The organism is Achromobacter sp. 2789STDY5608615 (assembly GCF_001298995.1).
Taxonomy (GTDB): Bacteria; Pseudomonadota; Gammaproteobacteria; order Burkholderiales; family Burkholderiaceae_B; genus Achromobacter; species Achromobacter insuavis.
Genome location: NZ_CYTY01000035.1, coordinates 1 through 42,242 on the forward strand (window position 1 = coordinate 1; position 42,242 = coordinate 42,242).

General features: G+C 69.3%; 41 protein-coding genes and 1 pseudogene. 22 read left to right on the forward strand and 20 right to left on the reverse strand.

Features of this window, described 5'->3' with window-relative positions:
• Positions 1-108: 108 nt before the first annotated feature.
• Complete coding sequence (locus tag AOZ49_RS24270) at positions 109-666, forward strand: GNAT family N-acetyltransferase (RefSeq protein WP_231690433.1); 558 nt, start codon at positions 109-111, stop codon at positions 664-666.
• Positions 667-675: 9 nt separating this feature from the next.
• Positions 676-873: an oxidoreductase-like domain-containing protein gene (locus AOZ49_RS24275; RefSeq protein ID WP_054478236.1), complete on the forward strand. Its 198-nt coding sequence runs from the start codon at positions 676-678 to the stop codon at positions 871-873.
• A gap of 71 nt (positions 874-944) precedes the next feature.
• Here the strand turns inward: AOZ49_RS24275 and AOZ49_RS24280 are convergent, their stop codons facing one another.
• From AOZ49_RS24280 to AOZ49_RS24335, 12 genes and pseudogenes are all read right to left on the reverse strand, one after another.
• A complete protein-coding gene (locus AOZ49_RS24280; RefSeq protein ID WP_156355740.1) occupies positions 945-3,425 on the reverse strand; it encodes a TonB-dependent receptor in 2,481 nt (826 codons plus the stop codon).
• Positions 3,426-3,791: 366 nt separating this feature from the next.
• The gene (locus tag AOZ49_RS24285) at positions 3,792-4,319 is read right to left on the reverse strand and encodes a sigma-70 family RNA polymerase sigma factor (RefSeq protein WP_054478242.1); all 528 of its coding nucleotides are present in this window, start codon (positions 4,317-4,319) and stop codon (positions 3,792-3,794) included.
• A gap of 166 nt (positions 4,320-4,485) precedes the next feature.
• Complete coding sequence (locus AOZ49_RS24290) at positions 4,486-4,788, reverse strand: type II toxin-antitoxin system RelE/ParE family toxin (protein ID WP_054430292.1); 303 nt, start codon at positions 4,786-4,788, stop codon at positions 4,486-4,488.
• A complete protein-coding gene (locus AOZ49_RS24295; RefSeq protein ID WP_054430290.1) occupies positions 4,785-5,072 on the reverse strand; it encodes a CopG family ribbon-helix-helix protein in 288 nt (95 codons plus the stop codon). The genes AOZ49_RS24290 and AOZ49_RS24295 overlap by 4 nt, the downstream gene beginning before the upstream one ends.
• 170 nt (positions 5,073-5,242) lie before the next feature.
• The gene (locus AOZ49_RS24300; RefSeq protein ID WP_006396127.1) at positions 5,243-5,680 is read right to left on the reverse strand and encodes an acetyltransferase; all 438 of its coding nucleotides are present in this window, start codon (positions 5,678-5,680) and stop codon (positions 5,243-5,245) included.
• 14 nt (positions 5,681-5,694) lie between these two features.
• Positions 5,695-7,435 (reverse strand): annotated as a pseudogene (locus AOZ49_RS24305) (peptidase M14).
• Positions 7,436-7,440: 5 nt separating this feature from the next.
• Entirely contained in the window at positions 7,441-8,307 is an 867-nt protein-coding gene (locus tag AOZ49_RS24310) for an ABC transporter permease (RefSeq protein WP_054430286.1), read from the reverse strand.
• Between the two features lie 5 nt (positions 8,308-8,312).
• Positions 8,313-9,236, reverse strand: coding sequence for an ABC transporter permease (locus AOZ49_RS24315; RefSeq protein ID WP_006385014.1), 924 nt, complete (start codon positions 9,234-9,236; stop codon positions 8,313-8,315).
• Between the two features lie 182 nt (positions 9,237-9,418).
• Complete coding sequence (locus tag AOZ49_RS24320; protein WP_054430285.1) at positions 9,419-10,951, reverse strand: ABC transporter substrate-binding protein; 1,533 nt, start codon at positions 10,949-10,951, stop codon at positions 9,419-9,421.
• Between the two features lie 50 nt (positions 10,952-11,001).
• Positions 11,002-12,822, reverse strand: a complete 1,821-nt coding sequence (locus tag AOZ49_RS24325; protein WP_369815866.1) for an ABC transporter ATP-binding protein — start codon at positions 12,820-12,822, stop codon at positions 11,002-11,004.
• Between the two features lie 43 nt (positions 12,823-12,865).
• Positions 12,866-13,378 carry a winged helix DNA-binding protein gene (locus AOZ49_RS24330; RefSeq protein ID WP_054430353.1) on the reverse strand — a complete coding sequence of 171 codons (513 nt, stop codon included), beginning with the start codon at positions 13,376-13,378 and terminating at the stop codon, positions 12,866-12,868.
• 155 nt (positions 13,379-13,533) lie between these two features.
• Positions 13,534-14,022 carry an Lrp/AsnC family transcriptional regulator gene (locus AOZ49_RS24335; RefSeq protein WP_197286771.1) on the reverse strand — a complete coding sequence of 163 codons (489 nt, stop codon included), beginning with the start codon at positions 14,020-14,022 and terminating at the stop codon, positions 13,534-13,536.
• A 121-nt stretch (positions 14,023-14,143) separates the two neighbouring features.
• Between AOZ49_RS24335 and AOZ49_RS24340 the strand changes: the two genes are divergently transcribed.
• Positions 14,144-15,622, forward strand: coding sequence for an aminotransferase class V-fold PLP-dependent enzyme (locus AOZ49_RS24340; RefSeq protein WP_054478248.1), 1,479 nt, complete (start codon positions 14,144-14,146; stop codon positions 15,620-15,622).
• 55 nt (positions 15,623-15,677) lie between these two features.
• Here the strand turns inward: AOZ49_RS24340 and AOZ49_RS24345 are convergent, their stop codons facing one another.
• Together AOZ49_RS24345 and AOZ49_RS24350 are read right to left on the reverse strand one after the other, a co-directional pair.
• On the reverse strand, positions 15,678-16,043 hold the full coding sequence (locus AOZ49_RS24345; protein WP_054430352.1) for a hypothetical protein: 366 nt from the start codon (positions 16,041-16,043) through the stop codon (positions 15,678-15,680).
• 72 nt (positions 16,044-16,115) lie between these two features.
• Positions 16,116-17,315, reverse strand: coding sequence for a GGDEF domain-containing protein (locus AOZ49_RS24350; protein ID WP_054430277.1), 1,200 nt, complete (start codon positions 17,313-17,315; stop codon positions 16,116-16,118).
• Between the two features lie 371 nt (positions 17,316-17,686).
• Here AOZ49_RS24350 and fmdA point away from each other — a divergent pair, with 371 nt between their 5' ends.
• Together fmdA and AOZ49_RS24360 are read left to right on the forward strand one after the other, a co-directional pair.
• Positions 17,687-18,916: a formamidase gene (gene fmdA / locus AOZ49_RS24355; RefSeq protein WP_054430275.1), complete on the forward strand. Its 1,230-nt coding sequence runs from the start codon at positions 17,687-17,689 to the stop codon at positions 18,914-18,916.
• A gap of 22 nt (positions 18,917-18,938) precedes the next feature.
• Positions 18,939-19,271 (forward strand): FmdB family zinc ribbon protein, encoded by a 333-nt coding sequence (locus AOZ49_RS24360; protein WP_054478249.1) that lies wholly within the window; start codon positions 18,939-18,941, stop codon positions 19,269-19,271.
• A 92-nt stretch (positions 19,272-19,363) separates the two neighbouring features.
• Here the strand turns inward: AOZ49_RS24360 and AOZ49_RS24365 are convergent, their stop codons facing one another.
• Together AOZ49_RS24365 and AOZ49_RS24370 are read right to left on the reverse strand one after the other, a co-directional pair.
• Positions 19,364-20,110: an ABC transporter substrate-binding protein gene (locus tag AOZ49_RS24365; RefSeq protein WP_054478250.1), complete on the reverse strand. Its 747-nt coding sequence runs from the start codon at positions 20,108-20,110 to the stop codon at positions 19,364-19,366.
• Between the two features lie 134 nt (positions 20,111-20,244).
• Positions 20,245-20,670, reverse strand: coding sequence for a copper resistance protein NlpE (locus AOZ49_RS24370; protein ID WP_054478251.1), 426 nt, complete (start codon positions 20,668-20,670; stop codon positions 20,245-20,247).
• A 242-nt stretch (positions 20,671-20,912) separates the two neighbouring features.
• On the opposite strand from AOZ49_RS24370, the gene AOZ49_RS24375 reads away from it, so the two are divergent.
• The 7 genes from AOZ49_RS24375 to AOZ49_RS24405 all read left to right on the forward strand — a co-directional run bounded on the left by AOZ49_RS24375 (position 20,913) and on the right by AOZ49_RS24405 (position 24,494).
• A complete protein-coding gene (locus AOZ49_RS24375) occupies positions 20,913-21,308 on the forward strand; it encodes a GFA family protein (protein WP_054478253.1) in 396 nt (131 codons plus the stop codon).
• A gap of 90 nt (positions 21,309-21,398) precedes the next feature.
• The gene (locus AOZ49_RS24380; RefSeq protein WP_054478256.1) at positions 21,399-21,872 is read left to right on the forward strand and encodes an OsmC family protein; all 474 of its coding nucleotides are present in this window, start codon (positions 21,399-21,401) and stop codon (positions 21,870-21,872) included.
• Between the two features lie 25 nt (positions 21,873-21,897).
• Positions 21,898-22,545 carry a glutathione S-transferase family protein gene (locus tag AOZ49_RS24385; protein ID WP_054430261.1) on the forward strand — a complete coding sequence of 216 codons (648 nt, stop codon included), beginning with the start codon at positions 21,898-21,900 and terminating at the stop codon, positions 22,543-22,545.
• Positions 22,546-22,621: 76 nt separating this feature from the next.
• The gene (locus AOZ49_RS24390; RefSeq protein WP_054478305.1) at positions 22,622-23,197 is read left to right on the forward strand and encodes a GNAT family N-acetyltransferase; all 576 of its coding nucleotides are present in this window, start codon (positions 22,622-22,624) and stop codon (positions 23,195-23,197) included.
• Positions 23,198-23,219: 22 nt separating this feature from the next.
• On the forward strand, positions 23,220-23,771 hold the full coding sequence (locus AOZ49_RS24395) for a cysteine hydrolase family protein (protein ID WP_054478258.1): 552 nt from the start codon (positions 23,220-23,222) through the stop codon (positions 23,769-23,771).
• 5 nt (positions 23,772-23,776) lie between these two features.
• Positions 23,777-24,013 carry a DUF3820 family protein gene (locus tag AOZ49_RS24400; RefSeq protein ID WP_054430257.1) on the forward strand — a complete coding sequence of 79 codons (237 nt, stop codon included), beginning with the start codon at positions 23,777-23,779 and terminating at the stop codon, positions 24,011-24,013.
• Between the two features lie 148 nt (positions 24,014-24,161).
• Complete coding sequence (locus tag AOZ49_RS24405) at positions 24,162-24,494, forward strand: hypothetical protein (protein ID WP_054478259.1); 333 nt, start codon at positions 24,162-24,164, stop codon at positions 24,492-24,494.
• A gap of 69 nt (positions 24,495-24,563) precedes the next feature.
• On the opposite strand, the gene AOZ49_RS24410 is transcribed toward AOZ49_RS24405, so the two are convergent.
• Complete coding sequence (locus AOZ49_RS24410; RefSeq protein ID WP_054478260.1) at positions 24,564-25,787, reverse strand: MFS transporter; 1,224 nt, start codon at positions 25,785-25,787, stop codon at positions 24,564-24,566.
• A gap of 155 nt (positions 25,788-25,942) precedes the next feature.
• Here AOZ49_RS24410 and AOZ49_RS24415 point away from each other — a divergent pair, with 155 nt between their 5' ends.
• The 7 genes from AOZ49_RS24415 (at position 25,943) to AOZ49_RS24445 (ending at position 35,467) form a co-directional block, all read left to right on the forward strand.
• Positions 25,943-26,944: a GlxA family transcriptional regulator gene (locus AOZ49_RS24415; protein ID WP_054478261.1), complete on the forward strand. Its 1,002-nt coding sequence runs from the start codon at positions 25,943-25,945 to the stop codon at positions 26,942-26,944.
• Positions 26,945-26,972: 28 nt separating this feature from the next.
• Positions 26,973-27,851, forward strand: a complete 879-nt coding sequence (locus AOZ49_RS24420) for a helix-turn-helix transcriptional regulator (RefSeq protein WP_231689766.1) — start codon at positions 26,973-26,975, stop codon at positions 27,849-27,851.
• A gap of 158 nt (positions 27,852-28,009) precedes the next feature.
• The gene (locus tag AOZ49_RS24425; RefSeq protein WP_082380575.1) at positions 28,010-30,142 is read left to right on the forward strand and encodes a TonB-dependent siderophore receptor; all 2,133 of its coding nucleotides are present in this window, start codon (positions 28,010-28,012) and stop codon (positions 30,140-30,142) included.
• 179 nt (positions 30,143-30,321) lie between these two features.
• Complete coding sequence (locus AOZ49_RS24430; protein ID WP_156350000.1) at positions 30,322-32,454, forward strand: TonB-dependent siderophore receptor; 2,133 nt, start codon at positions 30,322-30,324, stop codon at positions 32,452-32,454.
• A gap of 63 nt (positions 32,455-32,517) precedes the next feature.
• A complete protein-coding gene (locus AOZ49_RS24435; RefSeq protein ID WP_231690434.1) occupies positions 32,518-32,925 on the forward strand; it encodes a cupin domain-containing protein in 408 nt (135 codons plus the stop codon).
• Between the two features lie 44 nt (positions 32,926-32,969).
• Positions 32,970-34,133 carry a RhtX/FptX family siderophore transporter gene (locus tag AOZ49_RS24440; RefSeq protein ID WP_054430348.1) on the forward strand — a complete coding sequence of 388 codons (1,164 nt, stop codon included), beginning with the start codon at positions 32,970-32,972 and terminating at the stop codon, positions 34,131-34,133.
• A gap of 65 nt (positions 34,134-34,198) precedes the next feature.
• The gene (locus AOZ49_RS24445; protein WP_054478267.1) at positions 34,199-35,467 is read left to right on the forward strand and encodes an Hsp70 family protein; all 1,269 of its coding nucleotides are present in this window, start codon (positions 34,199-34,201) and stop codon (positions 35,465-35,467) included.
• A gap of 102 nt (positions 35,468-35,569) precedes the next feature.
• Here the strand turns inward: AOZ49_RS24445 and AOZ49_RS24450 are convergent, their stop codons facing one another.
• Positions 35,570-36,490 carry a LysR family transcriptional regulator gene (locus AOZ49_RS24450; RefSeq protein ID WP_054478270.1) on the reverse strand — a complete coding sequence of 307 codons (921 nt, stop codon included), beginning with the start codon at positions 36,488-36,490 and terminating at the stop codon, positions 35,570-35,572.
• Positions 36,491-36,637: 147 nt separating this feature from the next.
• Here AOZ49_RS24450 and AOZ49_RS24455 point away from each other — a divergent pair, with 147 nt between their 5' ends.
• From AOZ49_RS24455 to AOZ49_RS24465, 3 genes are all read left to right on the forward strand, one after another.
• A complete protein-coding gene (locus tag AOZ49_RS24455) occupies positions 36,638-37,657 on the forward strand; it encodes a zinc-dependent alcohol dehydrogenase family protein (protein ID WP_054478271.1) in 1,020 nt (339 codons plus the stop codon).
• A 117-nt stretch (positions 37,658-37,774) separates the two neighbouring features.
• A complete protein-coding gene (locus AOZ49_RS24460; RefSeq protein WP_054478312.1) occupies positions 37,775-38,362 on the forward strand; it encodes an NUDIX domain-containing protein in 588 nt (195 codons plus the stop codon).
• A 78-nt stretch (positions 38,363-38,440) separates the two neighbouring features.
• The gene (locus tag AOZ49_RS24465) at positions 38,441-38,776 is read left to right on the forward strand and encodes a 2Fe-2S iron-sulfur cluster-binding protein (RefSeq protein ID WP_054478272.1); all 336 of its coding nucleotides are present in this window, start codon (positions 38,441-38,443) and stop codon (positions 38,774-38,776) included.
• On the opposite strand, the gene AOZ49_RS24470 is transcribed toward AOZ49_RS24465, so the two are convergent.
• Complete coding sequence (locus tag AOZ49_RS24470; protein ID WP_054478274.1) at positions 38,773-39,981, reverse strand: PepSY-associated TM helix domain-containing protein; 1,209 nt, start codon at positions 39,979-39,981, stop codon at positions 38,773-38,775. The two genes, AOZ49_RS24465 and AOZ49_RS24470, sit on opposite strands and share 4 nt — an antisense overlap.
• 9 nt (positions 39,982-39,990) lie before the next feature.
• Positions 39,991-42,242: TonB-dependent siderophore receptor (locus tag AOZ49_RS24475; protein WP_054478276.1), on the reverse strand; the 2,252-nt coding region annotated here is incomplete at its 5' end.

Consider the following 42,242-nt stretch of genomic DNA (forward strand, 5'->3'; position numbering starts at 1 on the left):
GAGGGGCGGGCGGATACAGTCAGGTGTCCACGCTGCGGATGGTGGATAGTGACGGGGCTCACCGCTCGGTATGATGCAAGGCACTCCTTTCGATGGCTGCCGCCTGCCATGATGCCGTCCGCCCTGTTGCCCGAATCCTTCGTCACCCAGCGCCTGCGCGCCGAGCGCATTGCGCCCACCCATCTGCCGTTCATCACCGGGATGCATGCCGACGCCGCGCTCATGGCGACCATGGGCGGCACCCGCGACGCCGCCGCCAGCCGGCGCTACGTCGAGCACAACATGCTGCACTGGGCCGAGCACGGCTACGGCATGTACGTGCTGACCGAGCGCGACAGCGGCGCGCTGGCCGGCCGCGCCGGCCTCAAGCTGGCGTTGGCGGGAAAGATCGAACGGGTCGAGGTGGCGTACGCCTTTCCGCCGGCCTGTTGGGGCCACGGCTACGCCTCCGAGATAACCCGCGCGCTGCTGACGCTGGGCTTCGAGCGCCTGCCGGTGGACGTCTTGAGCGCCGTGGCGGTGCAGCACAACGCCGCGTCGATGCGGGTGATGGAAAAGTGCGGCATGCGCTGGATCGAGACCACCGGCGAAGGCGAGGCGCGCAAGCTGCGCTACGAAATCCGGCGCCAGCAATGGCGCGCGCTGGCGGGCGCCGATCAGCGCTAACATGCGGGGATGAGTTCCCCGACTGCCCCGAACACCCCGTCGCCCGCCGACGACGATCCGCCGCCCGTACTGCCCGAGGCCCCCGCGCCCGGGGAATGCTGCAACAGCGGCTGCATCCCCTGCGTCTACGACACCTACAACGAAGCCATGGACGAATACCGCGCCGCGCTCAAGGCCTGGCGCGCGCGGCATGGCGAGGCGGGGTAGCGGGCGGGGCTGCCGCGGCGGTTCGCGCCGCCGCGGGAACGGGATGCGCGGGCAACCGGCCGCCCCGACTGTCAGAAATCCACGCTGACCGCCAACTTGACGGTGCGCGGCGTGCCGACCGAGGTGGAGCCATACCAGGCGCCTGACCAGTAGTGCTTGTCCAGCGCATTCTCCACGCTTGCGCGGAAAACCACGTTGTGGGCGGCGAGGCGGGTGGCATAGCGGGCGGCCAGATCGAGCCGTGTCCAGGCGGGTAGTTTCTGCGTGTTGGCGCTGTCCGCGTATTGCTGGCCGGTGTAAATGGCGGCGGCCCGCAGGGTCAGGCCTGGCAATGACGGCATGTCCCATTCCGCGCCCAGGTTGAACAGCCAGCTCGGAACGCCGATGGCCGTCTTGCCATCTAGCAGGCCGGTGCTGCTCTTGGTGTTGATGGCCTTGAGGTAAGTCGCGCCGCCCAGCAGGCGCAGTCCTGCCGCCGCCTCGCCGGCAATGCTCCATTCAATGCCGCGGTTGCGTTGTTCGCCGTCGGGGGCGTATCGGTTGCTGTCGCCGTTCTTGATGAGACTGGGGCGCGTGATCTGGAAGACGGCAAGGGTATTGAGCAGTGTGCCGGCATCCCATTTGGCGCCCACCTCCATCTGTTTGCTCTGGTACGGCGGGAAGACCTCGCCAAAATTGGCGGCGGTGACGTCGGTGACCCGGTCTCCCTGTGACAGGCCTTCGATGTAGTTGGCGTAGACGGAGACCGGCGCGGTCCATGGCTTGATGACCACGCCCATGGCGGGTGTCAGGGCGTGTTCGTCGTAGCGGGTGGTCACGGCGCCCGAGGGCGTATAGTTCTTCGTCCGCACGCGCTGTTGCCGCACGCCCAGCGTCAACAGGTATTCCTCCTTCAGGAACGAAATCGTGTCGGCCAGGGCGATGCTGCTCAGGGTGCTGTCGGACGACTTCGGCAGTGCGGCGGGTCCCGCGGTCAGCGTTGGTGGGGTGGGCGCATAGATGTTCGAGGCCCACATCGTCACGGGCCCCTGGACCGCGCCACCCGTCTGTCGAATGGCGTTGCCGCTCAGGGTGATCTCGTGTCCGACCGGCCCGGTGCGCAGACGACCGCGAATGCCGCCATCGGCCGCATTGGCATTGGAGAAACTCCTCGTGTTCTTGGCCATGCCGATGTAGGCGCCCGAGGGCTGCGCGTTTCTGCCCAGGGCGTTGTTCATGTAGCCGGAACTGCCTTGACGCTTGGTGCCGACCGACGCGAACCCCATCCATTGATCGTTGAAGTCGAACTCGGCCGAGGCGATGAGCGCCTTGCTGTGCTCCGAGGCTCGCGCGCCGGGCAGGGGGTTGAGCTTGGGATCCGGGGCGTCGGGAATCTGGCCGCTGGCAAACGTGGTGAAGAGCGGCATGCCGCCGCGCGTTCTGCCATCGATGCTGTAGGCGTCCAGCGCGACGCGCAGGCGTTCGCCACGAAAGTCGAGCGCCAGCGAGCCCAATTCCTTGTTCTTCGATTGGCCATCCAGGGTGGTGCGGCCATCGGACTTGGCGGCATTGACGCGAATGCCGAACGCGTCGTCGCGTCCGAAGCGTCGCCCCATGTCCAGGTGCGCGCCCAGTTCCGAGTCCGCGGAGAACTTGGCCGTCAGGCGTGTCAGCGGCGTGTCGCCCGCCCGTTTGGGCACCAGGTTGATGACCCCGCCAACGGAACCGCCGGGTGTCATGCCATACAGCAGCGCGCCTGGACCCTTGAGCACCTCGATGCGCTCAAGGAGTTCCGTTGCCACCTGAAAGCCCGGCGTCAGGCCGAACAGGCCATTCCAGGCGAAGTCCGTGCTGGGCATGTAAAACCCGCGCACGTTGAAGAACTCCGTCGGCCCCGCTTCGGGGAACGTCTGCCGCACCGATGCATCCGCGTGCAGCACTTGCGCCACCGTCCCGGCCTGCCAGTCCTCGATCATGCGGGATGTGTAGCTGGTGGTGCTGAACGGCGTTTCCATCACGTCCTTGTTGCCCAGCAGGCCGACGCGGCCTCCACGGGCCACCAGGTCGCCCGCGTAGGGCGTGGGCAGCGCACGAGCCCGGGATTCTGGCGCGCCCGTCACGCGCACCGCGGGCAGCGTGCTGATGGCCGCGCCGTCCGCAGGCAGTGCCTGGCGCAGCGCATAACTGCCATCCGCCTGCCGCACGGCGGCAAGCCCTTGTCCCCGCAGCAGTTCGGCGAAACCCTGTTCGACCGTCATGGTCGCGGACAGGCCCGCGGCACGCTTGTGCTGCGTCAATGCCCCTGGCGCGGAGAGCAGCACGCCGGCCTCTTGCGCGAAACGGGTCAAGGCGGTGTTGAGCGGTCCGGCGGGAATGTCGTAGCGCCGCGCCGGGGCGGTGGCCGGCTGCGCCTGCGCGGTTGGCGTCCAGCCCGCCGTGGCGAGCGTCAAGCCCGCCACGGCCAGGTTCAGCGCCAGCGCCACTGAGCGCAGCGCGTGAGGGGGGCAATGGGGCGCGGCGTTCGCGAGGACGTGCGTTCGGGCGGAATGCGGGGGGAAGGCGGGACGGGGCATCAATCGATCTTTCCAAAGGTTCTTCGAGCGGCGAGACGATCGGCGGCGGGCGCAGGGTGGCGGGCGTGTCCGGCCGAGGCCGTGCCGCCAGGGCGGAGTCGACGCCCGTCCAGCCGTAGTCTCTCGCTGTCTAAATCGAATGGGAGACGCAAAAGGGGAACCCGTCCTTGTCCTACAAATGGGGCAAGGCCACTTGCGTGGTCACCCACTGGCGATGGTCAGTGGCGCTGCGGGAGAGGGGCTTTCAGGCGGCCTGGCTCACGGTCTCGACGTGGGCCAGGGGGCCTGGTGCGCCGGCGTTTGCAACCAGCGCTGCCAAGCGAGCCGGGGGGCGAGGAATCGGGATTCACGGTGAAGCCAGCCGATTCAGCCGGCTAGTCCAGCCTCTATCAACGCGCATTGCAGCATGGCCTGGGCGATGTATTTCTTGACCATGCGTTCCGAGGCGTCCAGCTCGGCCGCGATGGCGCGGTAGGGCGCGCCGTCCACCTGCGCCATGATGAACGCCGTCGCCGCCTTCCGGGACAGCCGGCCGAGCATGGCGCCGATTTCCAGCAGCGTCTCGATGATGATGGCTTGATGCTCGGGCGATGGCGCCATGGGTTCGGGCCGCGCAGCCAGCGTTTGCCGCCACGCCTGTTCGATCTCGCGACGGCGCCAGAGGTCCACGCACAGGCCGCCGGCGGCGGTGCGCAGGTAGGCGCGCGCCTGGCAGACGTTGCTGAAGTCACGGCTCACCGGCTTGGCCAACAGCCGGACGAACGTGTCGTGGGCCAGGTCCGCCGCGTCGGCGGCGTTGCCCAGGCGGTGGTGCAGCCAGCGCTGCAGCCAGCCGTGATGGTCGCAATAGAGCGTTTCCAGCGAAGGAGGGGATGAGTAGGCCAGGACGCTCATGCAGAAATCACCGTGCCGCGGGTGACCGTAGGATCACGGTTTGTCCACCCTTGAAGAATGATTTTTATTATCGGGCTGGCGCAGTCCTTCCAGGCCCAATGACGGCCTGAAGTAGTCTTGTTTTGATGCCGGATGGCAGGCGTTTATTCCGCCGCTCGACGAGACTTCAGCGACTCTCAGATGATGGATCCGGCGTTGGCCACTGCCGGGCCGCATGCAGCACACGCAGCATGCGCACGAGATCGTTCGTCACGTCGTAGATCAATAGATAGTTCGGGTGCGCCACCAGCTCCCGGGTGCCCGCGACACGGCCGGGACGACCCAGGCCGGGATGATCGATCAGGCGTCCCGCCTTCTCTTCAAGAAGTTCATCAAGCATCAGCGCCGCAACGGGGTTGTCGGCCTCGATGAAATCGTAGATCGCTTCCCGGTCCTGGATCGCTTCGGGCGTCCAGCGCAGCGCCCTCACTTGGGTGTTTCAAGCCGGCGACGGGTCGCGGCGCGACGGGCTGCGAATTTGGTTTCGACCTCGGCGGCCGGCACCAGGCGGCCGGCGTTGGCGGAATCCAGGCCCGCTTGCACCTGGCGGCGGAACCAGGCGTCATGCTGGGCCGCTTCCTGTTGTTGCTGGACGTACTCCCGCATGAAGTCGCGCAGAAGCTGCGCGCCGGTGCGGTCTCGGGCCTTGGCGGCCATGGCGAACTCGTTTTTCAAGGCTTCATCCACCCGAAAGGTAAAGGTAGCGTCGCTCATGGTGCGGTTCTCATGTGTTACACGATAAGTGCAGCGTAACATGCCCGTCCCATGGCGCTTGCTGGGATCATTCGCCACGCCAGCGAGGAATGCAACAGGGGACGCGGTCAATTGGGTGATATATCGAGCACGCACATCGGACCGGTGCCCGTGCCGGCGGCGCGACCGCCTCAGCCCGCCAGCTTCATATGGATGATCGGTCGCGGCCGCCCCGCGGCGTCGGTTTCCGAGCGGCCCACGTCCACGAAGCCGTAGTGCTTGTAGAAGCCATGGGCCTGCGGGTTCTGTTCGTTGACGTCGACCCGCAGGCTGCCGTGCAGCGACAGCGCGAAATTCAGCAGGCGGCGTCCGGCGCCCTTGCCGCGCTTGTTGGCATCCACGAACAGCATCTCAACCTTGTTGTCGTTCAGGCCCATGAAGCCGGCGACCTCGCCGGCATCGTCCTCACAGACCCAGACGCGCACCGACGGCAGGTAGGTGTTGAGCACCTGCGGGTACATGGCCTGGATTTCCTTTTCGGTCAGGAACGTATGGGTGGCGCGCACCGACCGGAGCCAGATATCCACCAGGGCGAGGTCGTCGCCGTGGTTGCGTTCTCGGATGTTCATGTCAGGAAGGGGCGTCAGTGTCCGGCGCGGTGGATGTCGGTCGCCGCCAGGACGGTTTCCATTTGCACAGTATGCGCGAAAACGAAGCGGTCCCCGTACACGGTTTCATCCGGAAACTCGGAGATCAGCGCCATCGGCAGCTCTTCGCGGTCGGTTTCCGTGACCTGCACGGGGATGCCGTTCAGCACATCGAATCCGGTTTCGAGCGCGTGCGCGTGGAATAGTTCAAGCTGGCGCGCGTTGAATTCGACCAGGCCGGGCACGTTGCGGGCCAGCCGCGCCGTCACGCCCTCGATCAGGCGGCGGGCGCGCTCGCTCCAGCCAGGATGGTGGCGCAGCACCAGGAAGAAGCCCTTGGGGATGGTCCACAGCTCGAAATTGCGCGGCAGGTAGCCCGACAGGGGGGCGGGTCCACTCGTGGGCCGGGTAGCCGTGCAGATTGATGTGCAGCTGCGCGCCGCTGATGGCGTGCGCCTGGTGGCGGCCCTCGCGTTCGAAGAACGGCGCGTGCTCGCGGTAGGCGATGTCGTCGCCCAGCGCGCTGTAGCGCGAGGCGTGCAGCATGTGGCGCGGATGCTGTTCGCGCAGGCGGTTGAAAAGCGCGTAGCCGTCCGGGTTCTCGGAGGCGATCAGCGCGAAGTGGGCGTCGCCGCGCGCCTTCAGTGCCTGCGCCGCGCGCAGCGCGCCGACCACGCCGGAGGTTTCGTTGGCGTGCTGCGCGCCCGAGATGAAGACCGCCGGGCCGGTGCCGCGCAGGTAGGTGCCCAGCACCGGGCGGCCCTGGCGCGAGACGGCCTGGAAGGCGTCGCCGCCCAGCGCGGCCATGCAGCCGGCGATCTGCGCGGCCGCCAGCGGCTGGCGCAGGTCGGCCAGCGGCGCGTCGAGCGCCGCGGGCGTCACGGGCGCCGGCGGCGCGAAGGGCTCCAGCGTCACCAGCACGCGCGCCGCGCCGTCGTGGCGGCGGACGTCCGGAATGATCTGGCCGGGTTGCAGGCCGCGGTCGCCGGAGGGGCGGCCGGAGTGATGCTGGAAGTGTTCCAGCAGCGTGAAGTACAGGTCCTCGTGCAGCGCCTCGAAGGTGCTGACGATTTCCTCGTCGACCGGCAGCGCGAAGTCCATGCCGGGCAGGTCGACGCGGATTTCCAGCCGGTCGAAGTACGGTTCGTGCGCGCCCCAGGGATGGTTGCGCACCGTGTCGACGATGCTGCGGAAGGCCTGCTGGTATTCGGTGGCCTGGGCCGCGTCGGTCTGCACGGCGCCGTTGGCGTCGCGCACGCGCAGCCAGCCGGTGGGCGATAGCTCGGGCGTGCCGTCCTGCGCCTGGCCGAGCTGGTTGGGGGCGAACACGCGCGTCTCGCGGCGGCTGCCGTCGGCGTAGGCCAGGGCCACGTCGTAGTGCAGGTCGGACGCGCCCGGCTTCATCGTCACGCGCACGCCCGGCAGCAGCGCCACCAGGGGATAGGCCTCGAGCGTGAAGCGCTTGGCCTGGGCGTGCTCATGCAGCGGGTAGCGCAGCTCGACCGCCGTCAGGCCATCGCGCTCGACCTCTTCCAGGAAGTAGTGCAGCAGCGGCTTGTAGGCGCTGCGAAAACGCGCCGTCACGCCGGCCTGCGCCAGCCGCGCCTCGGCCTCGCGGCGCGCGTCGACGCCCTCGAACAGCCAGCCTTCCACCGCCGCGCCGCGCCAGGCGGGGGCCTTGTAGGCGTGGATCCAGGCGTCCAGGGTGCGGTCGAATGTCTTTTCCAGCAGTGCCATGATCTTCAGATTTTTCCAGTCGGGTCCAGACGGTCGCGCAGCCAGTCGCCCAGCAGGTTCAGGCCCAGCACGGTCAACATGATCGCCAGGCCGGGGAACACGCTCACCCACCACGCCGTCTGCATGTAGGTGCGGCCATCGGCCAGCATACCGCCCCAGCTCGGGATCATGGGATCCACGCCCAGGCCCAGGAAGGTCAGGCTGCTTTCCAGCAGGATGTTGTTGGCGACGTTCAGCGTCATCAGGATCACCAGCGGGCCCAGCAGGTTGGGCACGATGTGATGGCGGATCATGGCCAGGTCGCGCACGCCGAAGGCGCGCGCCGCCAGCACGAACTCGCGTTCGCGCAGCGCCAGCACCTGGGCCCGCACCAGGCGCGCATACTGCACCCATTGCGAGATGATCATGAAGAAGATCACGTTGAACAGGCCACCGCCGAGGATGGCGATGAAGGTGATGGCCACCAGGATGAACGGCAGCGCCAGCTGCACGTCGGCGAAGCGCATCACGATCATGTCCCAGAAGCCGCGGTAGTAGCCGGCGATCAGGCCCATGATGATGCCTAGCAGGGCGCCGCCCAGCACGGAAGCGAAGCCGACCAGCAGCGAGATCTTGCCGCCGACGATGACGCGCGCCAGCACATCGCGGCCCAGCGGGTCGGTGCCGAACAGGTGGGCCGCGCTGTTGAAGGGCGCCATCAGGCGGGCGGTCAGGTCCATGGACTCGCCGCCATCGGGGAACAGCCAGCCCGAGGCCAGCACCAGGACGATCATGACGCCGGTCAGCACGGCGCCCAGCACGAATTCCAGCGAGCGGTAGCGGCTGCGCGGCTTGACGGCCTTGGGAGCGGCGGGGGAAGTAGTGGTCTGCATGGGGCTCACCGCGTGCGGATACGGGGATCGACGATGCCGTAGGCGATGTCGACGATCAGGTTGACCAGGACGATGACGGCGGCCAGCACGGTGACCGTGCCTTGCAGCACCGGGTAGTCGCGGCCGGAGATGGCGTCGAACGCCAGCGTGCCCAGGCCGGGCCAGTTGAACACCATCTCGATGACGACGATGCCGCCGATCAGGCCGCCGAACTGCAGCCCCAGGTAGGTGATGAGCGGAATGGCGCAGTTGCGCAGCGCATGCTTGTACAGCACGATGCGCTCCTTCAGGCCCTTGCTGCGCGCCACCATGATGTACTGGGCCGACAGCGTTTCCAGCATGGTGGTGCGCACCAGGCGGATGTTGGTGGCCGACAGGATGATCGCCATGGTCAGCGACGGCAGCACCAGGCTGGCCGGACCGCTCCAGCCCGACGGCGGCAGCAGCGGGAAGGTGATCGACAGCAGCAGCACCAGCATCAGCGCCAGCCAGAAGTTGGGGAACGACAGCCCCACCAGCGACAGGATGCGGATCGCCTGGTCGGTGGGCTTGCCGCGCTTGATGGCGGCCTGGATGCCCAGCGGCAGCGAAATCAGGATCGAGGCGATCAGCGAGGTGAACGCCAGCATCAGCGTGGCCGGCAGCGCGTCGCCGATCAGCTTGGCGACCGAGGTGCCGCCCATGAAGCTGCGGCCGAAGTCGCCGTGCAGCAGGCCCTGCATGTAGCTCAGGTATTGCTCGTGGAACGGCCGGTTCAGGCCCAGCGCCTGGCGGATGTTGGCCAGGTCCTGCTCGGTGACGCTGCCCGAGCCCTGGCTGAGCATCAGCGCGGGGTCGCCGGTCAGGCGCACGGCATAGGAGACGAGCAGCGTCACGGCCACGATCACGAAGACCGCCTGCAACACGCGTTTAATCAGAAATCCGGTCATGAGGCTCCGCCAGGGCTTTCGCCCCGGCGAATCAGTAGGGTTAATGCGTCAAATGCTTCAAAAACATCGCGACACCCAATCAGGCATCGCCCCCCCCCTGGCGGGATGCCGCGGATCCGGCTCCGCCGGTCCGCAGGCATGCCCCCTTGAGGGGGAAGCGCGCAGCGCTTCGGGGGTGGGCTCTACTCCACCGTCGTTTCCAGGAAACGGAAGCGGATGTCGCCCGGCACTTCCAGGCCCTTCACGCGCTTGTTCACGCCGACGATGGTGTTCAGGCTGTACAGCGGCAGTTCCAGCGCCTGGTCGGCCACGTAGCCGGCGATCTCCTGCAGCATGGCTTCGCGCTTCTTCACGTCATAGACGGTGCGCTGCGCTTCCAGCATGGCGTTCAGCTTGGGATCGTTGTCGTACGGATTCCACTTCTGGCCCGAGTGGTACATCAGGTAGGCCGTGTTGTCGTAGTCGTAGGTCCAGCCGCCCCACTGGTTCTGCCACATCTCGCCGGTCTTGCCGCCGGGGATGATGTCGTTGAGCAGCACGCCGGTCTCATACGGCTTGATGGTGGCGCGCACGCCCACCGCCTGCAGATAGCCCGACACCGCCTGGGCCACTTCGCGGAAGTTCGAATCGCTGCCGCGCACGTCGATCTGCACCGTCGCGCCCGGCTTGATGCCGGCGCCGGCCAGCAGCTTCTTGGCTTCGGCGGGGTTGAAGGGCAGCGGCTTTTGCTCGGGGTTGTAGCCGAACGACTGCGGGCCCTGGAAGCTGGCGATGGTCTTGGCCTGGCCCAGCAGCAGCTGCTTGACGATGGTGTCGCGGTCCACCGCCATGATCAGCGCGCGGCGCACGTCGCGGTTCTGGGTGATGCCGTTCTTGGTGTTGTAGCGCAGCGCGAAGGCGACCGGGCCGCCGGTCGAGATGACGTCGGCGTTGCCGGACTTCTTGACCGTCTCGATCAGGCCCAGCGGGATCAGCGTGGCGATGTCGACGCGGCCAGCCTGCAGTTCGGCGACCTGGGTGCCGGGTTCGCTGATGAAGCGGTAGACCACCTTGTCCAGCTTGGGCTTGCCGCCCCAGTAGTCGTCATTGCGCGCCAGGGTCACGTTGACCTTGGGCTGGTAGCTCTCGAACTTGAACGGGCCGGTGCCGACCGGATGGGTGTTGAAGTTCTCCTCGCCCTTTTCCTGGATGTACTTGGGCGGCACGATCATGGCGCCGTAGCCGGCCAGCTTGGTCAGCAGCACGGGGTCGGGCTGCTTGAGGATGAAGTCGACGGTGTACTCGTCCACCACCTTGACCTCGCCGATCGAGTCGTAGTTCGACTTCTGCGGGCCCTTGGCGCCTTCCGCGCCCAGCAGGCGCTCGAAGGTGAACTTGACGGCCTCGGCGTTGAACGGCTCGCCGTTGTGGAACTTGACGCCCTGGCGCAGCGTGAAGCGCAGGCGCTTGTTGTCGTCCAGGTATTCCCACTTGGTGGCCAGGCCCGGCTGCAGCTTCAGGTCGGCGCCGCGCATGGTCAGCCCGTCGTACAGGTTGCTGCCGACCGAACCCCAGAAGGTCACGAAGGTGTCGATCGGATCCCAGCTGCCCGGATCCTGGTTGATGGCGACGTTGAGCGTGCCGGCCGCGTGCGCGGTCGACAGGACCGCGGGCAGCGCGCCGCCCAGCGCCAGGGCCAGGGCGGTGGCGGTGAAGGTTTTGCGTAGGGAGAGCATGTTCAACTCCAGGGACGGGAAATCGGCCGGGCCGACGTGGAAAAGTGGGGTCAGGCGGCGCGGGCCACGCGGTGGCCGGGCGCGAATTCAACCAGGGGAATGATCGCCGGCTCGTCGCCCACGCGCCGCACCGGGCTGGGGATCTCGCCCTCGATCAGCGAGGTGTCGATGTGGCGGCCGGGCTCGGCCACCGGCACGGCGGCCAGCAGCTTGCGGGTGTAGGCGTGTTGCGGCGATTCGAAGATCTGGCGGCGCGTGCCCAGCTCGACGATCTGGCCCAGGTACAGCACCGCCACGCGGTGGCTGACCTTCTCCACCACCGCCATGTCGTGGGTGATGAACAGGTACGACAGGCCGCGGTCCTTCTGCAGGTCCATCAGCAGGTTCAGGATCTGCGCCTGGATCGACACGTCCAGCGCCGACACCGATTCGTCGGCGATGATCAGCTTGGGGTCGCTGGCCAGGGCGCGCGCGATACAGACGCGCTGGCGCTGGCCGCCCGAGAACTCGTGCGGATAGCGGCGCGCGTGCTCGGGCTTCAGGCCCACCTGTTCCAGCAGCTCGCCGACGCGGCGCGCGATGGCGGCTTCGTCGCTCAGCAGGCGGTGGGTGCGGATCGGCTCGGCGATGCTGAAGGCCACGGTCTTGCGCGGGTCCAGCGAGGCGTAAGGATCCTGGAAGATGTACTGGATCTCCTGGCGCAGGCGCTGGCGGCCGGCGGCGTCCATCGAGAAGATGTCCTGGCCGTTGTAGCGCACCGCGCCCGAGGTCGGCGCCACCAGCTGCTGCAGGGTCTTGCCGATGGTCGACTTGCCGCTGCCCGATTCGCCCACCAGCGCCAGCGTTTCGCCGGGGTAGACGTCGAAGCTGACTTCCTCGACCGCGTGCACGCGGTGGGTGACGCGGCCGAACAGGTTGTGGCCGACGTCAAAGCGCGTGGTCAGCTTCTCGACGCGCAGCACCGGCTCGTCGTAGCGCGCCGTGTCCTGCTCGCGGGTCTCGCCCACTTCGCGCAGCGTGTCGCCTTCCAGCACCGTCTGCGGCGTGCGCAGCGGCAGGTCGCGGCCGGTCAGGCTGCCCAGGCGCGGCACGGCGGCCAGCAGGGCGCGGGTATAGGGATGCCTGGGCGCGCGGAAGATCTCTTCCACCGGGCCCTGCTCGACCTTCTTGCCGCGCAGCATCACCACCACGTCGTCGGCCATCTCGGCCACCACGCCCATGTCGTGGGTGATGAAGATCACGGCCGTGCCCAGGTCGCGTTGCAGTTCGCGGATGGTGTTCAGGATCTGCGCCTGGATCGTCACGTCCAGCGCGGTGGTCGGTTCGTCGGCGATCAACAGGCGCGGCTGGCACGACAGCGCCATCGCGATCATCACGCGCTGGCGCATGCCGCCCGACAACTGGTGCGGGTAGCGGTCCAGCAGCTGTTCGGCGTCCGGCAGGCGCACCTTCTCCAGCAGCGCGCGCGCCGCCTTGCGGGCGGCCGAGCGCGACAGCTGCTGGTGCAGCATGATGGCCTCGATGATCTGGTCGCCGATGGTGAACACCGGGTTCAGCGAGGTCATCGGCTCCTGGAAGATCATGGCGATGTCGTTGCCGCGGATCGCGCGCATCCGCTCGTCGGACGCGGCGGTCAGGTCGACCTCGCGGTCGTCGCTGTCGCGCAGCAGGATCTTGCCGGTGGCGATGCGGCCGTTGTTGTAGTCCGTCAGCCGCATGATGGCCATGGACGTCACCGACTTGCCCGAGCCGGACTCGCCGACGATGGCCAGCGTCTTGCCCGGCCGCACGTCGAAGTCCAGGTTCTCGACGGCGCGGAACACGCCGTTTTCGGTATTGAAGTCCACCGAGACGCCGCGCACGGAGAGCAGCGGCTGGGCGGAAGGGGGCGGGAATGCTAGACAACGTGGATTCTCACAGCGAGGTGGCGGCGCGGGCGGCCTGGTCGTACAGGCCCGACAGGGCGCGCAGGGTATTGGCCAGCTGGTGGCTGGCATCGTCCGCGGCGGGGGAGTCGATGAAGGGTTTCACCAGGCATTGCTCGCGCACTTCGGCGTAGCGCTGGATCGCGGCCGCGCCGGCGTCGGTGGTGGTGTAGACCACTTCCTTGCCGGTCTTGGCGCTTTGCACCACGCCCAGCCGCTCCAGCTTCTTGAGCGAATAGTTCACCAGGTGGGTGTCTTCGACATTGAGCGTGAAGCAGATGTCCGCCAGTTTCTTGCCGCGGCCGCGATGGAACACGTGGTTCAGCACCAGGATGTCCAGCGAGGTCAGCTCGGGCAGCCCGGCACAGGCCATGCAGCGGACCATCCAGCGATTGAAGGCGTGCGAGGCGATGATCAGGCCGAACTCCACCTCGGACAGCTCCGGGGCGGACGAGGCGAGATGGGAGGAGGAAACAATGGCGTCCCGGACGGAAACAGACATGGGCGGCAGTTGGGGACGGATCGACAATAAAACGTTGGCGAATTATTGACGATTTGTGGATATGCAGGCATCCGGGATAACCCGTGGATATAAGCCGCCCTGGTTGTCATCACTGCAAGTCATTCAAGCCGAGGCGATCCCCGCGCTGGCCATGGCTATGTCGTGCCCGCGGACTCGTGCAGCAGCCCGAGGTCGGGCGGCCGGTTCTCGATGATGGCTTCCATGCTGAAAAAGCCCGTCACGGTGGACAGCTCGAAATCGGTGATCAGCTTCTGATAGAAGCGGTCGTACCCCGCGATGCCGCGGCAGACCACCTGGATCAGGTAGTCCCAGTCGCCGCCGATGCGATAGAACCCGGTCACCTCGGGCAGGCGTTCGACGTGCTTGCGGAAGCCGTCGGCCCATTCCTTGGCATGATGGCTGGTGCGGATCATCACGAACACCGTCAGGTCCAGTCCCAGCGCGACCAGATTCACCTCGGCGCGGGTGCCGCGGATGATGCCGCAGGCGTTCAGCCGCTGCAGCCGGCGCCAGCAGGCGTTCTGCGACAAACCGACCCGATCGGCCAGCTCGCGCTGCGACAGCGAGCCCTCGCGTTGCAGGCAGGAAATGATATTTAGATCAAACTTGTCAATTTTTTCCATGGCGTCGTTCAAATGATCTGTTTTTGACGATTTTAAGGAAAATTTAGGTGAAGTTTAAAAATTCCTTCCATCGTATGATATTTCGCTGACTTTCCACCCGCCGCATTCCCGTATCCACACCATGTCTACCCAAGCGACCCCGGCCACCACAGGGCCGTTGCGCCAGTTCCAGCAATCCCTGCAATCCCCCGATATCGTCGCCAGCCTGGCCGATGGCCTGATCGGCAAGGACGCCGTCATCGAAGGCCCCTTCGGCCTCAAGCCGCTGGTCTACGCCGACTACGTGGCCTCCGGCCGCGCGCTCATGCAGGTCGAGCGCTTCGTCCTTGAGCACGTGCTGCCGTACTACGCCAATTCGCACACCGAGGCCTCGTTCTGCGGCAGCTTCATCACGCGCTTGCGGCGCGAGGCGCGCGCCGTGGTCGGCCGCTGCTGCGGCGCGGGCGACGAGCATGCCGTGATCTTCTCCGGCTCGGGCGCCACCATGGGCATCAACCGCCTGGTGCACCTGTTCGGCGTGCCGGCCGCGCTGGCGGCGGGCCGCAAGGTGCGGGTCGTCATCGGCCCCTACGAGCATCATTCGAACATCCTGCCCTGGCGCGAATGCGGCGCCGACATCGTCGCGCTGGCCGAAAGCCCGCGGGGCGGCCCGGACCTGGCCGAGCTGGACGCGGCGCTGCGCGCGCCCGACGACACGCTGGTCATCTGCGCGCTGTCGGCCGCCTCCAACGTCACCGGCATCGTCGCCGACGTCGAAGCCATCACCCGTCGCGTCAAGCGCGCCGGCGCCAGGATGGTCTGGGACTACGCCGGCGGCGCGCCGTACCTGGACATGCGCATGACCCCGGCGGACGACGCGGCCATCGACGCCATCGTGTTCTCGCCGCACAAGTTCATCGGCGGCCCCGGCGCGTCCGGCATCCTGATCGTGCGCCGCGACGCGGTGGCCGTGGCGACGCCCACCTTCCCGGGCGGCGGCACCGTCAAGTTCGTTTCGCCCGGCGGCCATGACTACAGCGCCAGCCTGGAGGCGCGCGAAGAGGCCGGCACGCCCAACGTGGTCGGCGACATCCGCGCCGCGCTGGTGCTGCTGGTCAAGGAAGCGCTGGGCGCCGACCTCATGGCGCGGCGCAACGCCGCCTTCGTGCAGCGCGCGCTGGCCCGCTGGCAGGACGATCCCCGCCTGGAACTGCTGGGTTCATTGAGCGCCCCGCGCCTGCCGATCTTCTCCTTCCGCGTGCGCAACGGCCAGGGCGGCCATGTCCACCAGCAATTGGTCACGCGCATGCTGAGCGATCGCTTCGGCATCCAGGCGCGCGGCGGCTGCGCCTGCGCCGGCCCGTACGTGCACAACCTGCTGGAGATCGACGAGGCCGAGTCGGCGCGCATGCGCCAGGCCATTCTCGATGGCCGCGAGATCGAAAAGCCGGGCTTCATCCGCCTGAACTTCAGCGTGCTGCTGTCCGACGCCAAGGCCGACTTCATCCTCGATTCGGTGCTGGCATTGGCCGCCGACGCGACCGAGTTCGAAGACCGCTACGACTTCGATCCCGGCCGCGCCATCTTCTTCCCGCGGCCCGCCCCGGCGGCGGTCGCCTGAGGCGGCGGACCGCCATGCCGCGCGGGGGCGCCGCCCTCGCCGCGTGGCGGCCGCGCTATTGCTTCATGTAGGGGCCGCAGGTGTCGATCCAGGCGCTCTTGCGCGCGGCCAGGTCGTCCGGCTGGCTCTGCATCGCGCTCACGGTCTTCTCGGGAAACTTGCCGCCGTCGCGCGCGCATTGCTCGTAGTCGTCGACCAGCGCGAACTCCATGTCCAGCAGGTCCAGCCGGCCCTGGCACAGCGGCGCGTTCAGCTCCTGCCAGTTGGCGGTCTCGCGTCCCTTCTGCACTTTCACCGCCTCCTGGTAGCGGGCGACGCTGGCGTCGAACCGCGCCACGCATTCCTCGGCCGCATGAGCGGCGCCCAGCGGCAGGGCACAGGCGAGCAGGAGCAGGGCGGACAGAGGGCGGGTCGGGATCATGGACAGGGGCTTCCGGCGCGGCGGGGCCGCGAAATGCGATGGGCGCATCATAACTGCCGGGCCTCGCGGGCCTCAGGCGGAGGCCTGCGCCGCCAGGGGCAGGGCCATTGCCTCGCCCGCCCACTCCACCCGGTTGCGTCCGGACATCTTGCCCCGGTACAGCGCCGCGTCGGCCTGATGCATGATGTCGTCCAGCACCTGCGTGCTGGCAAAGCGCTGTGACACGCCGATGGTGGCCGTGCAGCGGATGGGGCCATGCGGGCGGCCGCCCGGTACCTGGCTGTGGGCAATCGCCGCGCGCAGACGCTCGGCCAGGTGCAGGGCGCCGTCCCGGTCGCTGTTGAGCGCCACCACCACGAACTCCTCGCCGCCCAGCCGGCACACCAGGTCGCCCTGGCGCACCGTGTCCTGCAGCACCCGCGCCACCCGGCTCAGGACCTGGTCGCCGGTCTGGTGGCCGTAGGTGTCGTTGATCTGCTTGAAGCGGTCGATGTCCACGATCAGCAGGTGCGAAGGCGCGGCGTGGCGGACTCGGAAGTGCGCCTCCAGTCCGTCCATCAGGCCGCGCCGGTTCAGCAGGCCGGTGAGCGGATCGCGCGTGGCCATGGTGCGCAGTTCATCCGTCAGGCGCCGCAGGATCAGCCAGACCACGGCCGGCGGCAGCACCGTGCCCAGGAATGACATATAGATGTAGAACACTGTCTGGAACTGGCCCTGCATGTCCAGGGCCGGCATGCCGCCCTTCAGGATCAGCATGAACTTCGCCGCGTTCAGGCCGCAGATGCCGCCCACCAGGATGGCGAAGACGATCATCTCCAGGCGCAGGTCGCGCGCGAAGGTGCGCGCGCCGTACAGCAGCCCCAGCGTCATCGCCAGGAACAGCAGGGCGCACGAGGCCGCCAGCAGCGCATGGCGCGCCTCCGTGCCCCACGCCGCCTGCACCAGCACTTGCAGCGCGGTGTAGAAAATGGCCAGCGCCAGCATGGGGTACAGCACGGGGATGGGGCGGTTGAAAAACCGTAGCGCCCCGAACACATACGCGACCGGGGCGCACAGGGTCAGGGTGTGGTTGAGGAAATTCATCGCGCCCCAGCCCGGCTCGGCGCCCAGCAATTGCAGGATGTAGGCCACGCCCAGCAGCAGGTGGCCGGCGGCGAACACGTCCGTGCCCATCTTCCTGCCGCCCAGCCGGGTGCTGATCAGCAGGAACATGGCGCAGAAGCAGAACAGGTGCACGCAGAGCATGCCGAGGATGACGACAGAGGCAACCATGGAGGGGCGTGCGTGGAGAGGCGGCAGGAACCGCGATCGCAGGGGATGGCGGCTGGGGTGCGCGCGTTGGCATCCCAAACCGCCGCGTTAAGCCGCTTTGGCGCCAGATGGGCGCTTTTAGGTCGATGAATGGTAAGCGCAGGTTTCAGGTTGCGTCAAGATTGAGCGTATCGCCTCGCGCGGCGGCGCGGGCAGGCGGCGTGAAGGCGGCCGCCATGCTGCATGGAAAACCAGTATGGCAATCGCTCCGAACGCGTCTACCATCGTTCACACGTCAAGGAATCGAAGATCCGATCCTCCCACGGGCAATCGGACGCGCCCTCCGGCTGAAGTTCTGTTTTATCAACACGTTGCGTTGGAGATGAAAGAGAATGACCGACACCCTCATCCAGGTCGACCTGACCCAGTCCCCCTACGAGAACAAGCAGATCCACAACCGCTGGCATCCGGACATCCCGATGGCCGTCTGGGTCAAGCCCGGCGACGATTTCATCCTGGAAACCTACGACTGGACCGGCGGCGCCATCAAGAACGATGACAGCGCCGACGACGTGCGCGATGTCGACCTGTCGACCGTGCACTTCCTGTCCGGCCCGGTCGGCGTCGAAGGCGCCGAGCCCGGCGACCTGCTGGTGGTGGACCTGCTGGACATCGGCGCCAAGCCCGACAGCCTGTGGGGCTTCAACGGCTTCTTCAGCCGCAACAACGGCGGCGGCTTTCTCACCGACCATTTCCCCCATGCGCAGAAATCCATCTGGGATTTCCATGGCATGTTCACCTCGTCGCGGCACATTCCGGGCGTCAACTTCGCCGGCCTGATCCATCCCGGCCTGATCGGCTGCCTGCCCGACAGGAAGCTGCTGGACACCTGGAACCAGCGCGAGCAGGCGCTGATCGACACCAACCCGAACCGCGTGCCGCCGCTGGCCAATCCGCCAGCCCCCAAGACCGCGCACATGGGCGCGCTGCAGGGCGCCGACCGCGACCGCGCGGCGGGCGAGGGCGCGCGCACCGTGCCGCCGCGCGAGCATGGCGGCAACTGCGACATCAAGGACCTGTCGCGCGGGGCGCGGGTGTTCTTCCCGGTCTACGTCAAGGGCGGCGGCCTGTCGGTGGGCGACCTGCACTTCTCGCAGGGCGACGGCGAGATCACCTTCTGCGGCGCCATCGAGATGGCCGGCTGGGTGCACATGCGCGTCACGCTGATCAAGGGCGGCATGGACAAATACGCCATCCGCAACCCGATCTTCAAGCCCAGCCCGATCACGCCGGCCTACAAGGACTTTCTGATCTTCGAGGGCATCTCGGTGGACGAGGGCGGCAAGCAACACTACCTGGACGTGAACGTGGCCTATCGCCAGGCCTGCCTGAACGCCATCGAGTACCTGAAGAAATTCGGCTATTCGGGGGCGCAGGCCTATTCGCTCCTGGGCTGTGCGCCGGTGCAGGGGCATATCAGCGGGGTGGTGGACATTCCCAACTCCTGCGCCACGCTGTGGCTGCCGACCGAGATCTTCGATTTCGACATCCAGCCGTCGGCGTCGGGGCCGGTCAAGCACATCAAGGGCGGCGTCGACATGCCCTTGTCGCGCGACCGCTGAGGCCGGGACCAGGGAGACCGACATGCCCATGTATGACTACGCCTGCGCCGGCTGCGGCGAGTTCGCGGCGCTGCGGCCGCTGGCGCAATGGCGCGATCCGGCCGACTGCCCGCAATGTGGGGCCGCTTCGAACCGCATCGTCGGCGGCGCGCCCGCGATTTCGGCGCTGTCGTCGGCCGTCAATCGCGCCCATGCCGCCAACGAACGCAGCGCCAACGAACCGCGCAGCTCGCGTTCCGGGCACGGCATGAACTGCGGTTGTTGTTCGGGCGGACGCACGTCCGGCAAGACCCGCACCACGGCCGACGGCGCCAAGTCCTTCGCCGGTTCACGGCCCTGGATGATCAGCCACTGACGCCGTCCCGTCGATGGCGGCCCGCATGCCGGGGCGCCATCGACGGTTCGCCACGCGGCGGCGCGGCGCGTGATCCCGCCGCCTCGCTTTTTTTATTGCGGCGCGGCTTCCAGCGGCGCCACGGCGGCGCCCTGGATCTTGTGGCGCGCCAGCGCCTCGGCGACGAAACCGCTTTTCTTCATGGCTTCGACGAAGGCGGCCAGGTAGGCGCTGGCCTTGGCGCCACGGCTCTTGGGCACGCCCATGGCCTGGCGGATCAGCATGAAGTGGCCGTCCAGCAGGCGCAGGCCGCCCAGGCGCTGGGCGTCGGCCTGCAACTGCTGTTTGACGCCGGCGGCCACCTCCATGTTTTCTTTCAAGAAGGTGTCGACCACCGCGGGCGAGGTGGGCGCGCGGAACAGCTCGGCGTGCTTGATCTCGCGCGTCAGGTACAGGTCGTAGGCGCTGCCCTTGCCGACCACCACGCGCTGGCCGGCGCGGTCCACCTCTTCCATGCGGGTGATGGGCGAATCGTCGCGCACCAGATGGGCGCCCTCGATCACCACGTACGGCGCGGTGAAGGCGATCTGCTCGCCGCGCAGCGGGTCGATCGCGAAAAAGCCCACGTCGGCCTGCTCGGCGGCGACCGCGTTGACCGATTCGCCGGCGGACTTGAACACCACCAGCTCCAGCTTCACGTCCAGCCGGCGCGCCAGCTCGGTGGCCAGGTCGACCGACACGCCGCCGGGCGCGCCGGTGTCGGGATGGCTGTTGGCCAGGATCGGGTTGCCCAGGTTGATGGAGGCGCGCAGCGTGCCCGTCGGGGCAAACGCGTCGAGCAGTTCGTGATCGGTCTTCATGGAGCTTCCTTCCTCGGGGGGGCGCCGCCGGTGTCGCGGCATGTGCAGCCCAGAGAATAGCCGGAAGCGGGGCGCTTGCGTGCTGTCCGCGGCGCCGGCGGCTGGGCGCGAGGCCCGCCGCCGATGACGCCGCGCTATTGCGCGCGGCGCAGCACGTAGTGCGGCGCCAGCGGACCGGTGGGACGGGTGCCGTCGCGGTACAGCATGATCACCTGGTTCTCGGCGACGAAGTAACGCTGGCTGTCGCCGGAGGCGTCCAGCCGGATGGTGCTGCCGTCGGATTCCCAGCTGAAGGTGCCGGCCACCGCTTCGGGTTGCGGCTGGCGGTCCAGGTACTGGGTAGTGCGCTCGTAGCGGCCATCCTTCATCAGCGTCAGGCGGGAGCGGATGCCGGGGCAGTCGGCGCAGGGCAGGGTGCCTTCGTAGCTGCCGGGCCAGTCGAGCGCGTTGCGGGCCGTGTGGTTGTCCACGGGCACGGAACGGGCGGTGATGGGTTTGGACGGGGCGCAGCCGGCGAGCAGGGCGACTGTCAGGGTGCAGGTCAAGGTGGTTTTCATCATGGCGAGCTCCTGTGTAGCGGTGCGCCCACGATACGGACGCACGCCCATCCTTGCTGAAACGGGATGTAAAGGCAAGGCGCCGCGCGCCGGCGTGGGGCCGTTGCCACGGTGGCGCCTGGCGGCCGCGCCTGTCCGCCGCCGCCCGTCATCCTGGCCGTATCGGCGCGGCGCGCCGCGGCGGCCCGCGTTACGCTCATCGGCAGGCCCGCGGCATCGTGCCGCGGGCGCGAAGGAGCGTCATCATGCAAGGAAGCTGTCTGTGCGGCGCCGTGGCCTACGAGGCGGACCGCCTGGCCGGGCCCATCGTCCATTGCCATTGCGCCACGTGCCGCAAGGCGCATGCGGCCGCGTTCGCCTCGACCGCGCGGGTGGCGCGCGAGGATTTCCGCTGGACCCGCGGCGCGGACGCGCTGGGCGCTTATGAATCGTCGCCCGGCAAGATCCGCCATTTCTGCACCCGCTGCGGCGCGCACCTGATGGCGCACTGGGTGGCGCAGCCGCAGGTGATCCTGCGCGTGGCGACGCTGGACGACGATCCCGGCGCGCGGCCGCTCGCTCACATCCACACCGCCCACGACGTGCCGTGGCTCGATCATGGGCCGGGCGTTCCGGCCTATCCGGACACCGTGCCGGGATAGCGCGCGTCGCCGTCCCATTCCCGACGCGTGGCGCATGCGCTACGCTAGCGATCTTTGCGCGCCGGCGTGGCGCGCCGCGAGGAAGCCGCAATGAAAGGCGAACACCATTACGACGTCGGCGTGACCTGGACCGGCAATACCGGCAAGGGCACCGTCAGCTACACCGCATATGCCCGCGACCACGTGATCCAGTCGCCGGGCAAGCCCGATATCGCCGGCTCGGCCGATCCCGCGTTCCGTGGCGACCCGGCGCGCTGGAATCCCGAGGACCTGCTGGTGGCCTCGCTATCGGCCTGCCACAAGCTCTGGTACCTGCACCTGTGCGCGGTCGAGAACATCATCGTCACGGCCTACCGCGACGACGCCCACGGCGTCATGCGCGAAGACCCCGAGCGCGGCGGCGCCTTCGCCTCGGTCACGCTGCGGCCCGAGGTCTCCATCGCCGCGGGCGGCGATGCCGGCCTGGCCGAAGCGCTGCACGCTCGCGCCCATCATTTCTGCTATATCGCCAATTCGGTGAATTTCCCGGTGCTGTGCGAGCCGCGCATCGTGGTGGCCGGCTGACTCCGTCATTTGAAAAGGGTTTGCAATGCTGACGATCTGGGGCCGGCGCAGTTCCTTCAACGTGCAGAAGGTCTTGTGGCTGGCGGGCGAACTGGGCCTGACCTATGAACACGTGCTGGCCGGCGGCCAGCACGGCCTGCTCGATACGCCCGAGTTCCTGCGGATGAATCCGCATGGCCGGGTGCCGCTGCTGCGCGAGGGCGACACGGTGGTGTGGGAGTCCCACGCGATCCTGCGCTATCTGGCCGCGCGCCATGGCGCCGAGGCTTTCTGGCCGGCCGATCCGGCGCGGCGCGCGCGCGCCGACGGCTGGATGGACTGGGCCCAGACGGCGCTGCAGCCGGCGTTCCTGGTGGGCGTGTTCTGGGGCTACTACCGCACCCCCGAGCCGCAGCGCGACCTGGCCGCCATCGACCGCGCCCTGGCGAACACGCACGCCTGCCTGCGCCAGCTGGACGCCGTGCTGGCCACGCAACCCTATCTGGGCGGCGAGGCGCTGACGCTGGCCGACATTCCCGCGGCCACCGCGCTGTACCGCTATTACGAGCTGGACATCGCCCACGCGCCGCTACCGAACGTGCGCGCCTGGTACGAGCGGCTGCAACAACGCCCCGCCTATCGCGAACACGTCATGGTGCCGTTCGGCGAACTGAAGGGGCGCCTGGACTTCTGAGCGGCGCGAGCCTGTTAAGCTGTGGACGGCCGGGGCAAGCATGCGCCGGCGCTTCCTTTTCAACGCCTTTCGCATCATGTCCCTTCCTCTCGCCGACTGGTCCCGGCAGGCTCCCGACCTGGGCATCGCCGGCCTGCGCCTGCGCCCCCTGCGCGACGCCGATGCCGCCGCCTGGCACGCCTATCTCAACGACGACAACGTGACCCGCCACACCAGCTGGCAACTGGACGGCGCGGACGCGCTGGCCGGGCTGATCCGGGGCTACGAGGATCCGGTCGCCACGCGCGCGATGCGCCTGGCGATCGTCGAGGCCGATGACCGCCTGATCGGCACCATCGGCCTGAACGAGATCACGCCGGGCGCGCGCCGCGCCGAGATCGCCTACGACCTGGCGCCGTCGCATTGGCGCCGCGGCATTGCCTCGCAGGCGTGCGAGGCGGTCACCGGCTGGGCCTTGCAGACGCTGGGCCTGGCTCGCGTGCAGGCCACGGTGCTCGATACCAATGTCGCGTCGGCCGGCGTGCTGGAGCGCTGCCGCTTCCAGCGCGAGGGGCTGCTGCACCATTACCGCCAGGTGCGCGGCGAGCCGCGCCACTTCTGGATGTACGCCCGCATCTGGCCGCCGGCGACGCAAGGCGCCGAATGCGGCTAGTCCGCCACTGAACGAGGAAACCATGAAGTCCGCCCTGATCGTGATCGACGTGCAACGCGCCCTGTTCGAGACCACGCCCGAACCCGCCGACGCCGGCGCCGTGCTGGCGCGCATCAACGACTTGGCCGAGCGCGCCCGCGCCGCGGCCGTGCCCGTCATCTACGTGCAGCATGAGGCGCCCGGCAGCCCGCTGGCGCATGGCGAGCCGGGCTGGCACCTGGATACGCGGCTGCGGCCGGCCGAGGGCGATGCCCGCGTCTACAAGACCACGCCGGACTCGTTCCTGCGCACCGGCCTGGCGGACGCGCTGTCGCGGGCCGGGGCCACGCACCTGGTGGTGTGCGGCTACGCCAGCGAGTTCTGCGTCGACACCACCGTGCGCCGCGCCGCGGCGCTGGGCTATCCGGTGACGCTGGCGGCCGACGCCCACACCACCCAGGACAAGGCGCACGCGCCCGGCGCGCAGATCCGCGCGCACCATAACGCCACGCTGTCGTCGATCTCCAGCTTCGGCGTGAAGATCGCCGCCGTGCCCGCCGCCGACATCGCGTTCGGCGCCGCGCCGGCAAGGTAGGGCGCATGGATCCCGAACTGCTGCAGCTGCTGGTGACGCGCGCCATGCCTTTCGGCAAGTACCAGGGGCGGCTGATCGCCGACCTGCCGGGCCCGTACCTGGCCTGGTTCGCGCGCAAGGGCTTTCCGCCGGGCGAGCTGGGGCGTTTGCTGGCGCTGATGCACGAGCTGGACCACAACGGCCTCGCTTCCTTACTGGCGCCTTTACGAAAGCCGCCCGGCAAGCCGCCGGCGCCGCGCTGAGGCGGCCGCGGGAAACCGCAAGAAACAAATCTCATCGCCCGCGTAGCGTCTTGGCACCTTCCGCGGCCGCGCCCGCGGCTACGATAGACCGGCGCGCCACCGTGCCGAGTATCGGGCCCGGGCGCGCGCTCAACGAAGAGAGGTCGACATGAAGAAACTCCCGATCACCGCCGTCCTGCTGGTCCTGGCCTGCCTGGGCGGCGCGGCGCAGGCGCAGAGCGCGGCGCCGGTCACGCAGGAATACCAGTATCCCAGCCAGCGTTCCAAGGACGGCAGCCTGTCGCCGCCTTCCACCTTGCGCATGACCGTGACGCCCGATCCCAACGCCGCGCCGCCGGTCGTGATCCGCGATTCGCCCGAGAGCCAGGCCGAGTACGTGCGTTGCCGCGAAGTCTCGGACCGCGCCGCGGTGTCCAATGCCCAGATGCAGGCCGGCGTCGCCCAGTGCCTGCGCGAACTGGAACAGCGCCGCCAGCAGTAGCGTGGCACGCGCGCGCCGCGGAGATTGGCGCGGCCCGGTGGCGGGCCGTGCCGTCCGCGGCGGCGGACCTCAGGCGGCCCCGGCCGCGGCGGCGCGCGCCGAACCGCGCGCCCAGTGCCAGGTCATCAGGCCCGCGGCCAGCACCACCGGCAGCATGGCCGCGTTCAGGGCTTCCCAGCCGAACGCGTCCAGCGCCGGTCCGGCCGCCAGCGTGGCTAGGGCGGTGGCGGCGTAGCGCAGCATCTCCGCCGCGCCCTGGGCGCGGGCGCGCTCCGACGGCCGGTACGACTGCGCCAAGAGCGTGGTGCCGCCCACGAACATGAAGTTCCATCCCACCCCCAGGCAGAACAGCGCCGCGTAGAACGCCGGCAGCGAGGGCGAGGCCATCGCGATCAGCGAGCAGGCCACGTTCAGCAGCATGCCCGCGCCGAGCACCCGCGGCAGACCGAAGCGCTGGATCAGCGTGCCGGCGAAGAACGCCGGCGCATACATGCCCACCAGGTGCCACTGCATGATGTTGGCGCCGTCGCCGATGCTGTGGCTGCAGGCCACCGCCGCCAGCGGCGCGGCGGTCATGATGAACATCATCGACACCGAGCCCACCACGTTGTTGGCCAGCGCGGCGACGAACACCGGCTGGCGCGCCACCTCGCCGAGCGGCCGCGCCGGCAGGCCGGCCTGCGCGTCGGCCGCCGCCGCGGGCGCGTCGGTATCGCGGTAGAAGCCGAACAGCAGGGCGGCGGACAGCAGCGCCAGCAACGCCACCATCAGGTAGGCGCCGGCGAAGGTCACCGGCGCGAACAGGTCGCGGCTCCAGGCCGCCAGCGCCGGGCCGGCGATCGCGGCGATGACGCCGCCGGTCATCACCACGGAAATCGCGCGGCTCTTGGCGGCCGGTTCGACCGCGTCCGCCGCCGCCAGCCGGTAGTACTGGGCGAACGCCTGGAACACGCCGACCAGCGCGGTGCCGGCGCAGAACATCCAGAAGTCCGAATGGAACACCGCCCACACCGAAATGCCGCCCCCCGCCGCGCCGGCCAGCGCGCCCAGCGCGAAGCCGTTGCGGCGGCCGATGCGCTGCATCAGCAGCGAGGCGAACCAGGTGACCAGCGCGCCGGCCACCGTGATCAGCGCGAAGGGCAGGGTGGACAGCGCCTTGTCGGGGGCCAGCATGTGGCCGGTCAGGGCCGTCAGCGTCAGGTCGATCGAGATGGCGGCGATGAACAGGCCCCGGCATACGGCCAGGATGCGGGCGTTGCGGCGGCCGATGGCCAGGGAAGGCGAGGCAGGCATGAGGACTCGGAGCGAGGACGTGAAGGATGGGTCGAACACGCCGCCCACGGCGCGAGGCCGGGGATTGCGGTTTGACAGGGCTCACTCTAGCGGCGCACACTTTGGCGTAAATGACATAATTCCCTCGATAAACGCCAATCCCCCTCGGCCCTCCCATGACCCACGCCGTAACGTTCCTGCTGGTGCCCGATTTCCAGCTGCTCGACATGTCCGGCCCCGCCGCCGTATTCCAGACCGCCGGCTCGCTGGCGCGCCGCGCGGGCGCGCCAGCCTACGCCGTGCAAGCGGTATCGGAAGCGGGCGGCGAGGTGCGCAGCTCCTGCGGCATCGGCGTGCTGACCACGCCGTGGCGCGGCGCGCCGGTGGACACCCTGGTGGTGCCCGGCGGCGAGGGCGCGCGCGAAAGCGCCCTCAGCCCCGCCATGCGCGCCTACCTGCATGCCCAGCGCCAGGCGGGCCGGCGATTGGCCAGCGTCTGCACCGGCGCCCGCGTGCTGGCCGCCGCGGGCCTGCTCGACGGCCTGCGCGCCACCACCCACTGGCGCCACGCCGCCGCGCTGGCGCGCAACCACCCCGCCGTCCGCGTGCAGGCCGACCGCATCCACGTGCGCGACGGCGATACCTGGACCTCGGCGGGCATCACCGCCGGCATCGACCTGGCGCTGGCGATGGTCGAGGCCGACCTGGGCGCGGAGGTCGCCGCCGAGACCGCGCGCGAGATGGTGGTCTATCACCGGCGCTCGGGCGGCCAGTCGCAGTTCTCGGCGCTGCAGGACCTGGCGCCCGACAGCGAGCGCATGCGCGCGGTGCTGGAGCACATCCGCGGCAACCTGGGCGCGGCCCTGACGGTGGAACACCTGGCGGAGGTGGCCTGCGTCAGCCCGCGCCAGTTCCTGCGCAGCTTCAAGGCCGAAACCGGCGAGACGCCCGCCAAGGCGGTCGAGCGCATCCGCGCCCAGACCGCGCGGGCGCAGATCGAAAGCGGCGATGGCAGCATCGACAGCGTGGCGCGGCGGGTCGGCTTCACCGACAGCGAACGGATGCGGCGCGCCTTCCTGCGGGTCTACGGCCAGCCGCCGCAAGCCATGCGCCGCGCCGCGCGCAGCCAGGGTTGGCGCGACAGCTCGGAAAACGGTAATAATATTCACTCTCAATAAAGGGGCTCGCCGCGTCGGGTCCGCCGCCGTGACCCATCCGCCCCCCGTACTCGACTGGACCGTTCCCGCCGCCACGCCCGCGATGTCGCTGGCCGGCGGCACCTTGCGTTTCGAGCGCGAGGAACGGATGCTGGAGGACCTGGCGCCGGGCCTGAAGCTCGTCGTGGTGCTGGAAGGCGAGCTGCGCTATCGCGTGCCGGGCGCGCCGGCCGCGCAGGTCAGCGGCCCCTCGCTGCACCTGAGCCTGTGCCGCGACCCGCTGCGCATGGAACACGAATTCGGCGCGCGCCGCGCATTGCGCTTCGTGTCGCTGCGCACCTCGCTGGACCATCTGCGCGAATCGCTGTCGCTCGAACCGGCCGACATTGCGGGGCTGCTGCGCGCGCCGCGCGGCGATGCGGCCTATGCCGATGCCAACCTGCGGCTGGCGGCGCCCTTGCAGGCGCTGGGCCGGCAGATGCTGGCCTGCCCGATGCAGGGCGCGCTCAAGCGCATGTACCTGTCCGCCAAGGCCCTGGAGCTGACCGCGCTGGCGCTGGCCGCGCTGCAACCGGCGCCGGCGGCGCCCGCCGCGGCCGGCCTGTCGCGCGCCGACATCGAGCGCCTGCACCATGCGCGCGACCTGGTGCTGGCCGATCTGCAGCATCCGCCCGCCTTGCCCGCGCTGGCGCGCCGCGCCGGCATCAACGTCAACAAGCTCACCACCGGTTTTCGCCAGCTGTTCGGCTGCAGCGTCTACGCCTTCGTGCGCGAGCAGCGCATGGCGCAGGCGCACGCGCTGCTCGCCGCCGGCGCCATGAGCGTGTCGGAAGCCGCCTACGCCTGCGGCTACACCGATTCGCACTTCAGCAAGGCCTTCCAGCGCCGCTACGGCGTGCTGCCCAGCGCGTTGGCCGCCGGTCGCTGAACGCGCCGCCGGTCGCGGGCTCGCTTCCGTGAACCGTCCTGCCGGATCGCGCGCCTGCGCGATCGCCATGGCAAGAGTCTTGCAAACGCGTGAGCGTTGCGGTTTCTCCTCCAAATTACATGAGAATAATTCTCTGTATCAAAGAGGGAGAAGTACCCATGCGTTCACGCATCAGGAACACGGCGCGCATCGCGGTGGCGCGCCATTGGCCGTTGTGGCTGGCGCTGGCGGCGGGGCCGGCGCTGGCCGACGACGCCCGGGACGCGGCCACGCTGCCGGCGGTCACGGTCAGCGGCGAGCGCGAGGCGGCCGCCGCGCCGCAACCGACTCTGGGCAAGCTGCCCTTGAGCGTGCGCGAGACGCCGCAGTCGATCTCCGTGATCGGCCTGCAACAGATCCGCCAGCAGAACCTGCAAACCCTGGACGACGTCATGCGGCACGCCACCGGCATCACGGTGCAGCCGCACAATCGCCTGACCACCGGCTACTACTCGCGCGGCTTCAAGATCGACGCGTTCGAGCAGGACGGCGTGCCGAGCATGATGGGTAACGTGGCCGCGGGGCCCGAAGACATCGCCGTCTTCGAACGCATCGAGATCCTGCGCGGCGCCAACGGCCTGTTGCATGGCGCCGGCAATCCGGCGGCCACCGTCAACCTGGTGCGCAAGCGGCCGCAACGCGAATTCACCTTCGGCGGCGAACTCAGCGCCGGCAGTTGGGACCGCTATCGCGGCATGGCGGACCTGGGCGGTCCGCTCAACGACAGCGGCAGCGTGCGCGGCCGCGTCGTCGGCGTGCTGGAGGACCGCGGCTTCTTCTACCAGGCCGCGAACCAGAAGACCGGGCTGTTCTACGGCGTCGGCGAGGTCGACCTGGGGCCGGACACGGTCCTGTCGGCCGGCCTCCAGACCCAGCAGGTGCGTTCCAATCCGCCGCCCAGCATGGGCGGCCTGCCGCGCTACAAGGACGGCAGCCCGCTTGGCCTGAAGCGCTCGACCAACCTCGAATCCATCGACAGCCATTCCAACTGGAACACCACGCGCGTGTTCGCCGACCTGGAGCACCGCTTCGGCCAGGGCTGGACCGCCAGGCTCAGCGTCAATCACCTCAAGTCCGACTCCGAGATGAAGTACCTCACCGGCATGGGCGGGGTCGATCCGAAGACGGGCGCCGGCACGACGCTCTACGGCCAGGGCATCCGCTACGACAACAGCCAGACCAGCTTCGACGCCTATGCCAGCGGGCCGATCGAACTGTTCGGCCGGCGCCACGAGCTGCTGGTCGGCGCCAATTCGTTGCGCACGTCATGGGAGAACTCGAACGCCGTCGCGCTCGGCGGCGTCCATGGCACGCCCATCGACGTGTTCAACTGGAATCCGCATGATGTGCCCCGTTACGACGTCGGCCCCTACACGTCCGATGGCAGGAATCCGGAGCGCGAGCAGGGCCTGTACGGCATGGGCCGCTTCTCGCTGGCCGATCCCTTGACGCTGGTGCTGGGCGGCCGCCTGGACTGGAGCCATCTGGCGTCGCCCACCGCCGAGAAGCGCGTCAACGCCAAGTTCACGCCCTACGGCGGACTGATCTTCGACCTGGATCGCCAATGGTCGCTGTACGGCAGCTACGCGCAGGTATTCAAGCCGCAGAGCGACAGGAACCGCAAGGGCGAGATGCTCGATCCAATGACCGGCACGAATTACGAGGCTGGCATCAAGGGCGAACTGGCGGACGCGTTGAACGTGTCCCTGGCGCTGTTCCAGATCGACCAGAAGGATCGCGCGCAGGCCGAGCCGTCGGTGGTGCCCTGCCGGGGCCGCAACTGCCCCTCCATTTCCGGCGGAAAAGTGCGCAGCCGGGGTTTTGAACTCGAGGCGATTGGCGACATCACGCCCTACTGGAACCTGATGGCGGGCTATACCTTCAACACCACCCGCTACCTGACCGACACCCGTTCGGCGGGCCAGCCTCTCGCCAGCTTCGCTCCCAGGCACATGTTCCGCCTTTGGACCGAGTACGCCTTGCCGGCGCTGGCAAGGCGCCTGAGCGTGGGCGGGGGCGTGCAGGTGCAGTCGGGCTTCTACAACGTCTCCGGGCCCATCACGCTGCGCCAGGGCGGCTACGCGCTGGCCGACATGCGCGTGGCCTATCGCGTCGACAAACACGTGACGGTGGCGCTGAACGCCAACAACCTGTTCGACCGCGTCTACTACCAGCGCCTGAGCGACGCCAACTGGACCAACTACTACGGTGAGCCGCGCAACTTCATGCTGACGGTGCGCGCCGAGTACTGACCGCCGTCATTGCGCCGGTCAGGGCGCGTCGCGCGACACGCCCTGGCCGGCGCCGGCCGCCTCGCCGGCAAAAACTTCCGCAATCGATAGCGGGACTTCCGCAATCGCCAGTGGCGCGCCGCGCCGCTCCCTAGAATGGTTTGAGAATAATTCTCAACAACCAGGAAAGAGGAACGGCGGTGCGATCAAGGTTCAGGAACGGGGCGGCGCGGCCGCGCAAGGGCGGGGCGCGTCATTGGCCGGTCTGGCTGGCGTTGACGGCGGCGGGGCCGGCGCTGGCGCAGGCGGCGGGCGATGCGGCGACGCTGCCGGCGGTCACCGTCAGCGGTGAATCCGCGGCGAGCCCGCAGACGCCCACGATGGGCAAGCTGCCGCTGACGGTGCGCGAGACGCCGCAATCGATCACGGTCATTGGCCAGGAGCAGATGCGGCAGCAGAACCTGCAAAGCCTGGACGAGGTCATGCAGCACGCCACCGGCATCACGGTGCAGCCCTATCAGCTGCTGACCACCGCCTATTACGCCCGCGGCTTCAAGGTCGATTCGTACGAGCAGGACGGCGTGCCGGTGCTGATGGGCAACATGGCCGCGTCGCCGCAGGACATGGCGGTGTACGAGCGCGTCGAGATCCTGCGCGGCGCCAACGGCCTGCTGCACGGCGCCGGCAACCCGGCGGCCACCGTCAACCTGGTGCGCAAGCGGCCGCAGCGTGAGTTCGCTTTCAGCGGCGCGCTCAGCGCCGGCAGCTGGGACCGCTACCGCGCCGAGGCCGATCTGGGCGGCCCGCTCAACGACAGCGGCAGCGTGCGCGGCCGCCTCGTCACGGCGGTCGAGGACCGCGGCTATTTCTACGACGTGGCGGACCAGAAGTCGGCGCTGTTCTACGGCATCGGCGAGGTCGACCTGGGCCCGGATACGGTGCTGTCGGCCGGCCTGCAATACCAGCGCATCCGCTCCACCACCAACATGGCGGGCGTGCCGCGCTACAAGGACGGCGGCGACATCGGGCTGAAGCGCTCGACCTACCTGGACGCGGCCTGGGACCGCTTCAACTGGAACACCACGCGGGTGTTCGCGGATCTGGAGCACCGCTTCGGCCAGGGCTGGAGCGCCAAGGTCAGCGCCAACTATCTCACCGCCGACAGCAACCTGAAGTACGCCGGCGCCTACGGCGCCATCGACCGCCAGACCGGCCTGGGCTCGGCGCTGATGGGCGGCGCCTACAAGTTCGACAACACCCAGGCCAGCGTCGACGCCTATGTCAGCGGCCCGGTGCAACTGTTCGGCCGCCGCCACGAACTGCTGTTCGGCGGCAATGCCCAGCGCACCACGACCGAGCAGTACACCGGCCAGCTGACGCCGGCGCTGCGCGTGCCGGTGAACGTGTTCGACTGGGACCCGCATGGCGTGCCGGAGCCGGGCGTCGGCCCCTACACTTCGCCGGGCGAGACGCGAGCCCGCCAGCAGGGCGTCTACGGCATGGGGCGCTTCTCGCTGGCCGATCCGCTGACGCTGGTGCTGGGCGGACGCATGAGCTGGTGGAACCAGGACGCGCCCGGTTCGCGCCAGCGCATCGATCCCGAATTCACGCCCTACGGCGGGCTGATCGTCGACCTGGACCGCCAGTGGTCGCTGTACGGCAGCTATGCCGAGGTGTTCCAGCCGCAGAGCCAGCTGACGCGCGACGGCCAGGGGCTGGACCCGGTCACCGGCACCAACTACGAAGCTGGCATCAAGGGTGAACTGATGGACGGCGCGCTGAACGTATCGCTGGCCGCGTTCCAGATCCGCCAGAAGAACCGCGCGCAGCAGGATCCGGACTGGCCCTGCGTCGGCCAGAACTGCTACTACGTGGCGGGCGGCGAGGTGCGCAGCCGCGGCTTCGAGGCCGAGGCCAGCGGCAGCATCACGCCGTACTGGACGGTGGCGGCCGGCTACACCTTCAACACCAGCAAGTACCTGACCGACACGCAGGCCGGCGGCCAGCCCTTCGCCAGTTTCACGCCCAGGCACATCTTCCGCCTGTGGACCAACTATGCGCTGCCGACGATGCAGCGGCGCCTGAGCGTGGGCGGCGGCCTGCAGGTGCAGTCCGGCTATTCGACCGTGTCGGGTCCGGTCACGCTGCGCCAGGGCGGCTACGCGCTGGTGGACCTGCGCCTGGCCTACCGCGTCGACAAGCACCTGACCGCGGCGCTGAACGTCAACAACGTGTTCGACCGCGGCTACTACCAGAGCCTGTCGGGCACGGCCTGGAACAACCGCTACGGCGAACCGCGCAACGTCATGCTGACCCTGCGGGCCGAGTACTGAGCGGTGTGCGATCGATGGATGGCGCGGGCGCGCCGTCCATCCCTTTTTTCAAGGAGAGACAACGTGGCTGCAACGACGCCCGTGCCAGTGTTCGACTGGCTCGATCATTTCATGGCGCTGGCCGGCGATGGCGGCATGCGCGACATCGGCAGGCTGCGGCGCCTGGCGCCGCACGAAGGCTGGCTGGTCGGCATCAAGGCCGCGGCCAGCGACGCCGACGTGCACGGCGACGTCTGGGAACGGCATCCGGCCGGCGAGGAAATGCTCTGTGTGCTGGAAGGCCGCGTGGTGCTGACGCTGATGGACGAGGCCGGCGTCGAGACCGACGTGCTGCTGGACGCGCGGCGCGGCGCCGTGGTGCCGCGCGGCGTCTGGCACCGCCTGCACGTGGCCTGTCCGGCCCGCATCCTGTTCGTCACGCCCGGGCAGGGCAGTGAACACCGCCGCGTGGGCGCGGCAACGCAAGCTTGAAGGAAATCGACGTGAAGCAAACCGCGAATGCGCGCCTGTTCATCATGATCGGCGCGCTCTATTTTTCCCAGGGCATTCCGCTGGGGGTGGCGATGGAGGCGCTGCCGACGCTGCTGCGGCGCGACGGCGCGCCGTTGCACGCGCTGGCCTGGCTGCCGCTGGTGGGGCTGCCCTGGGTGTTGAAATTCCTGTGGGCGCCGGTCGTCGACAACCGCTACCGGCCGGCGCTGGGCCGGCGCCGCAGCTGGATCCTGCCGATGCAGGGCATCGTGCTGGCGTGCCTGGCGGCGGTGGCCGTGACCGGCGTGTCCGCGGCCAGCGCGCCGTGGGTGGTGGCGCTGATGGCGCTGGCCTCGCTGGCCAGCGCCACGCAGGACATCGCCACCGACGGCCTGACCGCCGAGCGCTTCGAGGGCCAGGCGCTGGCGCGCGCCAACGCGGTGCAGGTGGGCGGCACCATGATCGGCTTTTTCGCCGGCGGGCCGGGCTGCCTGGTGCTGGCGGGCTGGCTGGGGCAGGGCGGCGCGCTGGCGCTGCTGGCCGCGGTGGTCGCGTTCAGCCTGTTGATGGCGTCGGGCTGGCGCGAAACCGCGCTGCCCGCCGCCGTCCGGCGCGCCACGCTGGCCGGCTTCGCGCGCCGGCCGGGCGGCTGGGCGCTGGCGCTGGCGGCGTTCCTGTCGGCGATGACGGCGGTGGCGGGCTATGGCCTGTCCAAGCTGTTCCTGGTGGACGCGGGCTGGGCGGTGGAGGCGGTGGGACGGCTCGGCATGGCCGGGGGCGCGGTGACCGTGCTGCTGGGCTGCGGCGGCGGCGCCTGGCTGGTCGGACGCATCGGCGCGCGCGGCGCGCTGGCGCTTGGCCTGGCGGCCTCGGGCGCGGCGGCGCTGGCGTGGCTGGCGCAGGCCCAGGGCTGGGCGCCGCAGCCGACGGCCGCGGCCTACGCGGCGCAGGCGTTGGGCGCCTTTGGCGCCGGCGCGGCCTCGGTGGCGATGATGACGCTGGCGATGCGCTTTGCCGCGCGCGGCGCGCAGGCCGGCACCGACATGACCGCGGTCCAGAGCGCGCGCGACCTGGGCGAGATCCTGACCTCGTCGCTCATCACCGGCGTGGCCGCCCGGATGGGGTACGTCACCGGTTTTTCCGGCGGCTTGCTGGCCGCCGCCGTGACGCTGGTTTTCGTGGCCGTGGCGCTGCGCCGCCCGGGCTGACATGGCGTTTCGGGCGGTTGCGGCTACACTTGTGCGCCGTTTTGCTTTCAGCCCCCCGAATTTCCATGATTTCCACCGCATGCGGCGTCGACTTCGGCACGTCGAACTCCACCGTCGGCTGGAGCCGCCCCGACCAGCGCGCGCTCCTCGCCCTTGAAGACGGCAAGACCACCTTGCCCTCGGCCATCTTCTTCCATGACGAAGACGCCGAGGTCAGCTACGGCCGGGCGGCCATCTCCGACTACCTGGCGGGCTACGACGGGCGCCTGATGCGCTCGATGAAAAGCCTGCTGGGCAGCTCGCTGATCGATGGCTCGACGGAAGTGCAGGGCCGCTCGATCCCGTTCCGCGTGCTGCTGACGCGTTTCATCGCCGAACTCAAGCGCCGCGCCGAGACCGCCGCCGGCCGCGACTTCACGCGCGCCGTGCTGGGTCGGCCGGTGTTCTTCGTCGACGACAACCCCGCCGCCGACCAGACCGCCCAGGACACGCTGGGCGAGATCGCGCGCAGCGTCGGCTTCACCGACATCGAATTCCAGTTCGAGCCGCTGGCCGCGGCCTTCGACTACGAGTCGCAGATCGACCGCGAGGAACTGGTGCTGGTCATCGACATCGGCGGCGGCACCTCGGACTTCTCGCTGATCCGCCTGGGGCCGGGCCGCGCCGCCAAGCCGGATCGCCGCGAGGACATCCTGGCCTACGGCGGCGTGCACATCGGCGGCGTGCACATCGGCGGCGTGGACTTCGACAAGCAGCTCAGCCTGGCGCACGTCATGCCGCTGCTGGGCCTGGGCAGCCAGTTGCGCAGCGGCAAGGACGTGCCGTCCACGCAGTACGGCAACCTGGCCTGCTGGCACACCATCAACCAGGCCTACACCCGCAAGGCCGCCGAACACTTTGCCTACATCCGCGCCGAAGCCGGCGACCGCGACAAGATCGACCTGCTGCTGAACCTGGTCAAGCAGCGCGCCGGCCACTGGGTGGCGGTGCAGGTCGAAGAGACCAAGATCGCGCTGTCCGAAGGTCCCGCCGCGCGCATCGACCTGTCGCGCATCGCGCCCGAGCTGGGCGTGGAGGTGACGCGGCCGTCGTTCGACGCGAGCGTGGCGCGGCTGATCGAGAAGATCGAGCAGACCGTCGGCGTCCTGATGCGCGACGCGGGCGTCGCGCCCGCCGACGTGGACACGGTGTTCTTCACCGGCGGTTCGAGCCGCGTGCCGCGCCTGCGCGATTGCGTCTCGGCGCTGGTGCCGCAGGCGCGCAGCGTCGAGGGCGACCTGTTCGGCAGCATCGGCGCCGGCCTGGCGCTGGACGCCCGTCGCAAGTTCGACTGACAGGCCGCCCGCGATGCCGGTTCGCCACCGTGCGTGCCGGCATCGGGCAGCGCCGGGTTGTGGCGCGTTGCGCCGATTCGCGTGGCGCGGCCCGCTTGGCCGCTATTTCGCCAGCATCGCCGGCACCTGTGCCGCCAGCGCGTCGATCGCGGCGCGCGTCTTGGACGGCAGGTAGCGCGCCTGCGGCCAGACGGCATGCACGTCCTGCGCCGCCATGCGGTCGCCGTGCATCAATACCTCCAGCTCGCCGCTGCGCACGTAGTGCGTCAGCATCCAGCACGGCAGCCATGCCAGCCCGGCGCCCGCGATGGCGGCATCGGCAATGGCCTGCAGGTCGTCGAGCCGCAGCCGCGGCGGCAGGTGCAGCTGGATCACCTGGCCATCCGGTCCCATCACCGACCAGCCTTTCTCGACGCCGCCGTGGGCATAGACCACGCCGGCGTGCTGGCGTATCTCGTCCAGCGTGACGGGGCGTCCGTGCCCGGCGATGTAGGCCGGCGCGGCGCCGATGCCCATGGTCTGCAGGCCCAGGCGGCGCGCCGCCAGGCTGGAGCTGTCGGGCAGCGGGCCGATGCGGATGCCCAGGTCGTAGCCTTCCTCGATCAGGTCCACCACGCGATCGTTGAATGAAATGTCGATCTGCAGCTGCGGGTGCTGCGCGGCCAGTTCGCGCAGCACCGGCGCCACGCAGTGGCGGCCGAACACCAGCGGCGCGCTGACCCGCAGCCGTCCGCGCGGCGCGCGCCGGCCGCTGTCCAGTTCCGCCTCGGCGTCGTAGAGCTCGGCCAGCGCCCGCACGCAGCGGTCGTAGTAGGCCTGGCCGGCGTCGGTCAGGCTTTGCTGGCGCGTGGTGCGGTGGAACAGCCGCGCGCCCAGCCGCGCTTCGAGTCGGGCGATCGATTTGCCGACCGCCGAGCGCGTCAGGTTCAGGCGGTCGGCCGCCAGCGCGAAGCTGCCGGCTTCGGCGGCCTGCACGAAGACCTCGATGCCGCCCAGGCGGTCGTGGGAGTAGGGAGTGGCCATGGGGTGTCCTGCGGGGTATTGGTTCCAATAGGGCGACATTCAAGTGAATAAATGCCGCCACTGGGTAGTCTGGTTCCCTTATATCGTACCCATACCGCGCCGTCCCGTGTTGGACGGCGTTTCCCGAATCACCCAGAGGACATCATCATGCAGGCATACCAGATCACCGCCGGCCAAGGCATCGGCTCGCTGCAGCGCGTGGAGCGAGCGGCGCGCGAACCCGGCCCCTTCGAGGTGCGCGTGCGCATCAAGGCCGTCTCGCTGAATTTCCGCGACCTGATGGTCGCCCGCGGCGATTACCTGAAGGTGGCCGGCAGCCCCGTGGTGCCCGCTTCCGACGCCGCCGGCGAGGTGCTGGCGGTGGGCGCCGGCGTCACGCGCTTCAAGGCGGGCGACCGCGTCATGGGCGCCTTCCTGCCGGACTGGATCGACGGCGAGCCCACGCCCGCCAACACCGCGCGGGCACCTGGCGCCGCCAGCGACGGCGTGCTGGCCAGCGAAGTCGTCTTCTCCGAGCACTCCCTGGTGGCCATTCCCGATTCCCTGTCGGACGAGCAGGCCGCGACCCTGCCGTGCGCCGCCGTCACCGCCTGGAACGCGCTGTTCGTCGCCGGCCGCGCCCGCGCCGGCCAGACCGCGCTGTTGCTGGGCACCGGCGGGGTCTCGATCTGGGGCCTGCAACTGGCCAAGGCGACGGGCCTGCGCGCCATCATCACCTCGTCCAGCGCCGCCAAGCTGGCGCGGGCGCGCGAACTGGGCGCGGATGACCTGATCAACTACCGCGAAACGCCGGAATGGCAGGACGAAGTGCTGCGCGCGACCGGCGGCGAGGGCGCCCACGTGGTGCTGGAAGTGGGCGGCGAAGGCACGCTGCAACGCTCGATCGCGGCGGTGCGTCATGGCGGCGCGGTCGGCATCATTGGCGGCGTCAGCGGCTTTGCTTCGGTGCCGGTGTCGCCGCTGGCGCTGATCGCCGGCAACAAGCGCCTGGAAGGCATTTTCGTGGGCAGCCGCAAGATGCTGGAAGACGTGACGCGGCTGGTCGACCGCGCCCGCATCGCGCCGGTGATCGACCGCGTCTACGGGTTCGACGAGGCGCCGGCCGCGTTCGAGCACCTGGCCTCGGGCCGCCACTTCGGCAAGATCGTGATCCGCGTCGGCGGCTGAACGCCGCGTGGCCGGCGGCGCGGCATCGGCGCAGTCATGACGGGCCCGATGGTAAGCTGCAAGCTCTTCGCGCCGGCCGCCTTGCGCGCCGGCGCCTGCCTCTTCCCACGCCGCGCCATGACCGACAAGCCCGATTCCCATCTGTTCGAAGAGCGCGTCTCCAGCGAGGCCGCTTACGACGGCCGCTTCCTCAAGATCCGCAACGACACCGTCCGCCTGCCCAACGGCCACACCTCGACGCGCGAATACGTGGTGCATCCGGGCGCGGTGGTGGTGATTCCGCTGCTCGATGACGGCCGCGTGCTGCTCGAACGCCAGTACCGCTATCCGATCGGCCGCGTCATGACCGAATTCCCCGCCGGCAAGCTCGATCCGGGCGAAGACCCGCTGGCCTGCGGCAAGCGCGAACTGCTCGAGGAAACCGGCTACACCGCCACCCAGTGGGCCCGCGCCGGCGCGCTGCACCTGGCCATCGCCTATTCCACCGAGATCGTCCACATCTACTTCGCGCGCGGCCTGCGCGCCGGTCCGCAACAGCTGGACCAGGATGAATTCCTCGATGTCTTCAGCGCCCATCCGGACGAACTGTTCGCGGCCTGCGCCAAGGGCGAGGTCACTGACGCCAAGACCCTGACCTGCTCGCTGTGGCTGCAGAACGTGCTGTCCGGCGCCTGGCAGCTGGACTGGCAGGAGCAGCCCGCCTGAGCGGGCCGCGGCCTTCCAGGGCCTGCCCTGAAGGCCGGCCCGCGCCGCTGTCTTCACAAGACGAACGATCCCGCGACCATGCCCGTCTTTCCCGTCCTGGTGCAACCGTCCGGCCTGTGCTTCGAGGCGGATGCCGATTCGACCCTGCTGGCGGCCGCCCAGGCCGCCGGCATCAAGCTGCCCAGTTCCTGCCGCAACGGCACCTGTCGCGCCTGCATGTGCCTGATGCTGGAAGGCGAGATCGCCTACCGCATCGAATGGCCGGGCCTGTCGCGCGACGAGAAGGAAGAGGGCTGGATCCTGCCGTGCGTGGCGCAGGCCCGTTCGCCATTGGAAATCCAGTCGCTCCAGGCCGCGCCCCTTGAGCCCGCGCCGCCGGCGCCGCCGCGGCCGCTGACGGGCGCGCGGCGCTAGGGCCTGGCGACGGCCAGCGGCGTCTGGCGTTGCCCCAGATGCCGGGCGCGGCGTTTGCGGGCCCAGAGCAACACCCCGGTGACGCTGAGCATGGCCGTCACCAGTCCCAGCGCCGACATCAGGATGCGTCCGGGCAGGCCGAGGATGCGGCCGGTGTGCAGCGGCAACTGCGCCTGCAGGAACAGGTCGCCGGCGCTGCCGCGGCCGGGAACGCGGTCGCCGATCACCTGGCCGCTCTGGCTGTCCAGGTAGATCCACGGGCGCCCCAGCCCCGACGGCGTGTCGTCGCCGGGCTCGAAGAAATTCACGCCATACAGGCCGTAGGGCGCGCTGTAGAACAGGGCCCCGGCCGGCAGCGTCCAGCCCCGCAGGCGCGCCTGCGCGCGGCCGATCTCCAGCGCCTGGCCGCGCGTGATCCCCGGCTCCTGGAACGCCGCTGGCGGCGCGGGCCGGCGCAGGGCGAAGATGTCCGGCGTCAGCGGCGAGAAAAACGCCACCAGCGGCCGCACCACCTCGCGTCCCAGGTTCATCGACACCGACGTCACCGCGACCATCAGCAGCAGGCCCCACACCCACACGCCGCCGGAACGGTGCAGGTCGAAGACCAGCTTGGGCCGCCCCTGGCGCAGCCGGAACGACAGCGACTTGCGCCACGCCTTGCGGCTGGGAAACGAGATCGCCAGCGCGATCAGGCTGTCCAGCGCCCACACGATCGCGACGATGCCCATGAACCAGGTGCCCAGTTCCACCCGGCCGATATCGGGCAGGTGCAGGGTGTAGTGCAGCTTGTACAGGAACGGCATCAGGTTCTCGCGCGCCAGCGACACCCGGCCCCATTCGCGCGCGCCACGCACGGCGCCGGTCGCCGGATCGAGCGTGACCTGGTTGAAGTCCAGCGGGTAGGGCCGTCTCGTGGCCGGATCGATGCGCGGCACCACCGATACGCCGAGCGCATGGCCCGGCTCCACCGCCAGCGGCAGATAGGCCACGCGCAGGCGCGGGTCGGCCGCCTCCAGCCCGTCGGCCAGCGCCAGCGCGGACCGTGGCGTGGCGCCGGCCGCGGCGGGCGCGTCGAACAGCTGCGGGTTGAGCCATTCGTCCAGCTCGTGATCCCACGAGATGATGGCGCCGGTCAGGCCTGACACGAACAGGAACAGCGCCAGGAACAGGCCGGCCCAGCGATGCAGGCGGCGTAGCAGGGCCATCGCGTCGACCTACCAGCGATACGTGGTGCTGAGCAGCAGCGTACGGCGCGGACCGTAGTAGCAGGCGTTCAGGGGCGAGCCGCCGCATGGGTTCGCCACGTACAGTTTGTCGAACAGGTTGGCGACCTTGAATTGCATGCGCCAGTGCGCGTTCGGCTCATAGCCCAGCACCATGTCGTACGCGGTGTACGCGGGCGTCTTGACCGAGGTGGCGTAGGCGTTGTCCGGATCCGCCGCGGTCGGGCCGTAGTCCAGCGTGCTGCCCATGTAGCGCACCCCGCCGCCGATCGACACGCCGCGCAGCGCCGTCGAGGCCAGCCGGTAGTTCACCCACAGCGATGCCATGTGGCGCGGCGAGGTCGTGCCCCAACCGTCCTGCGGCCGCGTGCCTTCCTGCCCGGGGGTGTTGCTGCGCGTGACCTTCGTATCCAGGAAGGTGTAGCTGGCCAGCACCGACCATTGCGGCGTCGGTTCCCAGGTGCCTTCCAGTTCGATGCCGCGCGAGCGCACCTGCCCGGCCTGGATCGAGTTGGTCGGGTCGTTCGGATCCTGCGTCAGCACGTTGTTCTGGCGGATGTCGTAGACCGACGCCGTCAGCATCATGTGCTCGCCCGGCGGCTGGTAGCGCAGGCCGGCTTCCACGCTGCGGCCGCGGGTGGGCTGGTAGGGCGAGCCGTCCTTGCTGGCCTGCGCCGTCGGCTGGAACGATTCGGCGTAGTTGACGAACGGCGACAGGCCGTTGTCGGCGCGGTAGAGCGCGCCGGCCTGGTAGGTGGTGGCGCTGTCGCGCTGGTTCAGGTCCAGCGTGCCCAGCGGATCGCGCGTCTCGGTGCGGGCGCGGTCGTGGCGCACGCCGCCGCGCAGGATCCAGTGTTCGCCCAGCGACAGGCGGTCCTGGAAGTAGATGCCGGTCTGGCGCGCGGTGACGTCGCGGGCCCAGGGCGAGGTGGGGTCGGGTATCGGCTGGCCGTACTGCGGGTCCAGGATGTCCAGCACCGGGGCGCTGCCCGACCACTGGCGGTCGTTGTAGCGCGTCAGGCTGGCGTCCAGGCCGACCAGCAGCCGATGCGTGACCGGGCCGGTCTGCGCGGTCCAGGCGAGCTGGTTGTCCATGGTGTAGACGCGCGAGCGCAGCTGATTGCGGTTGGCGTCGCGATAGAGCAGGTGACCGCTTTCGTCCAGGTCGTAGTCATCGTTCAGCAGGGCGCGGCCGCGCACGTACTTGGCGTCGTAGTTCATCGTTTCGACCCGCAGTCCCTGGCGGAACACGGCATCGCCGCCGAGTTTGTACTCGAGCAGCGTGCCCAGCGATTTCTGGGTCCGGTCGAAGCGGTTGAAGTCCGGCTCGCCCGGATAGAAGCTGGAGCTGATCTGGCCCCACGGGCTGGAGAACAGCGTGCCCGTGCGCGGGTACCACAGGCCCCACGCGGCGCGGTCGTGCTGGTAGTTGGCCAGCACGGTCAGCGACAGGTCGGCGTTGGGCTTCCAGGTCAGCGCGGGGGCGATGTAGGCGTGGTCGTCCGGCGCATAGCGCATCTGCGTGTCGCTGTCGCGCACGTTGCCGGTCAGGCGGTACAGCAGGGTGCCGTCCGCCGTGGCCGGTCCGCCCAGGTCGAACTGGGCCTGCTTGCGGTCGTGGCTGCCCACGCCCAGCGTCACTTCGTGCAGCGGGTCGTCGGTGGGCCGCTTGGTGACCGCGTTGATCAGGCCGCCGGGCGAATTCTGGCCGTACAGCACCGAGCTGGGGCCCTTGAGCACTTCCAGCCGCTCCAGGCCGTAGGAGTCGATGCGCATGCCGATCTTGCTGCCGGAGGCCCGCAGGCCGTCGCGGTACATGCCGAACACCGACTGGTTGAAGCCGCGCATGGTGATCCAGTCATAGCGCGGGTCCTCGCCGTAGGCCGAGGTGTTGACGCCGGCGACGTAATGCAGCGCATCGGTGATGGTCTGCGCGCCCTGGTCGTTCATCTGGTCGCGCGTGACCACCGTCACGGATTGCGGCGTTTCCGCCAGGGCGGAATCGTCCTTGCCCGCCGCCATGGTGCGGGTGGCGATGTAGCCGCTGACCGGTCCGACCGGCGATTCGCGGTTGCCGTTCACCGTGATCGACGGCAGCACGGCGGCGTCGCCCGGGGCGGGCTGCGGCGCGGGCTCCAGCGTGTAGCCGCCACCCGCGCCGATGCGTGCCTGCAGCCCGGTGCCCGCCAGCAGCGCCCGCAACGCGGCCGGCGCGCTGTACACCCCCTGCACGCCGGGGCTGG

Coding starts and splice junctions, on each gene's coding strand:
- AOZ49_RS24295 (WP_054430290.1), bottom strand. CDS start 5,072: ATGAGCGACGCTACCTTTACCTTTCGGGTGGATGAAGCCTTGAAAAAC.
- AOZ49_RS24270 (WP_231690433.1), top strand. CDS start 109: ATGATGCCGTCCGCCCTGTTGCCCGAATCCTTCGTCACCCAGCGCCTG.
- AOZ49_RS24340 (WP_054478248.1), top strand. CDS start 14,144: ATGTCTACCCAAGCGACCCCGGCCACCACAGGGCCGTTGCGCCAGTTC.
- AOZ49_RS24370 (WP_054478251.1), bottom strand. CDS start 20,670: ATGATGAAAACCACCTTGACCTGCACCCTGACAGTCGCCCTGCTCGCC.
- AOZ49_RS24415 (WP_054478261.1), top strand. CDS start 25,943: ATGACCCACGCCGTAACGTTCCTGCTGGTGCCCGATTTCCAGCTGCTC.
- AOZ49_RS24455 (WP_054478271.1), top strand. CDS start 36,638: ATGCAGGCATACCAGATCACCGCCGGCCAAGGCATCGGCTCGCTGCAG.
- AOZ49_RS24445 (WP_054478267.1), top strand. CDS start 34,199: ATGATTTCCACCGCATGCGGCGTCGACTTCGGCACGTCGAACTCCACC.
- AOZ49_RS24315 (WP_006385014.1), bottom strand. CDS start 9,236: ATGACCGGATTTCTGATTAAACGCGTGTTGCAGGCGGTCTTCGTGATC.
- AOZ49_RS24380 (WP_054478256.1), top strand. CDS start 21,399: ATGAAAGGCGAACACCATTACGACGTCGGCGTGACCTGGACCGGCAAT.
- AOZ49_RS24425 (WP_082380575.1), top strand. CDS start 28,010: ATGCGTTCACGCATCAGGAACACGGCGCGCATCGCGGTGGCGCGCCAT.
- AOZ49_RS24395 (WP_054478258.1), top strand. CDS start 23,220: ATGAAGTCCGCCCTGATCGTGATCGACGTGCAACGCGCCCTGTTCGAG.
- AOZ49_RS24410 (WP_054478260.1), bottom strand. CDS start 25,787: ATGCCTGCCTCGCCTTCCCTGGCCATCGGCCGCCGCAACGCCCGCATC.
- AOZ49_RS24465 (WP_054478272.1), top strand. CDS start 38,441: ATGCCCGTCTTTCCCGTCCTGGTGCAACCGTCCGGCCTGTGCTTCGAG.
- AOZ49_RS24400 (WP_054430257.1), top strand. CDS start 23,777: ATGGATCCCGAACTGCTGCAGCTGCTGGTGACGCGCGCCATGCCTTTC.
- AOZ49_RS24360 (WP_054478249.1), top strand. CDS start 18,939: ATGCCCATGTATGACTACGCCTGCGCCGGCTGCGGCGAGTTCGCGGCG.
- AOZ49_RS24310 (WP_054430286.1), bottom strand. CDS start 8,307: ATGCAGACCACTACTTCCCCCGCCGCTCCCAAGGCCGTCAAGCCGCGC.
- AOZ49_RS24285 (WP_054478242.1), bottom strand. CDS start 4,319: ATGAGCGTCCTGGCCTACTCATCCCCTCCTTCGCTGGAAACGCTCTAT.
- AOZ49_RS24365 (WP_054478250.1), bottom strand. CDS start 20,110: ATGAAGACCGATCACGAACTGCTCGACGCGTTTGCCCCGACGGGCACG.
- AOZ49_RS24375 (WP_054478253.1), top strand. CDS start 20,913: ATGCAAGGAAGCTGTCTGTGCGGCGCCGTGGCCTACGAGGCGGACCGC.
- fmdA (WP_054430275.1), top strand. CDS start 17,687: ATGACCGACACCCTCATCCAGGTCGACCTGACCCAGTCCCCCTACGAG.
- AOZ49_RS24450 (WP_054478270.1), bottom strand. CDS start 36,490: ATGGCCACTCCCTACTCCCACGACCGCCTGGGCGGCATCGAGGTCTTC.
- AOZ49_RS24470 (WP_054478274.1), bottom strand. CDS start 39,981: ATGGCCCTGCTACGCCGCCTGCATCGCTGGGCCGGCCTGTTCCTGGCG.
- AOZ49_RS24300 (WP_006396127.1), bottom strand. CDS start 5,680: ATGAACATCCGAGAACGCAACCACGGCGACGACCTCGCCCTGGTGGAT.
- AOZ49_RS24280 (WP_156355740.1), bottom strand. CDS start 3,425: ATGCCCCGTCCCGCCTTCCCCCCGCATTCCGCCCGAACGCACGTCCTC.
- AOZ49_RS24460 (WP_054478312.1), top strand. CDS start 37,775: ATGACCGACAAGCCCGATTCCCATCTGTTCGAAGAGCGCGTCTCCAGC.
- AOZ49_RS24345 (WP_054430352.1), bottom strand. CDS start 16,043: ATGATCCCGACCCGCCCTCTGTCCGCCCTGCTCCTGCTCGCCTGTGCC.
- AOZ49_RS24405 (WP_054478259.1), top strand. CDS start 24,162: ATGAAGAAACTCCCGATCACCGCCGTCCTGCTGGTCCTGGCCTGCCTG.
- AOZ49_RS24275 (WP_054478236.1), top strand. CDS start 676: ATGAGTTCCCCGACTGCCCCGAACACCCCGTCGCCCGCCGACGACGAT.
- AOZ49_RS24350 (WP_054430277.1), bottom strand. CDS start 17,315: ATGGTTGCCTCTGTCGTCATCCTCGGCATGCTCTGCGTGCACCTGTTC.
- AOZ49_RS24330 (WP_054430353.1), bottom strand. CDS start 13,378: ATGTCTGTTTCCGTCCGGGACGCCATTGTTTCCTCCTCCCATCTCGCC.
- AOZ49_RS24335 (WP_197286771.1), bottom strand. CDS start 14,022: ATGGAAAAAATTGACAAGTTTGATCTAAATATCATTTCCTGCCTGCAA.
- AOZ49_RS24390 (WP_054478305.1), top strand. CDS start 22,622: ATGTCCCTTCCTCTCGCCGACTGGTCCCGGCAGGCTCCCGACCTGGGC.
- AOZ49_RS24440 (WP_054430348.1), top strand. CDS start 32,970: ATGATCGGCGCGCTCTATTTTTCCCAGGGCATTCCGCTGGGGGTGGCG.
- AOZ49_RS24385 (WP_054430261.1), top strand. CDS start 21,898: ATGCTGACGATCTGGGGCCGGCGCAGTTCCTTCAACGTGCAGAAGGTC.
- AOZ49_RS24320 (WP_054430285.1), bottom strand. CDS start 10,951: ATGCTCTCCCTACGCAAAACCTTCACCGCCACCGCCCTGGCCCTGGCG.